The organism is Bradyrhizobium sp. STM 3562, assembly GCF_045571435.1.
Lineage (GTDB): Bacteria > Pseudomonadota > Alphaproteobacteria > Rhizobiales > Xanthobacteraceae > Bradyrhizobium.
On record NZ_CP120694.1, the window covers coordinates 6,974,898 to 7,032,309 of the forward strand.

Below are 57,412 nucleotides of genomic sequence, written 5' to 3' on the forward strand. Positions count from 1 at the left end.
CTGGCTCGGCGTCGGCGAAATGCCCGCTGCTATCAGGCGCCGCGCCACCATCTGATCCCCGGGATTGTTGATGCTGTCGACGCCGACCAGCCTGCCCTGCCGGTAATTGAACACTGAGAACCGGCCAGCTTCGATCGAGCCGCGGATCACAATGCGGTCCCTGCGCGCGCCATGACCGACGATCTGAAGCTTGAGATCGTGCTGATCCGACCAGAACCGCGGCACGCTGTTGTATGGTTCATGGCTTTCCACGATCGCAAGCCCGACGGTGCGTCCCTGGTCCTGCGCGTGCTGAACCGACTCCAGCCTGATCCAGTCCTCAGCAAACCGGTTGAAGTGCGTGGTGCAGTCGCCCGCGGCGTAGATGCTCTTGCGTGTGGTTTGCCCGTTCTGATCCACCACAATGCCATTGGCGCATCGGAGCCCGGCAGCGGCGGCGAGCTCGTGGTTCGGGATGCCGCCGATGCCGACGACGACCAGGTCCGTGCCGAGGCGGACGCCGCCGTCCAGTTCGACCGCCACCACTCGTCCCCCATCGCCGACCATTGCCGAAACAGACGTGCCGAGCTTCACCGCGACGCCTGCCCGGGTATGGATGTCGAGCAGGAAGCGCGACACCACCGGAGACACCGCCCGCTCAAGCAGCCGGGAGGCGACCTCGATCACCGCCACCCGCTTACCGAGCCTGGCCGCAGACGAAGCCACCTCGAGACCGATGAAGCCGCCGCCGACGATCACGATCTCGCTCGTCCGGCCGAACCGCGCCTTGAGATCGGCGGCATCTGCGGCCGATCGGAGATAGCAGACCCCGTCGAGTTCGGCCCCGCGGACGGCTACCCGCCGCGCGCGCGAGCCGGTGGCGATGACCAGCCTGTCGAAGCCCAGTACGGCGCCGTCGGCCAGCACTACTCTTTCTGCATGGCGGTCGACTGCGACGACACGGTGACCCAGCAGCAGTTCAATCCGATTTCTCGCGAAAACAGCCACATCGCGCAGAATGAGCCTCTCGGCGCTGACCTGATCAAGCAAGAACTCCTTCGAAAGCGGCGGCCGTTGATAGGGCAGCAACGTCTCGTCGGCGACCACGATCACCGGTTCGGCATAGCCGGCCTCGCGCGCGGTGAGCGCGGCCTCGATGCCGGCGTAGGATGCACCGATGACGACAAGGCCGCTCATGGCTTGACGTCGACGCCGCCGTCATCGGCGGCTTGCAGGGCAGCGTTGCCGTCGAACTCGACATAGACCTCGCCGTCACGGATCTCGACCTTGAACGCCTTGATGTCCTTGTAGGCGCCGGACTGGCATTTTCCGTCACGGACATCGAACATCGCCCCATGTAGCGGGCATTCGATCACATGGCCTTCGAGAAACCCCGTCGACAGCAGCGCAAATGCGTGCGAGCAGACGTCATCGGTGGCGAAGACGTCGTCGTCAACTTTGTAGAGCGCCACGCGCCGCTCGCCTACCCTGAAGCCCAACGGTTCCCCTTCCGACAGTTTCGCGGCGGCGCAGAGATGGTGCCAGTCATGTGATGTCGTCTCCGGAGCCGAGCTGAGAATGGGCGCGAACACGACGTCTGCGCCCCGTGGGTTCTGATCCATTCAGCGTGGAATTTGCCGCCAATCCTCGGAGGCGGAGGCGAGCCGGCCGCCGACGGCGCGGATGTCCTTGTAGGACATGGTCTCGCTCTGGCCGCTCTTCGGGGGCTTTCCCGCCATGAAGCCCCGCACCTCGTCGAGCAGCTGGCGACGCACCCTGACGATCGCCTGGTCCGCCGAGCACAGATATTCCTGCGAACGATCGACTATCGGGCCCATGCTGACCATGACAACGAAATCCTCGATGACGATCTCATGGAAGCCGGTGCTGTTGCCGGCATCCATGATCTGGCGGTTCTGGCCCCAATTGTTTGATTGATCGCCCGGCAGGCCGCCGGCCATCGGCCACTGGTTGGCACGCTGCACCTTGCGCCAGGAATCCACCGGCTTCTCCGGATTGTAGAAGATGTACCACTGGATCAGGTTCTCGTCGTCGATCGGCACCGCGATGATCGCTGTGCGATCCTGCTGAGGTCCGGAGAAGATCGGCGCGATCAAGCCGTAGTACGGCATAACGAACTCGGTGACGCGGGCGAGGCACGATCCGTCGGGCGCGGTGCGCAATGCCGCGGCACGGAAGCCATAGGGCTTCTTCTCGAACTCGTAGGCGACTTCGGTGTTGACCCGCGTTGCGCCGAAGTCGGTCGACGAGGTCGCGGTCCAGCTCTGGTGCAGCAGCGCGACATGCGAGGAATCGATGGTGGCCTCGACGCCCTGCAGCCAGTTTGCCTTCAGCTCGATTCCGGCGGCGTAGACCTGGTCCGGCGGCAGATCCATCCATTCAAAGTCCGGCGCGGGCGGCGCGTCGCCTTCGCCGAGCCAGACCCAGATCAACCCGGCGCCCTCGCGCGTCGGATAGGCCTTCGCTTTGACGGTCTTGGCAAACTCCTTCGGATTGTTCGGCTCGTTGGGAACGTCCAGCACCGCGCCATCGGCGCGGATCTTCCAGCCGTGAAACAGGCACGTGAGCGAGCAGTCATCGATGCGCGCGAGCGCGAGCGAGGCGCCACGATGCGGACAGGCCTCGTCGAGAAATCCGACGGTGCCGTCCTTGCCCCGGAACGCCACGAAGTTGCGGCCGAACAGCTTGACCCGCACCGGCGCCTCGCCCTTGCGCACGCGCACCGAGAGCACTGCCGGTAGCCAGTAATGCTGGCGCAACATCCGTCCCATCGGCGCGTCGCCCGTGACGCGGCACAGCAATTCGTTCTCTTCCCTCGTGACCATCGCGAACCTCCCTGGTTGACGCCTCCGGCGTTCCTACTATCTTCCTAGGAAGATTGTTGTCAAGTTATCTTCCAGGAAAGCCATATCGGGGAATCGCATGACCAAGGGATGGCTTGGAGACTGCATCGCGCTGGTGACAGGAGGAAGCCGCGGCGTCGGCAAGGGTGTGGCCATCGGCCTCGCCGAAGCCGGCGCGACCGTGATCGTCACGGCGCGCACCCGGAATAGCGGCGGATCGGAATGGCCGGGCTCGCTCGACGAGACCATCGCCGCGATCAACACGGCCGGCGGCCGCGGCATCGGCGTCCTGTGCGATCACTCGGACGATGCAGCGGTGCGCGAGGTGTTCGACCTCGTCCGGCGCGACCACGGCCGGCTCGACGTTCTCGTCAACAACGTGTTTGCGGCGCCGAACGCGATGCCGGTCAACGTCCCGTTCTGGCAGGTGCCGGCCTCGCTATGGGACACCATGCATCGCGTCGGCCTGCGCTCGCATTTCGTCGCCAGCCAGTTCGCCGTGCCGCTGATGCTGCCGCAGCAGCGCGGCCTGATCATCAATACGTCCTCGGGCGGCGGCGTGCGCTACACGTTCAACGTTCCGTTCGGCGTGCAGAAATCGGGCGTCGACCGGATGGCGCGCGACATGGCGCATGAGCTGAAGCCGTTCGGCATTGCCGCGGTCTCGATCTGGCCCGGCTACATCAAGAGCGAGAAGCTTGCGGCGCAGCCGGGCCGCGTGCCGCCGGCGCTCGGCAAACTGATTGCCGAGCGCGGCGAGACGCCGGTGTTCGCCGGGCGCGCGGTCGCCGCGCTCGCCGCCGATCCCGGCGTGATGGCCAAAAGCGGCCAGATCCTGCTCGCCTCGGAGTTGGCGGCCGAATACGGCTTCACCGATGTCGACGGCAAGGTCCCGCCGCCGCCGAGCCGCGATCCCGCGCCGCTGTCCGTGTTCACGCCAAACGTCGCGACCTGAGGGAGGAGAAACCCATGCGGATCGCAATCGCAGCCCTGGCGCCGTTCGCGGAGCGCGACTGGCACCGGCTGTCACTAGCCGTCGTCACCGGCTTCGCCTGCGCGGCCGGGATCATCAAGACCCTCACGCTGGCGATGAGCGCGACAACAGCATTCCGGGTGCCGCTGTGCGCCGAGATGTCATCGTCGGGCACGTCGCTCAACAAGGTCGAGGTGATTTCCTCGCACGCGCTGCCGAATGTACCGGGCAGGCGCGTCACGGTGGTGCGCGTCAGCTACGGGCCAGGCGGCTTCACGCCGCCGCACCGCCACGGCGGCTCGGTGACCGCCTGCATCACCAAAGGTCAGGTCCGCTCACAGCTGAGCGGTGGCCCGCTGGAGACGTTCGAGGTAGGGCAATCGTTCTTCGAACCGCGCGGCGCGACGCATCTCGTTTCCGCCAACGCGAGCAACACCGAACCGGCCGAACTGATAGCCATCTTTGTCGCTGATGAGGGAGCTGAATTGACTACCCTTCTCGAGCCATAGTTCAACGGACCGGCCGGCTTCTGCTGTCCAACGGGGCCGAAGAACACGGTCTCGCGGTCGCTCTGCGGATCGACGTCGAGACTGTGGACGACAATGCCGGCCCGAACTCCGCGCCGTGACGAGAGTTGCTGCGCCTTCCGACGGACAGCTGGGTCGGCACCGGGTCATCGGCCTTGACCGTCTACGGATAAACTGGCGCCATTTCCTTTGCTCCAAAGCGGAGGGGCCATCGTATCGAGCCACCTCGGAGCTCCGTTACCGATCAGACGGAGCCTTGAAATCGTATGAAATGCGTCCAGCCGGCAGGTAGAACAGAGCGATCACCGCCCCGCCCCTGACCTCGGGATAGTGCCTGCTGCCCGGATCCGGCGCCGTCCAGCCCGGTCCTTGCCAGCCCTGCAATCCCTTCAACTCCGCGCCCTTGTTCAAGGGCACCACGAGGTTGAGTTCGCCATAGGGGTGGCCGTGATACTGTCCGCGCAATACGTCGTGATCGTCTTCGTCCTTGAAGCGGTGCGGATCGGCGCTGTTCATGTACACGGCGGTGATGCTGAACTGGAACGTTTCGGGAGTGGGCTCCAGGATGCGGCTGCGCCGGTAATTCGGGCCGTCCACCTCCTGGTTTGCCGCCCATCCCTCCTCGACGCCGATTTTGATCAGGCGAGCCAGATCCTGGTAGAGCGCGCTGTTTTCGCCGTATGTCTCGTTAAGCCAACGTTCCATCTCGGCGCCAGGCGTCATGTCCTTGACTTCCCGGAGAAACGGAATGCTGCGCTGAATCAGTTCTTCTCGGCTTCCCATGGTGATCTCTCCTCGTCGGCTATTACGTTTCGAATCCTACGAACGTGGCGAACTCATCAATGTCCGCCCGCGGCATCAATCTATCCGGCCGCTCAACCTTGGCTTTCCCGACCGAGATACCGCACACCACCATCTGCTCTGCCGGAATTGACAGCAGCGGGCGCAAAATTCGATGGTATTTCGCGAACGTCTCCTGCGGACAGGACTGAAGCCCGCGTCCCGCCGCCGCGAGCATCACGTTCTGCACGAACATTCCGAGGTCGAGCCAGCTTCCGACTTCCAGGCGACGATCGATGGTCACGATCAATCCGACCGGTGCGCCGAAGAATGTGTAGTTCTTGGCGGTTTGTCTGCTCCTCGCCTCGAGATCGATTTGAGCAATTCCGAGCGATCCGTAGAACAACCGACCAAATTCTTGCCGCCGTTTGAGGTACGGGTCGGGTAAGTCGCCGGCGTAGTATTTGTATTCCGAGACGTGCTCGTCTCGCGAGTTTTCGTGCGCGTTCAACAGCGCCGTCGAGACTCTGTCCTTGGCCGCGCCAGCCAGCACGTAGACGTGCCAAGGCTGGATGTTCGCACCGCTGGGGGCGAACCGCGCGATACGGAGAATCTGCTCAATTGTGCGTCGCGGGACTGGAGCGTTGCAAAACTCGCGGCACGCAAACCGCCCGGCCAAGATCTGATCGATCGGGCTCTGCGCCACGACATCTCCCTCACCCGTGCCGGTGGCGGCTCGTTCAGGACCGGACATGCTCGTACGGCTGGTATCCATCTCGGCCTCCTCGGCTCGGAGCAACGAGCGCTCAGTGCGGCCAGGCTGAGCCAAGGATGATCGAGCAGAAGTTCTGACGGACATAGTTCATGTCCTTCAGCGCCAGGACGTCGGCCTTCACATTTCCGAATGTCGTCAGCGGCTTCTTGATGATGCCGTTGGCGAAGTGATCGATGATGTTCTCCTTGAAATTTGTCTCGCGCGGATGATGGACGCAGACATGGTCGCGCTGTTCATGCGTGAAGTCGTGATAGGCGATGCCGAGCACGTCCATCTCCACACCGGCGGTCACCAGCGCGATGGTCGGGCGCATATGCTCGGGGATCCCCGGCGTGGTGTGGAGCGCGATGGCAGTCCAGACGTCCTCGATGTCACGCTCGGGCACGCCGTAGCTTTTCATGAATTTGCGGGCGGCATTGGCGCCGTCGACCTCGAAACGCAAATCGGGGCTCGAATATTTCTCGGTGAGGCCCATGTCGTGGAACATGGCGCCGAGGTAAAGCAGTTCCGGGTCGTATTTCAGCCCGCGGCGCTCGCCCGTGAGCGCGCCCCACAGGAAGACACGGCGACTATGGTTGTAGAGCAGGTCGTCTTCGCTATCGCGCACGAGCTGCGTGGCGGCGCGCGCGATGGCGCTGTCAGGCACGCGGATGCCGGCGATGATCTCGGACATGGAGCAATCTCCTCGGTTGGATAACGGACTGGTTGCTTGTCGGGATTAGGCAACAGAGCCCTGCTCCGGACAACAGGCGGGATGCTACGGATCAGGACAGCCGTACGTCGTTTCGTGACAAAGGGCCGCTCGGAGCCTTCAGGACATAGGAGCCCGCAGTCTCGTGCTCGGATAGCTCGCGAACTATTCCGGTTCTGCTCGCCGGAAGCTGGCGCGATATTGGACAGGGGTCACGCCGAGACGAGTGCTGAAGACGATCCTCATCCGGTCCGCCGATCCGAAGCCGCAATCGAAGGCAATGGCCTTCAGCGGTCGGTCGCTCGCTTCCAGCATCATGCGCGCGGCATCAACGCGGGCGCGCTCGATGAATTCGTGCGGTGTGGTCCCGGTCACCTGCCCGAAATGCCGGGCCAGATTCCGGGGGCTCATTCCAACGACGGCGGCAAGCGACTCCAGCGTATGGCGATCCCCAATGTTCGCCATGACGTGGTCCTGGATGCGTGCGATGGGCGATTCCGGATCGGCAGGTGCCGTGAGATAGGGACTGAACTGCGATTGTCCGCCCTGGCGCTGGGCAACCACGACCAAACGCTTGGCGACCTTGAGCGCCGTTTCCGCGCCGTGCCGCTGCCCGACGAGCGCCAAGCCCAGATCTATCCCCGCCGTCACACCCGCCGCGGTGATCAGCCGTCCATCGCGCACATAGATCAAGTCCGGTTCGACTTTTGCCTTCGGGAATCTCGCCGCCAGCGCCTGTGCATCCTGCCAATGGGTCGTCACACGCCGATCGTCGAGAAGGCCGGCATAGCCGAGCACAAAAGCCCCTGTGCAGATCGAGCCATAAACGCTCGAGCGCCACGGCAGCTCCTTGACCCACTGAAGCAGGCACGGTTCGGGCTCCGCTTCCGGTGGCGTCGGAGTGCCGGCCACCAGAACGATGTCGAAGCCGCCCGCCGCCTCCTCGAAGGTCAGGTCGGCGACCATGCGTATACCGTTCGACGCGCGCAGCGGATCGCGGTGAGCAGCAACCAATACGGTTTCGTAGCGATCCGCGCTGCCGAGAAACGTGTTCGCCTCGCTGAACACGTCCATCGGACCCGCCACGTCCAGGGCCTGAACCCCTTCACAGACGACGATCGCGACAGCTTGTACCGGCACCTGCTACTGCCTCTCCACCCTGGAGCCTTATTATGCAGGTAGTCCGGACCCTGTAAAAGGCCTGGCGCGATCCGGGAGGCAACAGAACGAACATCCGCGCATCCGGGATCAACCAGGGGCTATGGACTTCTACCGGTCGATTTTGCTCTCCCGGCGACCAACCAAGCGGCCTATGCAGGTCCAAAAAAGATCGTCACGGCCACAGGCGAATTTGTCGCGCCATTATTGTGATCCCGGCGCCTTGTCTGGCGTGGTCAAGGGCTCGTCCTTGGAATCCACAACGAAGACCGCCAGTAAGCTGGCGGACTCGTTGTCACTCGCGTTCTCACTGACCCTGTGATGTGAACCGGGCATTTCGTAAAAGCTTTCGCCTGCGTGATAGATCTTCGGGGGTTCCTCGCCGACTTGACTGCGGATCGCGCCGGACAGCACATAGGCGTAGATGAAGGCTGACGCTGCGTGGTGATGAGCGAGCGATTTGGCTCCGGGAGGATAAGTCACCGTCACAGCAACCAGCCGCTTTCCTTCGACATTCGGCAATGCGTGCGCGAAGGCGACTTTCACCTGCTCCCGGTCCTGCGCGATCGCCGGGGAGGCTCCCAGGGCGATCGCTGCTGCTATCAGCGGGACGGCGGCCGTCCGCAATGCTCCTCTCGCTGCTTTTGCAAACATACCTCGACGGTTTGATACGGCACCAATCCGATAGGCAAATCCACTGATCGACATCATCGCACCTCCTCTTCTAACGAGTTCACGCAACTGCTTGAAACCAGAACGCAGAGACGAACCGATGGTCATGGTGAAGCTTCCGATGAGAAGCCATCGCCGCCGCCATCACTTCGGCCTGATGTGCCGCTGCCGCTGAGCAGCACCGACAACAGAGCTGCCACAGCGAATCCCGCAGCTACCCAGCCGAGCCGCTCCACCGCGCCATTGGCAATGACCACAGCGCCCGCCGCGGCACCCATCGCGCTGCCGAGGTAGATGGCCGAGGAATTCATCGAGAGACTGATCGGCGCCAGTGCCGGAGCCAACGTCACCAGCCGCGCTTGTTGCGCCGTTATCAGCCCCCAACTGGCGAACCCCCAAATCAGGATGGCCGGCAGCAGGACAGGCATTGCCCGCGCCGGCTCGAGTGCCGCGCTAAGCGAGAAGGCAAGATAGGCCAGCAGGGCAAGCCCCCCACCAACGATCACGACACTGCGCGCGCCCCAACGGTCCGCCGCGCTGCCGCTGAGCTGGGTGCCGACTGCACTGGCCAGGCCAAAGCCTAACAGGACCGGCGCCAGTGCCTGCGGACCAAGGCCGCCGACGCCGGCTATGAACACACTGAGATAAGTGTAGACGGTAAAGGTGCCGGCCACGGTCAGCACGCTCGTCATCAGCACCCCGAGGATATCGCGGCGCTTGGCCAGCGCCAGACGCTCACCAAGGCCAGCCGTGACGCCAGGCAGTTGGCGCGGCAGCCGGATGAGAATCCCTAACAGCGAGAACACCGCCAGCCCCGCCACGCCGAAGAAGGTGGCGCGCCAACCGAAACCCTGCCCCACCAGTACGCCCAGCGGCACGCCAGCGATGATGGCCAAGGTCAACCCGGTGGTGATCGTGGACAGGGCACGGCCACGCCGCTCCGGACCGCCCAGCGCGGCGGCATATCCGCTGGCCGCCGGCATGAAGCTTGCTGCGGACAGGGCCAACAGCAGCCGCGCGGCCAACAGCCCGGCATAGCCCGGCGCCAGCGCAGCGAGCAGGTTGCCCAGGGCGAAGCCGCCCATGGCGACGACCAGCAGCCGACGCCGCTCCAGCCCGGCCGTCAAAACGGCCATGACCGGCGCGCCGATGGCATAAGCGAGGGAGAAGGCGGTGACCAGATGACCGGCGGCTGGCAATCCGACGTTCAGGTCTCGCGCCAGGGCCGGGAGCAGCCCGGCGATCATGAACCCCTCGGTGCCGATGGCAAAAGCGCCGAGGGTTAGCCAGATGAGAGAGGCCAGCGAGTCGGCGCCGGTAGCTTGTGCGCGACCGGGATCGAGCTCCTGGAGCACAGGATAGGTCCTAGTCATGATGGTGAGCCTTGTGCTGGGAATCCGGGAAGGGCGACGCAGCGATCAGGTCGCAGGCGTTGGGGCTCTTGAATCCCGGGATGAAACGTTCGCAGACAGCGGCGTTGACGGTGCCATACGTCGTCGCTGGCTTGTGCGCAAAACCGGCGAAATACTCCTGAATGAACCCTTCTTTGAAATTTGTGCGCGGGTACTTGGCGACGATTTCCTCGCGCAGCTCCGCCGGGAACTGATCGAACCCCACCCCGATGACATCGAGAAGAACACCGGAATTGAGGAGCGCGACTTCGGGACCCATGTACTTCGGGATGCCGGGAGTGGTGTGCAGCGCGATTGCTTCCCAGACGGTCTGCACCTGGTCTTCAGCGATGTTGTGGGTGCTGAGAAACTGCCGTGCGGCATTTGCGCCATCGACTTCGAAGCGCTCGTCTGGGCTCGAGAACTTCTTGATGAGACCGAGATCGTGAAAAGCGGCAGCTACGTAGAGGAGTTCGGAATCGAACCGCAGCTTTCTCTGCCGACCCTGCTCAGCTGCGAACAGGTAGACCCGGATAGAGTGATTGAAGAGCAGATCAGTGGAATGTTCGCGCAGGATCTCGGTAGCCTCTTTCGCGAGCAGAGAGTCGGGAATGATGAGAGCGTTGGAGAAATTCGGCGTGGTCATGATTGCATCCTTTCGAGAGTTGCTGTGGTGTTTGGCTGCGGATTTGGGGCAAGCTCCGGGAGGATTAGCCGATCAACTCGCTCCGACGTCGAGCACGATCTTTCCTTTCGGCTGAGGCCGCACGTGCTCCAGCATGAGATGAGCCTCGCGCGCATCCGCGAGAGGTAAGACTGCTCCGACGTTTGTTCGCAGCTTTCCACTATCGATTAGGCGAGCGATCATCGTCAGATATTGGCTCGTGACGTCGACCAAAAAGAAGCTGGCTTCAACACCGTAGCGCTTTGCAAGATCCTGATCCGGGCGGGACACTGCCGAGATCAACTTGCCGCCGCGACGAAGGACCTGGAACGAGCGGGTTTGGGTTTCGCCGCCGACCAGATCGATGACAGCGTCCGCGTCGCGTACTTCTTCCTCAAAGCGCTGCGTCCGGTAATCGACGACACGGTTTGCGCCGAGATCGCGCACCACCGAAATATCGCCCGTCGATGCGGTCACGACGGTTTGCAGACCCGCGTGATGGGCCAGTTGAACCGCATAGGATCCAACGTTGCCGGCCGCACCGTGAATAACCACCGTTTGACCTGCCTTGAGTTGGGCATGATCAAACAACGCCTGCCATGCCGTCACGGCAACAACAGGAACGGACGCGGCTTCAACGTGGGTTAGCGAGGTTGGCTTGTTCGAGACCATGCCGGCGGAGGCTAAAGCGTACTCGGCGTAGGCCCCGACAAACTGCGGATTCGTAACACCATAAACCTGATCTCCCACACGTAGTTCGGTGACTCCGGACCCCATCGCGACGATTTCGCCGGACAGATCCGAGCCTAGAGTGAGGGGGAGCGGTTGCGGCAAAGCGCTCTTGCCGGACCTGATCCACCCATCCCATGGGCCAACTCCAGCGGCCGCAACCTTGACCAGGACCTCGCCAGGACCTGGCTCGGGTCGCGGCACGCGCTCGAACTTCATGGTCTCCGGTGACCCAAACTCGTGCACGCGCCAGGCCATCATTGTTGAATGAGTTCGCTCTTCACCAACTTGAGGAACGATGCTGCTGGGGGTCATCTCATGCTCCTTGCGCTCAGTTCGTCATGCTTGCCGTCGACTGTTCGGGGCGATTGATGGGACGGGCTCATCCGTATGTCGCAAGGAGTCGCGCCCGGGACAACGAGCACGATCCTACGGATCAGGACAGCCGTACGTCGTTTTCTGACAACCGCCCGTCAGAGCCTTAGCGCCGGCAGACACAGTGCCGCCGTTGATGCTGCGACGGATCATAGCGTCTCCTGCCGACTCGGCCTTCTCTCCGCGTAGACGCCGAACTAAATCAGCAACGTGCAGGAAAGCTCGCAGGAACCTCAGGCACGCGGTCCGCGAACGAGCAGGATCGGCACGCCATTTGCCGGGCAGCAGGGTCAGGAGTCCGAGGAGGCTAGTTATCAGCAAAGGTAGCCCGACGCACCAGCGCTCGCGCTCGCGAGCACGGCCGGACGGCGACTTGACCACAAAATCATCGCCACGCGCCATTTCGTTGAAGGTCTGCTGGAAGGAGCCGATGCGGCGCACCTCCGTCTCGGAAAGGCCGTCCCCGCGCCATCGGGACTGCCGTTCCAATGTGGTCAGCTGACTTTCCTGCGAGCGCCGGTAGCCCGCATCTTTTAGCGCTTCAACGTAGACCGCTCGCTCCTGCACCGCCAGGAATGTCGCCGGACCGATGCCGGTAGCGGACTGTAACAGATCAAACATCGGCTGATCAGCACGCGGCATGATCATGAGCCAAATAGCGGAGAGCAACACAGTCATGAGAGTCATTGCAGAAGCCGCGCGAAGGAAAATGCGAATGCAGATCCGTCGGCCGCCTGCGGGGGCGAATATCAGTCCACGCAACACGGCCCCGATCACGAGCATCAGCGTGAAAGCAAGGGCCATTGAAGCGCCCGTCGGCAGCTCGAATTCAAATGACGCGGCCAGACCGACGGCACTGGCCGCAACGCCTCCAAGCCAACCGATTCCAAGCGCATAGGCGGTGCGGCGCGTGAACAACGAACCAGTGATTGCCGGGATAATCAAGAAGCAGAAGACTAGAAGCACTCCTGCAGTCGCTACCGAGCTCGTGACGACCACGCTGAAGGACGAATAGAACACGAAATCCCAGATCAGCGAGCGACCCGTCTTGCTATGTACCGCCTCGCTAGCGGCCAAGAGCGGTCGACGGGCCAGCCAATGAATGGCCCCGATGAACGCATAGAGGACCGCGAATTTAGGCAGGTCGCTTGCAGAGACGGCAAGGATGCTACCGACGAGTATTTGTTTCACATGCTCCGCACCCTGCGGCGAGCGGTCGACGACAACGATGGTCGTCGCGATAGCCACAACGTAGATGATGCCGATGTAAGCTTCGGGTTGAACCTCTTTGGGTATGACCCGGGAGGCCGTGAGCAGTGCGGCGCCGATGGCGGCGAACAGAAAGGTGTAGGCGATTCCCGCGGCGCTCGTCGGAGCGTGCCCGGCCGCAAATGCGACGGTAGCTCCAAGCGCTGACATCTGCGCCAGGGCAAGATCGTCGAACACAATGCCGCGCCTTAAAACATGCAGACCGAAGTTGGCATGTATCGCTACGAACAATGCGCTAGCTGCGAAAGGCGCTGCAAGTAGCATGATAAGATCATGAGACATCGCCGCGGCCGGATCACTGGCTGGCCGTCGCAAGCGTGCGCGCGAGGGCACCAACGTTAAAGTCCATGAGAGTTAGGTAGTCTCTTGCCTCCGGAACGCTGCCTACTGTTGGCGCGAGCACCACAAGAGGTACGCCGGTGCGTGCCGACAACATTTCGGAGAGGTTCTTCGGCTCATAAGCCTCTTGCAGGATGGCACGCGCGCCGCTTTGCCGCATTACTGCAATTAACGAGGAGAGATGCGCGACGCTCGGCGCGACCCCTTCCTTTGTTTCAATGAAGCCGATGAGGTTTAAGTGAGAGCGGCGCGCGAAATACGGCCAGCTGTTATGATAGGCGACCAAGGCCGTGCCGCGGTAGGGCGCCAGTTGCTGCATCCAGGCCACAATGCGCTCGTGCAGGGTCGCGAGAAATCGATTCCGGTTGGCCACGATGGTGTCACGAGCGGCGGGTATGAGCCCAATGATTCCCTCCGCTATGATTGCCGTCACGGCGTCCGCATTAGCAGGATCAAGCCAGTAGTGCGGATTCCCTAAACCGTGCGCATGACCATCCTCAGTGACGGGGTTTCGGCCTCTCACTTCCAGCACCGGGACTCCAGTCGACGCATCCACCGAACGCCTGCCCCCCGCCTGGAATTCCGGGCGATGCAGTTGAATTATCAACTTGTCAATCCAGAGATCATAGCCCAAGCCGACACGAACAATGAGATCGGCATCGCTTAGCGTCAAGAGATCGCTCACCCGAGGTTCGAATGCCTCCGGATCGGTCCCCGGCGGCACAATGGTCTTGACCTCAACGACGTCACCACCGACTGCGGAAGCGAGGCTTGCAACATCGCTTGTTGTAGCCACCACGACTATCCGCGCGGAGGCAAAAGCTGCATGCATCGATGCGGACATAACGCAGAGCGCGACAATTGCGATTAGTCGTGCTCGGCTCGCCATAACCATGAGCGCGCTCGCTAGTGCTTCCCCCACAAGCTTTTTGGCGTCAGACAGTGCACTTCACGGTCGGAACGTTCAGGAGAACCAAGCCGACAGTCCATGGCTATGCTCGCGAGCGAATAGGCGTCAAGTGGTGTTAGATGCTTCTCGGTTGCCAGCTTGTCGACCATGGCCATCGAAGCCGTATCCATCGCTTTGTTCAAATCAGCATCTTTGGCATACGTGACAAGGTAATCCGGGTTGTCCTCGCGGGGCAGCTGTGGCACCGGTGCGTTCGTCGCCTTGGGAATCATGCAGTATGTCCCTTTGAGAACATTGATGACTTCGGAAATGCGACAGTCCCAATTTGCTATCATCAGCTTTCGCGCAACCTCGGACGACACTTTGCTCTGTTCAGCGATAAGTTCGGTCGTTTGCTCCTGCAGCAAATTAAACGCGACGTTGAGATCCCGGTCGTATCCGATAGCGATCCAATGCGTGGGTGTCTCAATGCGAGGCCAAGTCAGCTTGATGTCTTTGAGCACCGAAATCGTGAGATCGAGCTCCCTGAACGCTGTCTCGATGGCTGTCAGATTGATCTCGCCGTTACCCTGCCCCGCGTGAGAATCCCCCGACCAAAGCAACGCTCCATCGACGAATACCGGGAGGTAGAGCGTCGTACCTGAGACCATCTCGTTGATATCGAGATTCCCACCAAAGGGGCCCGGAGGCACAGTGCTGTAGGGGCCAGGTGCCGCACGAGCAACGGCGATGATGCCAGGAAATGGTCGCAACGGAACGAAGATGCCGGGCGCGAATTCCAGCTGCTGCTTGGCAATATCCAAATAGAAATATTTTACCTGACCTTGAGAAAACCGGCTAGGAAACGCGCCTCCAAAGCCAGGATAATTAAAATTCAAGGCGTATGACGTCGGCACTATTCGACCGATATGGATCTTCAGGGTATCGCCGGGTTTGGCGCCTTCGACATAAATCGGCCCGGTAATTGAGTGAGGGCCTCGACCCGGCGATTCCGCCTGTTCCGATTTCGCGCGCTGCGTCATTTGCTCGATCGAAAGGTCCAGCATGACTTGTTGATGCCCGTGGATCAACGTCTCCATTGCCACCGTATCGCCCGATCGGATGCGGAGCACTGGACGCTGAGAGTTGTCATACCATCCGAACTGAGTCGTATCAGCTGTCCCGGGAAGCCTTATCGCTGCACCACCGGTTGAGCGCGCCACGGACGCTATAGCGTCGCCAGGCGGCTTGATCGGCTCGGCGCTCTGCGCGGCAGCACCAGACGACGCGAGTCCTACAACGATTAGCATTGGTGCCGCGCGCGCCACCAGCCTGGCCGCAAGAGTGCCATAAGTCATCCCTCTCCCCCTATGTAGCTCTGCTTAAGTTTCTGAATTCTCGGCCGTTGGCGATACATCGCACCGCCGAGATTGACGAACGCGCTCCTTCCCAAAAGCTGCTGGACCTCTGGCGTCCTGTGGCTGAAAGCAATTCGAAAGACCTGATTCGCGCTTGTTATTTGTCGAACGTTGTAAGCTCGGCGCCATCATTCGCCACGAAAACAACCAACATGCTCGCTGGTTCGGTCTTGCTTGCATTCTCGCTAATCACGTGGTGCTCGCCTGGAGGCTCGAACACGCTTTCGCCGGCCTGGTAGATCTTCACGTCTTCCCCTTCGACTTGCGACCGGATTTCTCCGGAGAGTACGTAGGCGAAGACGTCCGCGTCATGGTGATGCGCTTTGGAAGCGCCGCCGGGCGGGTAATTTACAATGACCGCGGTCAGAACCTTGTTTTTGATGTCTGGCAGCTTTTCGGTGCGCACCTGCGTGACCGAGCGCCCCCGAGCTGGCGTGTTCGCGTTTTGCGACAACGCGGCGGTCGCCGCGAGAACGATTGCAGTCGTAAGACCAGCAAGGTGAGTCTTCCTACGGAAAGAAAAGGATAACATCGTGATCGGCTTTCTCTCAAACAGGATGTAAGGCCGCTCGCCAGGCGCAGATCGTTGCGGCTTGACCAGCTCGATTCTCAGCACGATGCGAGGAGCGCGCTGAACGCATTTGCGAGAACGTCATGGACGTCTGAGGTTTAGTACTGCCTGCAACGCAGGCCATGGCCAAGAATAGCCAAAAGAACCAGACCAAGTGCTGGCTCGGTTGGTACACGGCGGCGCAGACCGACAATGGTTCAGTCCACGCAAACAACATTTCGACGGGCGCCGCGGCAGCAGGTTGAATCTATTCGCAACACCAGCGCACTGTGATCGCGTCGGCGGGCGAGCCTGGCTAAGTTATGCTGAATAAGGAGACGCAATAGGCGCTGCTATGCGACCCGAGAGGGTCGGGCGGCCTTTAGGCGGCCTCCGCACGCCGACTTGAAAAGGGCGCGTTTCAATCGTTGCGTTGCATCTTGGGCTGTGTCGGCGGGAACATTTGTGAACCCCAACAGCAAGCCCGGGCCAGTTCTGGTGCGTAAACCCATTGGGGATAGCGCGTTTATCGCCAATCCCAGCGCTCGGGCCCGATTGGCTAAAGCAACGTCATCAGCATCTGCAGGCAGATGCAACACCAGGTGAGTGCTTCCCGTTTCCGCTACGTGAATCGAATCGCCCAGGCCGCTTTTCAACGCTTCGACGAGGGCAAGCTTCCGCTCGCTATACAATCTTCGCATCCGCGCCAGGTGGCGGCCCAGGTGGCCCTGAGTGATGAAATCGGAGACGACCATCTGATCGAGTAGCGACTGCTGTGTAGGCAACAGTGCTGATGCGCTCTCGAACTCGTCAGTCAGCGAAATCGGCGCAACCAGGTAGCCCAACCGCAGTCCGGGAAATAGAAGGTTGCTGAACGAACCGACATGCAGCACCCGCTCGGCTCCATCGTGGTGCTTGAGCGCGGGCAGCGAACGATCCGAATGATTGAAGTCGCCGTCATAGTCGTCGTTGACAATCCAGGCCTTCGCTGCGGTGGCCCAGGAGACCAACTGTGACCATCGATCGGCCGATAGTGCAATTCCTAGCGGAAACTGGGCTGCGGGCGTGACAAGAGCGAGGCGAGCTGCCGGAGCGAGTGCGATCCCGGCCGAAACGTCAATCCCATCGGCGTCAACAGGAACAGGGACGAGATCGACGCCGGCTAGTTCTAACGCATGACGCGCCGGCGGAAATCCCGGGTCTTCGACCCACATCTTATCGCCGGCCGCGAGCAAAGTCCGCCCGATCAATGTCAAGGCGCCCAGGAATCCCGCGGTAATAAACACCTGGGTTTCGCTGCATGAGATACCGCGAGAGATGGTCAAGCGATTCGCTATTGCCTGCCGCAAGGGCGCATAGCCACTTGCACCCTGGTAGACCATTTTGGAAAACGAGAGAGATCGCGCATGACCCGCCGCCAGCCGTGACCACAGCTTGCGTGGAAATGCATCGAGTGCCGGCAGGCCCATCTGGAAAAGCCGCGGAGCTCGAGCAGCTTCCGAAGCTAGCCCGGGCAGCAACGGGCGCGGCGGCCGAGCCGGCCGCCGCGGAGTTTCGCCGACAGGACAGGATCCGATACGCGTGCCTGCGGCTCCTCGGCGGATCACAAACCCCTCGCCGGCGAGGATGCTGTATGCAAGCTCGACCGTCGTGCGAGAAACCGAGAGCTGGGACGCCAAGCTGCGTGAGGATGGCAGTTGTGTTCCTGGTGGCAGAGACCCCGTCGCGATCGCTCGTTTGATGCGGACGCAGAGTTGCTTGTGAAGGGGCATATTTTTTTGAGGATCTACCCTTAGACTGACGACCTTCGGCTCCGGCATGCGTCTGTCCATGAACTGCTCGCTTTGAATGCTCTTGGTCCGCGTACCCTGAAAGTGGCTGCGCCACATGCATCATAATGCGCGACCGTCAAACAACATGCAATATTATGCAGGGACGGGCTACCCCTGCTCGATCTCTCGACGAAGGTCCGAACGGGAAAGCCGCAAATGGTTTTGCCGAGGCCATTGCGACCTTGCGCTTGGTCGCGCCGACGCTCAACTCTCACTGGCAAGGCACGTCTCAACAGCCCTGAGGATAGGCTCCTACAGGCATAGCTGCCTAGGCAACGCCTCCGAAGCCGATAGCTTGCCCTAACGAGTCTGCTCGACCAATCGCTCGTGATCTCCTTCGGACGCGCGCGACACGGTGCTCGAAGGCAGGATCGTATCGGTCGGCGGCTAGCACGGGTTCGGCAAAACGCCCCGAGTGTCGATCAAGCTCGTCGCCGGCCATGGCATCGAAGGCGACGCGCATTTCGGCCAATTCGTGCAACACCGTTATCTCGCACGCCACAAATCCAGAGCGCCCAATCTCCGTCAGTCCACCTGATTGGTCGCGAACTGTTCGACTTGCTGCGGGCCGATGGTTACGAGGCCGTGCCCGGCGAATTCGGCGAGAGCATCACCACGGCTGGTGAAACTCGAGAGCCTTCCGCTCGACACGGAGCTCCGGAAACGGAGCTACGGTTAGCATCCGCCTTACCGGCTCGATCGCTCCCCGTCCGGACCAAAGGGGTGCCTATTGACCGACAGGTCCTGCCCTTCATGGCCGGCGTCATGGGGTTTGCATCCCGCGCACTGACCTGCATCACTATCCGAGCTCGCGGCCGGGCTGGACGGCTTTCCCAGAAGAGCGGTGGGAAGTGCAACTGTCTGTGCGGTAGACAGCGGGACCGGCAGCTCGTCACCGTAGTTATTCGTTGCGAGCATTGGGTCGCCTCCCGAAAATTGCAGGTTACCCAATCTCCTTGGTCATCCAGTTAGAGGAGCGGTGATCCGTTAGTCGATCGGGCCCCGTACTTGCCTACTGCGCACAGCGTCAAACCGCATTACTGATAAGTTTTTGTTAGAAACCTTATCAGTGCAATAACAGGTCCGTTGCGACCACTGATCGGTCACTCACAATCTGACGTCACGTAGGTTCTGCCTGATCTGGCCTAGAAATCACTCCGCTGCTTCAGCGGCGTGGCTTTTGAGCTCCGCAAATTTCGCTGCCATCGTCGGATTGGACCGAGTCAGCTTCTTGATCGTCACGTCTTGCGCCTTGTCGTTCGCAAGGCGCAAATTTCGATCGGCGCCTATTAACGCGTCCTTCGTCTTTTGGAGATGATCGATGGACTTGTCGATTTCATTAATCGCCGTCTGGTAGTGCCTGGAGGCCAGATCGTAGTTCTTCGAGAACGCGGTCTTGAACGTCTCGAGCTGGTTTTCAAACTGGGTGATGTCAATATTTTGCGCCTTCACAAGCGCCAGCTCGGTCTTGTACTTGAGCGAGTTGGTCGCCGCATTCCGCAGAAGCGTAATCATTGGCAGGAAGAACTGCGGCCGGATGACATACATTTTCGGATAGCGGTGGAAGACGTCCACGATGCCGGCGTTGTAGAGTTCGTTGTCCGGCTCAAGCAATGAGACCAGGATGGCATACTCGCAGCCCTTCTCGTTCCGGTCCCGATCGAGCTCCTTGAGGAAGTCCTCATTCTTGCTCTTCGTTGCGGTTCTGTCGCATTCGTTCTTCATCTCGAACATGATCGAGATGATCTCGGTGCCGGCATCGTCCGAGTCCCGGAAGATGTAATCGCCCTTGCTGCCGGTCCGAGCGTCGTTGTCCTTCTCAAAATACGCCCGCGGAAAGGCCATCGACCGCACCCGGTTGAACTCGGTTTCGCAGTGCTGTTCGAGGGTCTCGCCGACCATCTTGGTCGACAGGCGGGCCTTCATGTCCTTCAGGCGCTCGATTGCCTCGTCGCGATCCTTGATCTGCGTTTCGTACTTGTCCTTCAGCGACTGTTCGGAGAGCTGCTTTTCAAGCTGCACCTGCTTGACGCCGTTCTTCAGCTCGTCGCGCTCTTTCTCGATGATGCCGACCGCCTCAGTCACGGCGAGCTTCTTCTGAAGCTCAGCAGCCTCAAGCTTGGCCTTCAGCTCCTGAATTTCCTTTTCCTTGGCGGCGGTGATCTTGTGCTGCTCGGTGGCAAGGAGCGCTTCAGCAAGCTCCGAGGCTGCTTTCTTCTCGCGCTCAGCCTCGGCCAGCGCGTTTGCAAGCCTGTCACGCTCCTTCTCTACGGCGTTGAGCGCTTCGGTGACGGCAAGCTTCTGAGCGACCTCACTCCCCTCAAGCTTGGACTTCAACTCCAGGATCTCGGCGTCCTTGGCGGCCGCCGTCTTTTGCAGATCGTTGCTCACCTGGGCCTTGGCCAATTCCACAGCGCTCTGCTTATCATGCTCGGCTAATTCCAGCCGTTCGTGGAGCTGCTCTGCAAAATCGGCGTCACGAACCTGCTTCAAAATATCCGCGTAACCGGACTCGTCGATCTTAAAGGCCTTGTCACAGTGGGGACAGATGATCTCGTGCATGGTTCCTGTCCGGATCGGGGCGGCTGCTGTTGTCATTCAAAACATGGGCTGACGGCTGACAGAATCGCCCTGCCGCCATGAGAACAAAATTAGAACAAGGAACTTTGGAGGGTCAAGGCGGAAGCAGCGGATTTGCGCATTGTGACCTGAGAATCCCCCGGTTTTCCGATGAAAGCCCGTGGCTTCGGTCAAACTGTGTGCCGCGGCCCCCAATTTTGACCCCTCGCCCAGCGTGTTGCTGCAATCAAAATGGATTGAGGCACGTATTGCGTATGACGAGGGGTCGACCTTCGGTGCTGGTCGAGGTCAAAACCCACGCCGATTCACAACCCTGCCACGATCCTGGCAACGTATGCTCAGGCTGCTGCACTGAGCAACGACATAACCTGACCGCTCAGCTTGTCGGACGGGCGGGTGTCCACGGGATTTATGCTCTGGCACCCGCCTTCCTATGCTAGCGCCGGTGACCCTTTTGTTTTGGGTAATGGAAGCCCGTCCTCGCTTAGCTTGGCGACCACAACACCATTGCCTGGGGATTCGCCGCCGATAAAGCGTCCGCGGATCTTGTTCTGGTCTCGCCAAAATTCGACCGTGGGCGATCTTGCGTTGTTTGGCAGCAAAGCGCCCGGTACCGCCAGCATTTGCACTATGAGCAGGCAAAGGGGCCTTGCAGGCGAATAGGAACCACGTCGTATCGCGCGAACAGCGTCCGAAACCGACCCTCGGCGCACCATCATCCTGTTCTTCCCAGACCAGCACGGGCATGGGAAGGTTGGCGGATCGAGCGCGACAAAAGGGCTCATGATCTATCTTCCCGTTAAAATGAGATCCGAGCCTATCTCCTTGGCCAGCAAGCGCGTAAGGGGCCGCACCTTTTATGTCCCGCTTGGCAGAGGAGCGAATACGATCCCCTTCTCGGCATAGAGGCGGAATGGATCGATGCGTGGTCCGCGTGGGAGTAATTTGTCCTCCTCCTTCAGTATCCAGGCGAGGAATGTCTTCTTCAGACTGGCTTCGATCTTTGCCAGGTCCGGGTCAGGTTCGCTAAGGACCTCCTTCTGGATGTCCGAGACCTGCACGACATGCTCCCAATGGAAAATCTCGCGATCCTTGTCTCTCATCTTTTTCGGCTGATCTCTCCAAACCAGCGTATGCAGGTCCGGGATGCCCATCTTTGCCGCCATTTCTGCGGCTGCGATCGACACGCGGTGCTGGACGCAGCGCTCGAGATTGCGGATCATCAGGAGCATTGCTTGGTGGATATTCCACTGGATCTCTGGCGGCGCAGCGCGATGGACTTGCACCATAGCGAGCAGTGCACGCGCCATTACTGGCGCAGCATCGGCAATATCGAGACGTGCCATGGAGCGGGCCATTTTAGGAGATGCCTGCCGCGAGCTCGAACCGCTGCCGCGTCGGCATCGCAAGTCGCGCCAGGCCAAAATGATCTTTCATCGCGCGAACGACCTCCTCGGTATCGTCGAAACCCTGGGTGCGCAACACGTCCGCGAGCCCGGCGAGTTCTAGCAGCGGGATATCGGCGTGATCACGGCCCATGGTGCCCCGATATTTGATCTTCTCGATGATCGCCTCTTTCGGCCAGATCACCTCGCGATCGACGTCCTTTGAGCAAGGATAGCGGTGTTTGCCGAGCGCGGAATCGATGATCCTCTGTACTGTCTCGCCGGAGCGTTGGAAGCCATGGGCGCGAGCAACCCGCTCCACCAGCACGTCGAAATAGAGCGGTCCCTCGGTTTGTACGATGTGTTCGACCATTTTCCGGAGATGGGCGCGGTAGTCGAGTTCATAGAACCGCTCCCGGTTAGGCTTGAAGATGGCCGTGAAGTCGATCTTGTAATCGATGCCGTCTATCTCGGCGTCTACGGGTTCATTGTCATCGTCGTCGTATTCGTCCTCGTCCGCCCCGCTGTCGAGCGACCCGTTGGCGATGTCTCCGGGTGTGGTTTCCGGCCGGCGAGCATACTGCCGGACCGGCTCCGGACTGGCGGGACTGAAGGTTTCCGGCTGCGGCGCCACTGAAGCCTCCGGCTTTTCGGCCTCACGCCCCGAGCTATCGAGCTCTGACTCGTTCTTGTCGACGCCGGGCTCAGCCCCGGCTTCGCTTTCCTCGTCCAGCTCGTCCCGATCGGCCGCGAGGTCTGCCATCAGCTTCTCATGGAGCTTCTGTGCCGCCGCATATCGGTCCATCCACCAATCGGTGCTCCAGACCCGCCGGATACGCCAGCCGAGATCTGTCAGAACCATTTCACGCAGGCGGTCACGATCGCGCGCGGTCGCGGAGCGGTGATATGCGGCGCCGTCGCATTCGACGCCCGCAAGGTACCGCCCCGGAAAATCCGGATGCACGATGCCAAGGTCCACCCGGAAAAACGACACGCCGATCTGCGGATGGACTTCCCATCCCTCATTTTCCAGCGCGGACTTGACCGCGTCTTCAAACGGCGATTCCGTCCCTCGTCCTGTCGGCGCGAAGGCTTCGGCGATGGCCTGGGCGCCGTTCTGGGCAAATTCCAGGAAGTGCTTGAAATCCACCACGCCCTTCGCATTGGTGCGGCCGAGGTCGATCTGCTCGGGCCGGAGCGTGGCGAACACCAGGAGTTCCCGTCGCGCCCGGGTGATGGCGACATTGAGCCTCCGGTGCCCGCCCTCGCCGTTCAGAGAGGATATTTGCGCGGTCACCCGCCCGGCGCTGTCAGGGCCGACGGCGACGGAGAAGATGATCACGTCGCGTTCGTCGCCTTGCACATTTTCGATGTTTTTTATGAGTATGGGCTCTCGGGTCTGGTTGCGGTCGAAGTGGGCTTCCAGCGAAGGATCGGCTCTCCTCGCCTGGTCCAGCAGGTTTTCGATCAATCTCTGCTGCTCGCCGTTGAATGTGACGACGCCGATTGACTGGTCCGACGACCGTAGCCGCTTTACGACCTCGGCAACGACCGTTTCGGCTTCCTTGCGGTTTACCTTGGCGCCGCCCCGCTCGTAAATGCCGCCCTCGACGTTGACATATCTGACCGCTGTGTCGCGGGTGACAGGAGATGGGAAAGTCGTCAGCTCACCGCGATAGTATTTGGCGTTCGAGAATGCGATGAGGCTCTCGTGGCGACTGCGATAGTGCCATGTCAGGCGCATGCTAGGAATATTCGATGCGAGGCACTCGTCGAGGATGCTTTGCTGGCTCTGGACCGTGGCCCCGTCGTCGTCATCGTCGACACCGCGCTGGCCAACGCTGGTTGGTGGCAGCTGTTCTGGATCGCCTACGATCACGACTTGCGTGCCGCGGGCAATGGCGCCGATCGCGTCCCACACCGGGATCTGCGAGGCCTCGTCGAAGATCACAACGTCGAAGGGTTTGGCCTCCGCTGGAAGGTACTGCGCGATGGACAGCGGGCTCATCATTACGCACGGTGCGAGCTGAGTGAGCACGTTCGGAATGCGCCCGAACAGCTGGCGCAGCGGCATGTGTCGTGCCTTCTTGCTAATCTCGCGCGCGAGGCACCCGTACTCGGGGTCCTTGCCGAAATTGGTCTGGGTAGGCACTGCCGCGCCTATACGGGCCTTGACGATCTGCCGTGAGAGTTCGCAGACCTTCTTGTCGGCAGCAATGAACGCCTCAATGGCGGCTTCGTGCTTCACGGCGAGGAAGCCACTGAGCACCTCGTCCTCGTTGACGACCGTTTCTGCGACCCACCTGGCATAGGCATATTCAAAGACGCGCAAGAGGGTGTCAGGTTCGATATTGCCTTGCTCAGCTGCTTCGATCAGCGGTCCGAGGCCGGCTGATGTCGCAGAACGTGCGGTTGCACGCCATGCCGCCCATTGCGGTGCCTTGATGATGTTTGCCTTCCATCGCGCCGTACGCTTGATGAGGTCAGCGATCCAGCCACTTTCGATCGTGATGATATCGTCCGGGTCCTCCAGCCCGACGCAAGTGCCGAGCTCCCGCGCGGTGGCGTGCATCCTGGGGAAGGCTTGCTGCATGCCGTCGAAGGTCCGCCTCGCATGCCCCCCGGGCCGGAAGCGTTGCGGTTCACGGCCCAAAAGTGCCGAAACATGGGCAAGCATCTGGTCGGCCGATACGCCGTGTTGCGGAAATGCCTCCACGGCGTCCCGCATCTTGATCGCCCATGCGATGACCCCCTGAATGTGTTTGATATCGGTCTGCGGACCGCGCCAAAGTCTTTCGATGCCGGCAAAGCGCGGCTTCAAGTCCTGCAACGCGCTGAGGATATCCGCGAGATCCTGCAGCACCACGAGATCGCGGCCAATGTCGTCCGGCACCTCGCTCTGGCAATAATCCTTGAGGGCTAGTCGAACCTTCTTTTTCCGGCCGCTCCGCACCAGAACGTTCGATGCACAGGCCTCGGTCCAATCCTTCTTGAGAGTGCGAAGATCTAGAGCGGCGGCCTTTAGATCGTATCGGACCGAGAGTTGCGAAAGCTTGCCATTCAGCTGATTTACGGTCTCGGCGAGATCCTGAAGAGCGCGCACTCGCTCAGCCGCTTCGGTGGTCAGCAAGAGTGCGCCATCACTCGCGTCAGCGTGAAGCATCAAAGAGGCGATCTTGACCATTTGCGGCATCAGGCCGTCGTCGCATTGCTCCAGACCAATCGAGGCAGCGAGCTCCTGGCCGGCGGTCCTGACCGCGGCAAGCTCGAGATGAAGCCGATCGACCAGCTGGAGCAAGGATTGGACCCAGGCGGGGCTCCATTTCGTCTGCTCGATGCCTTGTAGCGGATGCTCCGAGGGGTCTCCGACGGCCGCTAGCGCCGTGCGGATGTCGGCGCAGATCTCTCGCATCCGGGCGAGGTCCTCGGCCGAATGCGTGCTTCCGGCCGGCCAGCTCAGATCAATTTCCAGCACTTCCTCACGATCGACGATAACGCGTCCAAATGCCTCATAGGCGCTCATCCCGTTGGACCCGCGGCGGTGCAAAGCCGAGACAAGCTTGTTGAGCTGGTCACGACGGCGCTTCAGCTCGCCGGCGGCCGCATCCCAGCGCTCTTCGGTCACCAGGCTGCGTTCTCGCCAGGCGGTCGCGAGCTGCTCCAGCACACTGGATTTCTGAGCCTTCGTGGAGTGAACCTCGAGGCAGTAGCTGCCGAGGCCGATCGCCTGCATGCGCTGCCGGACAACTTCCAGAGCGGCGGTCTTCTGGGAGACGAACAGAACCGTCCGGCGGTGTGCCAGGCAGTTCGTGATCATGTTGGCGATGGTCTGGCTCTTGCCGGTGCCGGGCGGGCCGAACAGGACGAAATCGCCACCGCGCTGGGCTGCCAGGACCGCTGATATCTGGGAGGAGTCCGCCGATAGCGGCGTGAAGAGCTCCGCGGGATCGACGACCTGGTCAATCGTATTGGCCGGCACGAATGCCGCTCCGCTCGCGTCATAAGTATGGGTCGGCGTGTCGATGAGATGACGGACGACGGAATTGCGCTTCAGCAGGTCAGTCCTATCGACCAGGTCCTTCCACATCAGGTATTTGGTGAACGAAAGGGTCGCGAGCACGACTTGCTCGGTCACCTCCCAGCCCTTGATTCCCTTCACGTGCCGCCGGATCGTCCGCCAAATGCCAGCCACGTCGGTGCCGTTGGCGTCCTGTGGCAACTCGCCCTCCAGCTCCGGGAGCGAGAGGTCGAAATCCTGCTTGAGCATCTGCAGGAGCGTTGGATTGAAGCGGGTCTCGTCTTCGTGCAGTGCCAAACGGAAGCCTGAGCGCACGCTCTTCCGTTCGAGCTGGACCGGCACCAGGATCAACGGGGCACGGTAGGGACCGGCGCCATCTTGCGGCGTCCATTTCAGGAAACCCAGCACCAGAAACAGAATGTTCGCACCACCTTCCTCGAAGGCGAGGCGAGAGGCACGATATAGGTCCGTGAGCCGTGCCTCGATATCGGTGTCGGCGACGACTGCATGCAGATCGCCTCGGCCCATGGCGTCTTTCAGGAAATCCTTGCGAGCATCGTCGTCCTGCCTTTGGGCCAGCAAGGCGGCATCCCGGCCGTCGCTGCCATCGAGCACTGTGGCCCTGCCCAGCAATTTGAACCGGCCGCCGTCAGCCAACTTGTCTTCCAGCATCGCGGCATCGGGGCACTCGATCCCGATCGTCGCTTTGGTGTCCTTGAAATTCAACAGCCGGTTCTTCAGGCTCAAGTCGAGGAGATTTCGCTTCCATGTCTCAAGCCGGTCGAGGCTCCGCTCGCTTGCTGGTTCACGGCGCTTGTCGAGTTCTTCCTCGAACAGCGGCACCTCCCCCACCTCTTGGGCGGTCTGCGGCTGTGCAGCTGGCGTGATCGCAGGAGCTGCGGACACGCTGAGGTCAAGCGGCTTGATCTTGGCCGCCCTGGCTCGCCGAACGTCTATGGCAAGCTCGAACGGCAAGGCTGCATCTTCGGCGATCAGCTTTTTGCCGGCTTCCACAGCCTGCCGGAAGCGCGCGGGATTGGCGCCGGTGAGCATGGTCGTCTCGACCATCACCATTTCTTCGAGCTGCACGCGCTTGCGCAGCATCTGAGGATCATCGACGATGAGGCTCGAGAAGTCCTCCTCCACCAGCCATACGCCTACAAAGGCGTGGTCTTCGGTGAGCGCGAGAACCGGATTGAGCCCTGCCTGCTCGAGGCAAGAGGCATAAAGCAGCGTCAGATCGAGGCAGGTTCCTACCTTGCGCGTCAGGATGTCGCCGGGACCGCGTACCAGTTGGCCGGAGCACTCAAAGCTCTTTGGCGGCAGTACATAGGCAATGGAATGTGAGACCAGGGCCGTCCAGATGGCGTCCGCGATCTCCCAGGCGCGCGCTTTGGTCTTCTTGCGGTAGCCGTCCATCGCGTCGTCCCGGCCGGCCACGGCGAGCTTGCCCGAGGCTTCCCGGAGAATGACATCGACAGTCGGGTCGGTCGGCCTTACGAACGCGGCCAGCAACTCCGGGGCAGACGTCGCACCTCCCCAGTGGGATGGCGGAAGCAAGTTGACTTCGATGACCTGCTCGGCAGCAGTTTGCCCTTTGATCTCGGCGCGGATCCTCAACTCCGCACGGCGGGAGGCATTGATAGCAGCAAGAAATCCCGGATCGAGCTTCAGGTCGAGACTGCGAATGTGGTGGGTGGCACCTTTGGCAATGCTTTGGATGCGCCATACACCCGGCGTGACGAATGCCGGCTCGGAGGCAAGATGCACGGAAATATCGCTGATTTCGCCGTCGCCATCGTTCTCGATGGCGAGCTCGCGTACGATAGGAACAGCGTTCTGGTAGTAGGCGACGTTGACATTGTCCGTCGCCGCGCAGGTGATTTTCACCGTTTTCGCCCCCGGCATTCTCCTGCCTGTTTTTTTGAACAATGGCAGCACATCTTAGTTTTCTGCCTACGGTTTAACAATTTCAAGATCATTGGCCTACCCCGCGAGGGACAGCTACTTGACCGGAAAGACGCCTGTGGAAAGATTTCCGGGGACTTCTCGGAGGTGGCCCTGCGCGAGTTCCTCGCGTCAACCACTTCTTAACGGCTCCTTCACTTGGTCCCCGCCTGAAAAGGATAGGGATGGCAAATTCCTCCGGTCTCCGGGGATCAGCGCGAGCGTTCCGCTAGCCGCCCCATACTAACGTAGTGCTTAGGCAAAGTGCGCCGTGAGGTTGAACCACCGATGCTAGAGGGAAAAGCGGCGTAGCGTCGCGCCCTGGCCGATGAGGCAGACTAACCACTACTTGAGCAGACCGCCCGAGCCATGTCGCAGTCGCGGTTCAGGGCCTGTCTCGCGCTCCCCATGGTACAACCGCGACCAAAGTCTACGCACCGATTTCGTGGATAACGGAACATGGAGGTTACAACTCGATGCGAGCTTTGTAAAATTACCTCCATTTTTGGTTGAGTCGTCAAGACTTGTCTTTTTAGAGGCATTCGCTTTCCGATGATCCTCGCCGATAACGAAACTCGCGTCGACCTCTTAAACAACGAAGCGATCGCTTTGACGATCGTCGCTACGTTGCGCGACCACCCAGAGCAGCCGCTCACGATCGGCGTGCATGGCGATTGGGGTGCGGGCAAGTCGAGCGTCCTCGAGATGATCGAAGACCAGTTCGGGAGCAATGCCGGCGTTCTGTGCCTCAAGTTCAATGGATGGCGCTTCCAAGGTTTCGAGGACGCCAAGATCGCGCTGATCGAGGGTATCGTGACAGGGCTCATCGAGAAGCGCCCTGCTCTTACCAAGGCAACGGCAGCGGTCAAAGATGCGCTAAAGAGGATCAATTGGCTGAAGGTCGCGAAGCATGCGGGCGGACTCGCGCTAACAGCCTTCACCGGCATTCCGACACCGGATCAGCTGCATACGATTGTGGGTGGCATCGAGAGCTTGCTCGCGGATCCCACGAAGCTTGCGACTAAGGAAAATATCAGTGCCGCTATCGACGGCCTGAAATCGGTGATTAAACCCGATGCCGAGGCAAAACATGTCCCAGAAGAGATCGCGGAGTTTCGGAAGGCGTTCGATCAGCTGCTCAAGGATGCAGGAGTGAAGCAGCTCGTGGTTCTGGTCGACGATCTCGATCGCTGCCTGCCAGACACCGCGATCGAGACGCTTGAAGCGATCCGGCTGTTCGTGTTCACGTCCGGCACCGCCTTCGTGGTCGCGGCCGACGAGGCAATGATCGAATATGCCGTCCGCAAGCATTTTCCTGATCTTCCGGACACAACAGGTCCGCGTGACTACGCTCGCAATTATCTAGAAAAGCTCATCCAGGTCCCATTTCGTATCCCGGCACTTGGTGAGACTGAGACCCGCATCTACGTCACACTGCTGCTAGTCGGCGCCGAGATCGGCGTGACCGATGTGGGCTACGACAAATTGATCGCTGTGGCGCGCGAGCGCTTGAGGAGGCCATGGGAAAGCGGAGCGCTCGATTTCCCGACCATCAAAGAGGCTTTGGGCGATAAGGCACCGTCGGCCCAAAACGCCTTGTTGCTCAGCGACCAAATCGGACCGATCCTCGCCAGCGGTGCGAAGGGCAATCCGCGCCAGATCAAGCGTTTCCTCAATTCGTTACTGCTACGGCAACGCACGGCGGAAGCGCGGGGGTTCGGGGCTGATGTCCATCTACCGGTACTCGCAAAGCTGATGCTAGCCGAGCGTTTCATCCCACGTTTGTTCGATCAGATCGCCTATGCGGCGGCGGCCGACGCGAAGGGGCACTGCGCCGGTCTTACGGCACTGGAGAAGGAGACGGCGGACCCGCAGATGCAAGCAGCCGCCCTGTCCAAGCCCGCAGCGAAAGCAGCCGCCAAGCCTAGGACGGAGGATGAAGCGGCCTCCGCCGATCCGCCCGAGAGCGCGCTCCTGGCAGAATGGCTGGCCTCGCCGCAAATCCGTGCCTGGGCCCGGGTTCAACCTTCCTTGGCGGATATGGACCTCAGGCCATACCTCTTCGTCACGAAGGACCGGAAGGATTATTTCGGGGCATCGTCGGCGTTGGGACATCTGGCGGGGGTGGTCGAGAAGCTGCTTGGCGCCAAGCTCGCAGTTCAAGGGCTCGATCCCGAACTGCGAGGCCTCAAGCCCGTGGAAGCCGCACAAGTGTTCGAGGCGGTGCGCGCGCGCGTCATGGGGAGCGATACGTTCCAGGCCATACCGCCCGGCATTGACGGCCTCAGCGTTTTGGTGAAGGCCCATCCGTTACTGCAGACCAACCTACTCGATCTGCTTGATGCGTTACCAGCCGATCGGTGCGGCGCCTGGCCGGTGAGCGGATGGAATGGCGTGATCACCGAGCCCGTCAACCTCACAAGATTGAACGGGATCATCGAACGGTGGGAGGAGAGCGGCAGCAAGTCTTTGAAAGCGGCGGCCGCGGCATCCCGCAAGGTCAAGTCCCGGGGAAGCTGATGGGGACGTCCGGATCTTACGGCGGTGCTGGTAACCGCTCGCCACTGATACCGAGCTTTCTCAACGACCCAGCTCCAGCATCGGCACCGGTGCTGACGGGCCCGTCAGCACCGGCAACCCCTGGTCCAACGGTGCCGGGTCCTGCGGGATCGGGCAACCCAACTCCCGCGCCGTCGTCGCCGAGACCGGCGACCTCCCCCTCGTCACCAGGATCAGGCTCGCCACCCGTGCAAGCCCCTCTTCCCAATAGGTTCACGTCGCCACGGACCAATTTCTCACGGTTCGCGCGCTCAGGCGGCAGCGACCGTGTCTCGCTAGGCCGCGCGCTTGCGGGCTATGTTTCGACGGCCGCCGGCGGCTCGCGCCAGGCGACCCGTCGGATGGGAGCTTCGCGCGGCGCGGGCGCGCGTCTCTATTCCTTTTTGGCCGATGCACAGGCGCGAGGGCCGACCGAGGCCCTGCGCGCTCTCAACCTCCAAGCGCTGTCAGGCCGCCCTTTGCAGGAGGTGTTCCTCGGCATCGCCGAATATGTATGCCCAATCGGCGGAACGGTGGATGAGGGCATCGCCCGGGACGCGTTCGTCGAGACGATCGCAGACCTCGCCGATCAGGGCATCGTCGACTTTGATGCGATGACGCCGGCGCAGATGCAGACTACGTTCGAGATGTTCGTCACCAACACAATCGAAGCGCGCATCTACAACGACATCGGCAACAACGGCATCGCCCTGCCTTCGGACGTTGCCGCGGTCGAGCGCGTCCAGGATCAGCTGCATGACTTCATCAGCCGAGCGGTCAGCGACGCCTTGGCAGATACGGCCACTGCGGGAAGCCCCCTCACTCAACAAGATGCGCTTCGGCATGTCGACACGGTTTATGAGGCCGCGTTCGATATGCTGCAGACGCTTGCCGAGGCAGAGAGCGAGACATGACACGTCACCTGATCCAGGCTTATTTCGGCAAGATCGACCGCGCCAGTCTCGCGCCCGCTGATGTGGGAGAAAGAGCGACAGCCTTCGATATCGTAGCTTACGACACGGTCCTCGATTTCGGTATCGGTGCAGCCCTAACAGATCTCAAAGCCAAGAAGGTGTTTCCGAGTGAGATTGCGCTCGATCTCGCGGTGACGGCCGCGCATGTTCATGCAGCCGATACACGCATCTCAAGGGCAACGGAATCCGAGGATGCCTGGACGCGGCAGCTTCGCATCGTGGTCCCAGTCAGCAATGTCGGACGCTGGACGACGACCATTCCGGTACTCGAACGCATGTTGAACTTTCTCACCGGCGATCGGTGGACAGTCCAGTTTCGACCGCGGCCCGCAGCCTATTCCCAGATCGTGCCGCAAGCTGATCTGATCGTGCCGCCGTATACAGATGTCAGCCTGTTTTCCGGGGGGCTCGACAGCTTCATCGGCGCCATCGACCAACTCGAGGGCGGCGACATTCCTCTTTTGGTGAGCCACGCCGGCGAGCCGGCCGTCAGCAAGGCCCAGGATGCCTGTTTCGATGCCCTCAAGGCACAATTTGCCAAAGTGCCGTTTGATCGCTTGCGCACCTGGCTGGCATTTCCGAAGAAGTTCGTCCGCAACGTTGGATCCGAAGACAGCACGCGCGGCCGCTCGTTCCTCTTCTTCGCGCTCGGCGTTTTTGCGGGTTCTGGGCTCAGACAGAAGTTCGTCTTACGCGCACCGGAAAATGGTCTGATCGCGCTCAATGTGCCGCTGGACGCGCTGCGCCTCGGCGCCTTGAGCACACGAACCACGCACCCCTTCTACATCGCGCGCTGGAACGAACTGCTCGAAGTCCTTGGCATTCCCGGCCGCGTCGAGAACCCCTATTGGAACCAGACCAAGGGCGAGATGGTCGCAAATTGCGCTAACCGCACGTTCCTTAAACGGCTGGTCCCGACCACTCTCTCCTGCTCATCTCCGACCAAAGGTCGCTGGCAGGGTCTCGGAACGCAGCACTGCGGTTTTTGTCTACCTTGCTTGATCCGCAGGGCATCGCTGACTTCGATCAGGGACGCTACGACTTACACGGTCCCGAACCTGCGTGCCCAGGCCTGGGATCCACGCACAGCAACCGGCGAGCACATCCGCTCCTTTCAGTATGCCTTGCAGCGGCTGCAGGAGCGTCCAGGGATCGAGAAGATGCTTATTCACAAACCCGGGCCCTTGACCGATAATCCAGCTGTGCTCGACGAGCTGGCCGCGGTCTACAAACGAGGTTTGAACGAGGTCGGAGCCTTGCTTAAGGGCGTGCGAACCCGTCCATCATGAGGCTTTCGTGACTTCCAAGCGCTTGGTCGACTTTCATTGCCACCTCGATCTTTATCCCGACCACGAGGAGCTGGTGAGAGAATGCGACCACCTCGAGGTCTTCACGCTCGCGGTCACAACGACACCACGCGCTTGGCGGCGCAATCACGAGCTAGCATCGAAGACGCGCTACGTACGGGCCGCACTAGGGCTACATCCACAACTTGTTGCGATGTGCAGCGCGGAAATCGCTCTTTGGGAGGAGCTTCTGCCCAACTCTCGGTATGTGGGTGAGGTAGGGCTCGATGCGGGTCCGCGTTTCTATCGTTCCCTAGACCAGCAAAAGCAGGTATTCGAGCATATCTTGCGCAAATGTGCTGCTGCCGGTGGTAAGATTCTAACTATCCACAGCGTGCGGGCGGCGACTCCCGTACTCGATATGCTGGAGGAGCACCTTCCACAAGGCCGCGGCGTCTCGGTGCTACATTGGTTCACGGGCACCAAGGCGGAAGCTAAGCGTGCGGTCGAGCTTGGATGTTATTTTTCTATCAACATCGAGATGCTTAGGAATGAGCGACACACTGCGCTGATCATGGGACTCCCTCAAGATCGTCTTTTGACAGAGACCGACGGCCCGTTCGTGAAGGGCGCGGAAGGAACGATGCGGCCGCGCGACGTCACGCTTACATTGGGATCTCTTGCGAGGCTGCTTGGCTTCGAAGCAGACGATCTCGCGACCAAGATCCAGGGCAACCTCAAACAGCTCGTGTCAGCGTGAGGAGCGCTTCAGCCATGATGCGCTGCCGCCGCAGCACACCTCCATGCGACCGATAAGCTTTCTCTCATTTCCTTATCAGTTGATCAGCTTCGAACCGCAGGCTTGGGCGCCATCATCCGTAAGCCTCCACCGAAGCATGCCGACGTCATCAACACCGTCAATTTTTGTCAGACCAAGATTGTACGTCTCGAACGCGAGGACACATTTTTTTACGATAGGCTTTAGGCGTTGTCGAAACTGGCCAACGATGATCTTTTTGAACTCGCGACCCGCTTCGGGCGAAATCGGGTTAATCAACTCATAGCGCCAGCACGCTACGATTCTTGATCCTCCACAATCCCTTTCAATTCGGTCAACTGGAATCCAGATGGGCGGCGATTGAAAATCGACCCACGCCACATCAGCTAGAAGCAGCTGCTTGCAAATCTCGGCTATGCGAGTGGCATGGTCGAGTACTGCAAACTCTGGTCGCCTGTTCAGGATTTCCGAGTCGTTCCAAAGAGCAATCTCCGAGATAAGCGGGTTCAGTGAGAAAGCGAACTTGAGATTTTGATTTCCGCTGCCGTTATTGTCTTTCATTTCTAATTCCAAATTTTCTAAGAGTCCGAGGCTTGATGCAGCTTGTCTGCACTCCAACCATTTACAAGATCGGGAATGCCAGCGAGCAACCGGCCACCAACGGTAGGGTGGCAAGAGATTGCCTGGCAGGCCGAGCCGATCTACTGGCTCAGCCTGTCGACTCAATCAGGCGGCGCTTCAAGCCGGTCGGGAAATGCCGTGGTAGGCAACAAACTCTCGCCCGCATTCCAGAGCCGAAATCGCAGACGTGATCGGGAACCGATGGTACCCGTTAATGACCTCGGGCTCTGCGAGGTCCACGACTCGTAGGCCCTTCTTTGCGTCTTGGCCCAGCGAGTACCAGGCAAATTGTTTCGTCGCGGCCGTAGACCGCGCGAGGTCCTCCACGATCAACCCGCTTTCGAACTCGGGACCCATTAACCTGACGTCGCCGATCAATATGAGGTCGATTATCGCGCCCACCACGCTCCAACTTTCCTTTAGTGCCGCTTGATCGAGAGTAGCGCTATATTTCTTTGCCAACTTGAGTGCGCGCAGCATCTCTTGCCTCGTCAGGCGAAAGCAGATCTTGTGCTTCGCAAGCTCCCACAGCCGCTCGTCTGAAACATCGCCGCGGAGCTCCTTGGCTGCCTCGCTGAAGCAAAAGAATATAGCGTCGTAATCCTCCTCTGCTGTGACGAGACCTAAGGCTCGTAGGGCAAGGATTATCGCCACGAGCCGTCGCTGCTCTAGTTTGCCATCAAGGTCGCCGCGGACCTGCCCTGAGGCTTTGCCGTCCATGGCACGGGCGACCTCGAATGTGAATGCATCGACAAGTATCTTATTCATGAGTTCTCTCCTGTAATTGGCTAGTGAACGCGGTTTTGCGGTCACCGGCCCCTTTACAAGATCGATTTTTGCGGCTCGGCCGCCTCGACCTGAATTCGCGTCAACTGATTAGGAAATTCTGAAAACCTTATCAGTGGTGACATGCGAGATTTTCCCTTGCGCGCACACGTAGATTCTCTAGAATCTTGCTGTAACTGGTTTAAGTACGATGGCCGGCAAGCAAGCCAAGACACTTTCAACTGATCATATCAACGATCTCTTGTTTTTCGCCGCGCGCTCTCGCCACCCGCTTCGCAACCGTCTCATCGTCTTGCTCTCGGTCAAGGCCGGCCTTCGCGCCGCCGAGATTGCCAAGTTGACATGGGCCATGCTGCTCGACCCAAGCGGCGAGGTCGGCAGCACGCTTGAAGTTCGCGACGAGATCGCCAAGAAGCGCAGTGGCCGCTCGATTCCAATTCATCCTGAGCTTCGACAGGCACTCGTCGAGGCGCGGCGGCTATCTAAGGGGCATGGCCCGCTTATTCGATCGGAGCGGGGCGGCGCAATGACACCAATGAGCATCGTTGTCTGGTTCAGCCGCGCTTACGACGCGCTCGGGTTCGATGGATGCTCGTCACACTCCGGGCGTCGAACTTTCATCACGCGAGCGGCACGCTCGGTTCATAAGGCAGGCGGCTCGCTGCGCGACGTTCAACTGCTGGCCGGCCACCGATCGATCCAGACCACGCAGCGCTACATCGATGGCGATAGCGATGCCCAACGGAGGCTGGTATCCCTCATCTAGCAACCAACGTTTCGAGCCAGCGCTCGGCAAAGCGTCCCTCCGGCACAAGGACGGCCGTTGCCAAGAGAACTTTCGATCCGCTGCGCCGGGCGGAAAGCTTGATCCGGACTGTCTGCGCAGTCGCGGGATCAATGCCGTTCCTTGATGAAATCGACGACGAGATTCGGCACGCAGGTCTAGATCGAGCGGTCGCCCTCGCCGATACGCCTACAATTTTTGATTGGCTCGTTACGGCTTTTAGCTTCCAGGGCATCTCGGACCGCGTCGCGCGCGACTACATCAACAAGCATGGAACGGCGTCCTGGTCAGCGATTGAAGCGAGCGAAAAAAATGCGCCGGCCTGTCCCAAGCTGCGTAGCTATTGGCATTTCGAGGGTTGCCGATACGACAAGACCAGCTCGACCTGCGCGGAGCCCGATCACATCGATACCTGCCCCCTGCCCCGTCCGCAGCTCCGCAACGGCCGACTCAACCAAACCGCATACTCACTCTTCTTGTTCGTCCGCGACCTCGCTGACGGGGACTTGGTACGCTGGATCGACGGCCAACTGGACAGCGCGAAAGGTGAGACCACGTCCGAACTGGAAGCCGCACGGCAGGAAGCCTTGGTTGGTCCCCTTCGAAACATCTACGGTGTGTCGGACAAGATATTAATGATGACGCTTTCAACGCTGCTGATCGGCGCGCGCGAGCACCGGCCGCTCTGGCTTGATACCGGTACCGCAATGATCGCGGTAGACACGCTGGTTCATAACTTTCTGCATCGCACGGGCATTTTACAGGACTGCGATAGTTCTCACGCTTATGGCGCGGCCTGCTACAGCCCGGGTGGTTGCGCTGAAATCATCAGGACCGTGGCCGGCCGCATCGATGCGCGCACATTAAACCCTGCCTTCCCGAAGAGGTTCGCGCGATTTGTGCAGAACGCCATCTGGCGGTTTTGCGCAGGCGACTGCCTGAACCTGTGCAACGGCAACCGAATTGACGACCGACAAGCCTGCCAAATCGGCTACTGCCACCTGCACCAAAGGTGCGGCCGAATACCGTTAAAAAAGGCAAAAATAGGCGTTAAAACAGCCACTTAAGCACTTGCATAGCGCAGGATTCGCTTGAGGCGGCAGCACGATTCGCCTATACTCGCTCTACAAGGTCTAACAACGACTTTGCAATTTATAGTGGAGAAACTTCCGTGATTGAGTTGCCTCGGCGAGCACCTGGCTCGCCACCGTGGCCAAGCCACGACATCGCTAAAACCGCAGACCACGGGGCCCTATTGGGCCCCGTCTGCTTTTGAGGAGGAGAAACATGGGAAAGCAGCCAGAGAAAAAGACGGCCAGCGGTCCAGATAAGCTCTTTGTTTTTGGCCTTGATGAGGACGGCAAGCCGCGGGGTGCCCGATTTGCCGAGTTCAACGAGAAAGTCGTTAGCGCCGCGGCACAAATGAAGTTGGCGTCCGTGCACCCGGCCTCGGCAGCGGTCACCGAGATCGGAATGAGGCTCCCCGTGGGGAGGCTGTACGCAAGCGGCAAGGCATTCGTACCACCGATCCGGCGCGATCTCCTCAGCAAGCTCAAGGCAGCGCTCGAGGCGCCCGGAGACGATAGCCACGTTCATCAACCCGCACCGGCGCCCGAAAAGGCAAGAGCTGGCGGCGTTGTTGCTGCTGGCCTGCCGCGCACGTGGGAGAGCATCGATGTCGGCCAACTGGTCCTCGTTGAGGACGATGACCCCGGATACGGCTGGTGGCCCTGCTTGGTGACCAAGCGCGAGGGCCAGGTCTTGACCCTTCGGCTACGCGACTACCCCGACAAGGGCACCTACGTGCGGCACATCGCCCAGGTGGGCCTCGTCAACCCCGGCCCAGAGTAGCCTCCGCAACTTGCCGCCAAGCCCGGACCACGGCCCGGGCTTTTATACGCTGACCATGCCGGACGCTGATCAACACCGACCCAGGCAGAACCACCAATACAGAGATGGAGAAACAGCCATGTCCATGCAGACGGACACGGATCGCATTCGCGCGCTCAACGACGAACTTCGGCAGCACCTTCTCGGCGGCGGAGCCGTGATCACCACGGGGATCGCAGAACTAGGCGCTGAGGCGGTCAAACGTCTGGTCAAAACCATTGCGGTATTCGACGATTTTTGCCAGGCCAATGACCCTCACGAGGAGCACGATTTTGGCGTCTTCGATTTCGAAGGGACGCACGTCGCGTTCAAGATCGACTACTACGACAAATCTCTTACCTTCCATTCGCCCAACCCAGCAGATCCCTCCGTCACCGAACGGATAATCACGATCATGAGGGCGGACGAATACTAGCGTTCTCGGTATCCCCCCAAATTATCTTCACTGCTCGCTCAAGAGCTTGACGAGCGGCACCGACAAAGCCTCAGCAATTCGAGCCATCGCCAAGAGGCTGGGGTTACGCCGCCCTCGCTCGATCCCGCCGATGTAGGTCAAGTCCAGGTCAGCTTCCTGTCACCTGGATCATCAGTTTTATTGCCGGCCTCCTGATATACGCGTCTGTTGAGGGTTAGGCGGCCTAAACGCCAGTGCCGGGCTCCTTCGCGAGCCCGGACGCTCTCCCCCGCCCATCATACTGCCTCACCCGAACGATCAGCGAGCGCCTTCGCTACTCGTTCATCAGAGAAAAAGAGCCAAATAAGATGAAACGTATATTCCTTTTGATCTTTGTTCTGTTGTCCACCGCAGCTTCGGCCGAACAGGTGAGAATCCCGTGGAAGGGTGACTACCCGCACAATTCGATCAAGCACTGGTCCAAGGACAACCCCTACGACTCCGGGTTCTCCAAGAATTTCAAGAATGGGGCGCCGGAGGAGTTCGGCGAAGTTCAGAAGGACGGCGAGTTGAACGTTTTCATCTACTCACCGAAGGACGCAAAGGGTCCGGTACCGTTCGTTGTCGTGCTGCACGGCTGCGATGGCTTATCGACGCTGACCAAAGAGTGGACGCAGCATGTCGCCGATGTGCTCAACGGCCAAGGCATCGGTGCGTTGGTGCTCGACAGCTTCACTACACGGTACGTGGACAATAGCTGCGGGCTTGCCGATCTGCACTGGGGTCGGCGTCGTTCTGATGACGCGTACTCCGCTCTCGACTACCTGATCGAAAAGAAGCTCACCAAGGCGGACGAGGTCTATGTCATGGGCTACAGCAACGGAGGCACGACGGCGCTGGTGTCGATGACCAGCCAGGAGAACGACCACAGGCACCGCTTTGCGGCGGCATTCGCGATTGCTCCAGGGTGCAGTCCGTCGCTGCAGCATTCCGCAAGATATACAGGGCCGATTATCGTCTTTATGGGGGACCATGACGACGCCAACAATCCCAACTGGTGCGAAGAACTGGCGAAGACGAAGCGGTCTGCTCCGGTGCAGATGATCGAGTATCAAGGTGCCAATCATGGTTTCCCAGTGAACGCGCCAGCGCACGACTTTATGGGCTGGCACCTGAGCTACAGTCCGGCTGCGGAGAAAGACATGATGCAGACGATCATCTCCGCGATCAGAACAAAGCACTTCGCCAAAGGCATCGAGATCCGATGACCGCTCACACGAGGACCTTCTTATGGGCCAGAAATCGGAACCGCCAGGGTTCGACCTAGTCTATGTCCTTAGACTCGACCACCGAGGACATCCACGGGGCGCTCGATTCAACGTCCTAAAGGACAGCATCGTCTCCGCGGCTATGGACGTGGGCTGCCGTATCCTCATCCGACAGCCCCCCGAGGTGAGTGCGCTGGCCAGAAAACTGCCGCTGGGCTACGTGCTCGGCACTGGGAAGGTAGTCAAGTTATTGATCCCGAGAATTGGATATGATCTCTACAGACAGATTTTGGAAGCTGCGCGCGCTGCTGGAATTGATGAAGAAACCAGAATCGCCGCTATCATTTCGACGACCGTGCATTGAGTTTTTCGACCAGCAGTTTGCCAGAAAACATGACTTAGGAGCGCCCCAAGGGCTACGACCGATTGCTAATGTTGAGACAGGTATTAGCAGAGGGGTTTTGCCATTGCTCTGAGCCATGACGGCCCCCATGCCTGACGTGAACTTCACATTGGCACCCACAAGGGCACGAGGCCGGTCGGCGTGTCGGCTGAGGCCGCACTCCCCGGCTCCGACCACGAACAAGGAGGCCGGTCGGGGTGCCTCTCTTGGGGGTATACTGGCTCCGAGGATACCTGCCGCTCCAAAAACGCGTAACACCATGGGGCCGGCTGGCCGGGTGCGCACGTTTGGCCGTTGGCATCAACCGGAAACGTAGACCCACTGGTGGCGATTGGGATTAAGCCGCCATCAATTAGTCCGGCCGCAATCATCTCGAAGGCAGAAAAGACGGGCCGTATACCACGGCCCGTCTCCTACGACTTACACACGATCATGCAGTTGGGTGTGTCGTTGCAGCGCTTGAAATCTTTGTGGCAATTTCCCTCATGCGCTTTCCTATGGTGTAGTGAGTAGTGACATAGGCGGGGGCTTCTAGTTCTGCCTCCCATGCAACGAGTAGCTTCATTGCGACCAATTGATCCAACAGTGTCAGTACCTGATCATCAACGGTAACCAGATTTCCGCGCAGGTCAGATGCCCCGGCATGGACCGAAGCATTCTTGGCGTTCGTTTTTCTCATCATCTTCTCCTCAGAGAGTGTCCCGTTCGCGACATGCGTTCGGCGACCTCTAGGAGAGATTTACAAGTTTCAAAATCGCTCGATTGCGGATCGCATTTTTTCGCAGATGATCGCCTCGAGCGACTGTACGTTTCCTGGATTGTCGCCTCGAGAATTGGCAGGCTTCATCAAAAGAGCGAGCAGGCTGCACCCCCTCGCGCATCAACATGAACTACCGCGCCCTCTTCAAATCCACGGATCGCAGCGGCATTTGTCCGGCGATGAACGCACGATGGAAGGAAAGGGCGGTCTTTTGAGCCCGCCCACAGTGATGTGCGTTTGCATCGACTCCACGGCGCTGCGGGCGAGTATCGTGATCGCCTGACGTTCGCAGTCAAATTCGGGCTCCTGCTACAGGACGAGAACGGAGCCCTCGTCTATGCGGCCATGCTTGAACGTCTTCAAGGTGTAGTCGGCCATAGTGCCTTCTGTGATTGGGGTAACATCGATCCGCGCCAACCGACGGTTCAGATACTTTCGGCCATTCTCCTGAAAGTGCTGATCCAATGGCACCGTCAAGCGCGACAGCGGTCCCCGAAGCCAATACTGAAATTCAACCGGAAGGACCGGATCGGTCCGCGGCGGCACAAGAGCAACCACATTGAAGTGAAGCCCGTCGTTGGCCGTCGCCGACTGGCCAACCTTGCCCCGATTCCATTTAAAGACCGGAAGGTCGGGGCAACCGAAAAACAGCGGCCGCAGATGCGCAAAGCGCTCCGCGTTTGGCCTTCGGACAATGTGGTGCATGAGGATCCAGTGAACTCGCTCCACCTCTTGCGCCATGATATGCATCTGTGTCTGACGTGACCCTGGCAATTGGTTGAACATGAAATTCAGGTAGTAAGCCCGTCTTCCTTCATCCATCAGCTCACCGATGCGGTGCGAATAGGCTTCAACGAGTATCTCCCGGCGTTCAGTTTCCGAGGGTTGGCGATAAGTTGTCATGTGCGATGTTGACCTAGCTGGTTTTTGAGTGAATTCAGAACCAAGCAAATCCATATGGAGAGGCTGAATTCTCCACTTTGCAGTACCGCGCATCGGGGCAACCACTGAGCGCGTCGGCTATGTGTTCTGAATTAGCATTTTACAGGTTTGATCTTTGAGGCGCGTCGTGTCGGAGGCTGACCCACGCTGTGAAGCCACGCACTGCATTCTAAGGGGTGCAAAAACGTGGGGTGCCGCTTCGACAAGCACGCGACACCCCACCGGTGGTCGTCAGATTATTCTTCGAAATCGTCGCCAACCACTTCGGATGTTGCGACACCCTCAGTTAGCCTTTCAACCTTTGTGACTGTCAGATCACACGACTTTTGGCGAACGCAGATTGCCGAGAGGGTATATCGTGTGCCCACTGGATGTTGATCGATTTCGTCAAAATCCGAACTCTTCATATGGATGATGACTTTTCTCTCTCTGTCGTTAGGGAGGTCGCGTTCGAAGACGCCGCCTTCGCCGTCCTTGCAATCGGCGAGGTTGTCGTCGCCTTGGGTTAGTTGTGGCGGCTTCGGGTTGTTAATTCCGTCCGGGTGGACGGCGCCATCGAGAGCTTCGCTTTTTGGTGTACCGGCGCCTGACGTTTGCAGCTTTTGCAGTCGAGCCTTGGAGCCAGCGGCCGTCGTAGCCTGATGTTGGTTAAGCACCTCCATCTGCTTCGCAGCGTCGCCCGCCTTGGCGATTCTAAGAAGCAAGCGTTGGTTGTCGTCCAAGCGCAGATCGCGAAGTCTCTGCTGGACCTCGACGGCAATTCCGGCAATTTTTCGCGACCTCGCAAGCCGGTCTTTTGGAAGGTTTAGCTTCTTTGCGACCTTCCGGATGTACTGCTCGCCAGGCTGCGGCCCACCACGAGGTGTCGCATCTTGCGCCACCTTCTCTTTCATCAGCTCGAACAAGTCATTGTCGATCAGCGCGCGGTCAAGCGCCGTTCGAACTCTGCCTCGCTGACCGGCGTTCCTTCTAAATTTGGCGTCCCAGTCGCCCAGGTTTGACCAAACAATCGCTGATATCGTCGTCGAGCCGATCTCCTTGAGCGCGGCAAGACGAATATAGCCGTCTAGAAGCTGATAGGTCCCATTTCGTCCCTTGCGCACTACGATGGGTGGCGCAACATCGCCACCCAGAGAAATCGAAGCCTTCAGTTCAGCGATGGCCGCGAGATCTGGTGCGAGCAACTGATGCCCTACTTCGATCTCAGATATCGGCAGGACCATGAGCACCTCGGTTGCCGCGCTCGGGCCATGGCTGGCCTTCGGCGGTTTCGGTGACGGAGACTTATTCTTCTCTTTCTTCTTCTTTTTCGGCCCGAAATGAAGGTTCTTGAAGTTCACGTTCTTTAGCCATCGGCTAATTTCGAGCGAATCCTCTTTCGACAGTTTTCCAAGCGGCATTTTGACGTCTCAATTCTTAACGGGTTTTCATGGCACTCAGAGACGAGCTGCCCATGCTCAGAGTGCGGCTCAGATCGCCAGCACTGCACACCAAGGTGTGACCCGTTTGATTGAGTTGGAATCTACGGAGCACATGCCAAATCGGCCGCAGCTAGCGGGGCGAAGTCCACGTCCACGTCCACGTGATGACTGGCACTTTGGCTCAGTAGAGAAAGGATGAGACTATCGGCGTCTGTCCACTATACGCACGCTCTCCTAGCTGCGGGTATAGTACCGACCAATCTGCAGATCAAGTCCCCGGGCGACGCTACGATAAGGCGGAAGCCAAAAATGGTCTGCGTCGGTCGGTTCAGAGGTTGACGTGTGCACGCGAACCTTGAACTTCGCTCGATCGTTGTATATATCGGCAGGTCTGTGGTGAGTCGTTTAGAGACTCGCCGCGTCGTTCTACACCACACCCAAAACTCAACGACGGTCCGTTAGTTAGCGACTGTACACCGTCCGGTCCGCAACTGAAGTCCTTTCGGACTTCGGAAGACGTGTGTGGGTATGGACGACAGTCTTGTTGCTAGCCGGATCGCCGCTGACGCGCCACTCCGCCTTTCCATCGCTGCAAAGCTGGCTTTTCCCGACGGTTCGATGACAGCATCGGGCCTGCGGCGCGAAGCTCTGCGCGGTCGCCTGCAAGTAGAGCGTATTGCCGGCAAAGACTACACCACCCTGGAAGCCATCAATGAAATGAGGAAATTATGCCGCGTCCAAGCAAGGGAGCTCGGCTCTACAAACGTAAGCCCAGATATAGAGACGGCAAGGTCATCCACCAAGCCGTCTGGATCATCAAAGACGGCGATCGCCATATCGCCACAGGATGCCTTGCGAGCACGTCTGAAAAAAAGCCGCCAGCAAAAGCAGAACAAGCCCTAGCGGACTACATCGCTCGTAAGTATCAACCCGAACGGCGCCGCCAAGACATTGAGGACATCGATTGTGCTGATGTCCTCTCGATTTATCTGACCGACATTGGCGAGCCCGGCGACCAGTTCGAGATCGAGGCCCGCATTGAGCGGCTCAACGAGTATTGGGGTGGCAAGAAGCTGGCGCAGGTTAATGCCCAGACTTGTGCAGGCTACACCAAACATCGCGGCAGTCCGGGTGGCGCTCGCCGCGACCTTGAGACACTGCGCGCCGCGATCAATCACCACGCAAAGGAAGGCTTTCACCGCGGCATAGTGCGAGTGTCGCTCCCTCCCAAAGGTGAGGCCCGCGACCGATGGCTGACCCGCAAGGAGGCCGCAGCGCTGCTTTGGCATTGTTGGAGGTACCGCGAGAAGCAGACGATCCACTCGGGAACCTCGAAGGGCGGTCCGGTCGCCACGAACCGAAGGCCTCTGCGTCATATCGCGCGGTTTATCTTGATCGGCCTGTATACTGGCACTCGGGCAGGCGCGATCGCATCGGCGTCGCCATATGCGCTAACTGGGCGCTCGTACGTGGATCTGGAGCGCGGCATTTTTTATCGTAAGGCCATTGGCAAGCGAGCGACCAAGAAGCGACAGACGCCAGCACCCATCCCGCCTCGGCTGCTCACCCACCTTCGGCGTTGGTGGAACCGTAAGCTGATCGCAGAGTGCTTTGTTGAATTCAACGGCAAGCCGGTAGCTTCGGTGAAAAAGGGCTTCAAGACCGCCGTGGGGCTTGCCCGCCTGCCCGGGAGGGTCACACCCCACACCCTGCGCCATACAGCTGCGACGTGGCTGATGCAGCGTGGCGTGCCAATCTGGGAGGCGGCAGGCTTCCTGGGCATGTCACCCGAGGTCTTGCAGGACACGTATGGCCATCACCACCCAGACTTCTTGCATGGGGCGGCCGCGGCCATTGGCCAAAAGAGCCGGTACGTTTCGGTGGCCGAAACGGTGGTCAACTTGACCGAGGATCGAAATCAGAAGAAAAAGCCTAATGATTTCTGGTCGGAGTGGCAGGATTCGAACCTGCGACCCCTGCGTCCCGAACGCAGTGCTCTACCGGGCTGAGCCACACTCCGACTGAGACCGCGGCTTATAGCGTCGGGTTTCGCCCACCGCAAGAAGCCGGATGTAAGGAATTTGCTCTCACGTGAAAACGGTCCTGACCACCAAGATCCTGCCGGCCGACGAGGCGGGCGTGAAGGAGGCGGCGCGGTGCCTCGCCGCGGGCGGCCTGGTCGCGTTCCCGACCGAGACCGTCTATGGCCTGGGCGCGGACGCCACCAACTCGGCCGCGATCGCGCGCCTCTATGAGGCCAAGGGCCGGCCGCTGTTCAATCCGCTGATTTCCCATGTCGCGGGCTTCGAGGCGGCGCGGCGGCTTGGCCGGTTCGACGCGGTCGCCTGCGCACTCGCCCAGGCCTTCTGGCCGGGTCCCCTGACCCTGGTGCTGCCGAAACGCCCGGATTGCGAGGTGGCGGAACTTGCCACTGCGGGGCTCGACACCATCGCCGTCCGTGTTCCTGCCCATCCCACGGCGCACGCCATCCTCGCCGCGCTCGGCAAGCCGGTGGTGGCCCCGTCGGCCAATCTCTCCGGCCATGTTTCCCCGACCTCGGCCGCCCATGTCAAAAGCGATCTTAAGGGGCGCATCGACCTGATCATCGATGGCGGGCCCGTCGCGGTCGGTGTCGAATCCACCATCATCGGCTGTTTCGGAACCCCGATGCTGCTCCGCCCGGGCGGCGTGCCGCGCGAGGAGATCGAGCGCGTGCTCGATCGCCCTCTGAAGCAGGCGCCGGCTGATACGGACAGCGACGGCGCGCAGCCCCTGGCCCCGGGCATGCTGACGTCCCATTACGCGCCCCGAGCGAAGGTCCGGCTCAATGTACGGAGCCTCAAGCCCGGCGAGGCCCTGCTCGCCTTCGGCAGGCCCGATGTCGCAGGACGGGAGCATGCAGCCGCGACGATGAATTTGTCGGAAAGCGGCGACCTGGCTGAAGCAGCCAGCCATCTTTTTGGTTATCTTCGCATGCTCGACGCGACAAATGCACATACGATCGCGGTGATGCCCGTTCCGCCACACGGTTTGGGCGAAGCCATCAACGACCGGCTGCGCCGCGCAGCCGCAGGGCGGGAATGATCTCAAGAAAGTCAAACAATGAATATCGTCCAATCCTCATCGGTGCCGCCGCTCCCGCCTGAGCTGATCGCAAAGTTCAAGAAGATCGTGGGCGACAAATACGCGGTCACCGATCAGACCGACATCGAGCCTTACGTCACCGAGGAACGCGATCTGTTCCATGGCCGTTCGCCTTTGGTGCTGCGGCCGGGGTCCACAGCCGAAGTCGCTGCGATCTGCAGGCTCGCAACCGAATACAAGATTGCGCTCGTGCCACAGGGCGGCAATACCGGGCTCGTCGGCGGCCAGACGCCGCACAATGGCGAGGTCGTCATTTCGCTGCGGCGGCTGGACAAGATCCGCGAGGTCGACGTCGCCTCCAACACCATGACGTGCGAGGCCGGCGTGGTGCTGCAGGTCGCGCAGCAGCGCGCCACTGATGTCGACCGGCTGTTCCCGCTCTCACTGGGCGCGGAAGGCAGTTGCACCATCGGCGGCAATCTCTCCACCAATGCCGGCGGCACCACGGCACTCGCTTACGGCGTGGCGCGCGAGATGGCGCTCGGCCTGGAGGTGGTCCTGGCCGACGGCCGCGTGCTCAACCTCCTGTCCAAGCTGAAGAAGGACAATACCGGCTACGACCTGCGCAACCTCTTCATCGGCGCGGAAGGCACGCTCGGCATCATCACGGCGGCGACACTGAAACTGTTTCCAAAGCCGCGCGCGATCGAAACCGCCTTTGTCGGCCTGAAATCGCCGGCGCAGGCGCTCAAGCTGTTATCGATCTCGCAGAACGAGGCGGCCGGCACGCTGACGAGTTTCGAACTGCTCGCCGAGATCGCGGTCGATTTTTCGATCCGGCATGGCATCGACGTGCGCGATCCCTTGTCTGGTAAACATCCATGGTATGTGCTGATGGAGCTGTCCTCGCCGCGCGACGATGCGCGCGCGACGCTGGAAGCGATCCTCGCAAAGGCTCTGGAAGACGAGATCATCGACGACGCTGTGATCGCTGCAAACTTGAGCCAGCGCCTCGCGTTCTGGAAACTGCGTGACGAAATGTCGGCGGCGCAGAAGCCGGAAGGCGGCTCGATCAAGCACGACATCTCCGTGCCGGTTGCGGCGGTGCCGGAGTTCATTGCCGAGGCCAATGCGGCGGTCGTCAAATTGATCCCCGGGGCGCGGCCCGTGCCGTTCGGCCATCTCGGCGACGGCAACATTCACTACAATGTCAGCCAGCCGATCGGTGCCGATACCGGCGGCTTCCTGGCGCGCTGGCATGAGGTCAACGCCGTCGTCTTCGATATCGTGCTGAAGCTCGGCGGCTCGATTTCCGCCGAACACGGCATCGGCGTGCTCAAGCGTGACGAGCTGCCGCAAGTGAAGGACAAGGTCGCGATCGAGCTGATGCGGCAAGTCAAGGCGATGCTCGATCCGCTCGGCATCATGAATCCCGGAAAGGTGTTGTGAGCATGTCTGCGAGGGAGGCTGGCGCGACGCTGTCGGTCGCGCCGATCGAGGATGCCGATGTCGCCGACATCGTCACCTTGTGGGAGCGCTGCGGCCTGACGCGCCCATGGAACGAGCCGGCGGCCGACATCGCGCTGGCGCGGCGGGACACGAACGCGACCATTCTGGTCGGCCGCGAGGGCGAAGCGATTGTCGCAACCGCGCTGGTCGGCCATGACGGCCATCGCGGCTGGGTCTATTACGTCGCGGTCGATCCCGGGCATCAAAAGAAGGGCTTTGGCCGTACCATCATGGAGGCAGCCGAGGATTGGCTGCGAAAGACTGGCGTCGAAAAAATAATGTTGTTGGTGCGTCCTGAAAACACGGCAGTGCGCGCGTTCTATGAATCGATCGGCTATGGCGAGCAGCCCCGGATCATTTTCGCCAAATGGCTCGATGGCCGCCCGCTGACGCCGTGATCGCCGTCACACCACCAGGGGTGCCATGAGCGTTTCCGATCGCATCCGCATCACAGGCGAGCGCGTGCTCTCCAAGAATCACGGCACGCTCAAAAGCTTCAGCTTTGCGTGGCGGCGCGCCGATGGAGCGTGGCAGACGCTCACGCGCGACGTTTTCGACCGCGGCAATGCCGCGGCGATCCTGCCCTATAATCTGGCGCGGCGCACGGTGGTGCTGGTCCGCCAGTTCCGCCTTCCTCCATACGTCAACGGCCACGACGATCTTCTGATCGAGGCGGCCGCGGGCCTGCTGGACGAGGCCTCACCCGAGGAGCGCATCCGCGCCGAGGCCGAGGAAGAGACCGGCTACCGACTGCACGACGTCCATAAGGTATTCGAGGCGTTCATGAGCCCGGGCGCACTGACGGAAAAGATCCACTTCTTCGTCGCCGAATATGAGCCGCACATGCGCATCGGCAACGGCGGCGGCCTCGTCGACGAGGGCGAGGACATCGAGGTGCTGGAGCTCGGGATCGACCAGGCGCTGGCGATGATCGCCGACGGCCGCATCGCCGATGCGAAGACGATCATGCTGCTGCAGCACGCGGCGCTGAATATTTTCAGGTAGTCATTGTAGGGTGGGCAAAGCGCTAGCGTGCCCACCCTCTCGAAGCACACCACCCTGTCGAAGCACGCATGCTTGTCATAGGCGCGCCGCCACGCGCCGTTTATTCCGGTGTTCCGTCATTCCGGGGCGATGCGAAGCATCGAACCCGGAATCTCGAGATTTCCGGGTTCGACGGCAACCGCCCGCGCTTTGCGCGGCCGGTTGTCATCGCCCCGGAATGACGGAGCCGCTACGGCTCGCTGCGTCGGCCTGCGATAGCCGGCTTCGATTTGATCTGGCTCACCCCCCTGCAAGCGCCGCGTCCTGTAGTTTCGGGCGCGCCAAGGATGTTCGTCATGCGGCAAGCGTCGCGGCCGGACGGAGAGGAGCCTTGATGCAGCCCGAAGGCACAAGCTGACGGCGGCACCAGCTTCCGCTTCACGCTGGTCGGAGCAAAAAACGAAGAGCCGGTCGGCTAAGGCGCATCGGCCTTGATTGAACCGACGCGCTGTCAGTCCGTCATCCCCGCGCAAACGGCATCGCCGTTTGTCGCTGGAGGCGCTCGCGCAAGCGAGCCTCGAAGGATGAACGGCCCGTGTACAGACAGCCGGGCCGTTGCCCATCGAGGCCTCCGGTGCGCGGAGGCACCTCAGGAGTGACGGCGATAGATGAAACTTCGTTTCAAGCTGATGCTGACGATGGTCTCCTCCAACCTCAGAACAGACTTCCCTGCCCGTCGTCCGTCACGACGGGCGGTGCTTTGCGCACCGGCCGTTTCGAAGGCTTCGGTGCTTCTTCCGCAGCACGTTGCTCGTCCGTGATCGGCAGCAGCAGTTGCGGATCGTCATTGTCGGCATGATTGACCCGCGTCGAGACCTCATGCCAGGCAAAGCTGCCTTCTTGCGGGCCGACCAGCAGCGCCATGACCGGCTCGGCGCGATCCTCGCTGCAATCGAGCCAGCGCGCGACATCGTCGAGCCCGATCGTGACCGGCACACGAGGATGCAGCACGGCAAGATCGCGGCTGGCAGGCGCGGTGACGATGGCAACCGTGTCGACTTCCTCGCCGTTGGGTCCCATCCAGGTTTCAGCCAGTCCTGCAAGCCCGAACGGCTGCTTGTCGCGGCGATAGACGAAGAAGGGCCGCCTGCGTCCGCCCGCTGCCTGCCATTCGTAGTAGCCGTCGGCGGGAACGAGGCAGCGTCGTCGTCGGATCGCATTCTTGAACGCGGGCTTCTCCAGCACCGTCTCCGATCGCGCATTGATCAGAAGCGAGAATTGGCGCGGGTCCTTGACCCAGGACGGAATGAGCCCCCAGCGCATCAGCCGAAAATGCCTTCCGCCATTTTCGATAATGACGACAGGTATAGGTTGCGTCGGCGCAATGTTATGCCTTGGCGGGAAATTTGGCTGCTCCGCATAGCCGAAAATCCGCCGCAAGGCCTCTGGAGGCGAAGTAATGACAAATCGTCCGCACATTATGATCGCCTAAATAGGCATCCGTTCAGCCGCTTTTAACCCGGCCTGCGAAACACTGCGCATGATGACCCCATCGGCCGCACCATCCGAAACATCCGCCTTACCGCCGCAAATGACGGGTGCCGACGAGGCAGCCCGCGCGGCGGCGCTGAAGGCCGCCAACATCAATCCCCGCACCGGGCTCGCCACCGACTATCTCAACCACTTCAACGAAGCCATCATGCTGCTCGAGATGATTCCGGACATTCCGGAATGCGCCGATGACTTCCTGCAATGGCGGCCGCTTTCCTACGCCGAGCACTTCATTGCCTCCAATTTCAAGGCGCGCGATCTTGCGATCTGGGCCTACGAATCGGCCGACCCGGAGCTTCGCGCCGAGTTCGACCACATCACAGGAACCATGACCAATATCCTGACCGCGGTCAGCGAGGCCATGGGGCAGGTGCAGCAGGACAAGACCCGCGCCAAGCTCGCCATCCAGGCGACGAGCTGGCTGAAGGAGTTGGTCGCGGCCGCCGGTGGTATTATCAATGGCGGCACCGAGGCCAATGTCGACTACATCATGACCCATTGATGGCTGATGCACCTCCTCCCCCGCCCGCGCGTCCCCAGCATCCGCAGCTTGCGGTGAGCGCGGCCATCTTCCGCGACGACAAGGTGCTGCTGGTGCGGCGCGCCCGCTCGCCGGGCAAGGGCTTCTATTCGCTGCCGGGCGGCCGGGTGGAATTCGGCGAATCCCTGCACACGGCGCTGAGGCGCGAGGTCGGTGAGGAAACCGGCCTTGCGATCGACATTGTCGGGCTTGCCGGGTGGCGCGAGGTGCTGCCCGCAGCCGGCGGCGGCGGGCATTATCTGATCATGTCGTTCGCCGCACGTTGGCGCGCGGGCGAGCCGCGGCTCAACGCGGAACTCGACGATTTCAAGTGGCTCGCGCCCGATGCGCTCGACGACCTCAAGCTCACCGATGGCCTGACCGAGATGCTCGCGGCGGCGGCGCGGCTGATCCGGACCTGAATTGCCGGGCCAAGGCGGCTTGCTTCCGGCGCATCTAAGGGGCTATCAGGCGGACTTCGCCGGACCTTTTCATGCCCAAACGCCGCCTCGCCGCCCTCCTCCTGATCTGCCTCAGCCTTGCCGCGCCTTTACGGGCCGAGGAAGCGGCTGCGCCCTTTGACGGCGACCTGCAGCGGCTCGCCGAGATCCTCGGCGCGTTGCATTATCTCCGGGGCATCTGCGGCAGCAATGAAGGCGCCAAATGGCGCAGCGAAATGCAGGCGCTGATCGACGCCGAAACGCCCTCGGGCGAGCGCCGCACCCGCATGATCGCCGCGTTCAACCGTGGCTATAACGGCTTCCAGCAGACCTATCGCACCTGCACGCCGGCCGCGCTGGTTGCGATCCGCCGCTATATCGACGAGGGCTCCAAGATCTCCCGCGACCTCACTGCGCGCTATGCGAATTAAGGCGGCATCCGGAACCATTCCCCGAAATTATTGACCGCCGTTAACCTTTCCTAAAGAACTGGTCTAGGCGGCCCCGCTGCGCGTGCTACACCTGTCCCGCGTTGGACGCGCCTTGCCGTTCTAAAACGCGTCAGTCTTGTTCCTCATTTGGTTTGCGCCGTCCCATGCCGTTTCATCTTGCCCGCGATCCGTTGCCCGACCACGAGCAGAAGCAGGCGGCGCTCAGCTATCTGAACGAGGCCTGGGCCGAGGCGCGCCACGACGGTGTTGATGGCGACTGCCTTGCGCAGGCCAGCCTGTTCGCCGCGCTCGCCGAGCTGGTCGGCACCTACGGCGAGGATGCGGTGTCGAAATTCGTGGAAGGCCTGCCCGCGCGCGTCCGCAACGGCGAATTTTCGCTGGCGCTCGCCAAGCAATAGCAGCCGCTCACGCCACGCGCACCAGCAGAAGCGCCGCCGCCATCGCGATCAGCGCGGGAACGGCGGCAATTGCGAACAGCGACTGCGCGCCGATCTGGTGCGCGAGCATCATCCCGCCGATGAGCGGCCCCACGATCGAACCGACCCGGCCGATCCCGAGTGCCCACCCCACCCCGGTCGAGCGAATGGCGGTCGGGTAATATGTCGCCGTCAGCGCATTCGATGCGATCTGGCCGCCGACGATGCAGAACCCGGCGACGAAGATCGCGACCGTGACCGAGGCGATCGAATGGCTGGTGAGACCGATCGCGGCGATCGCGACCGCGGCGCCAAGGTAAGTCACCGCCAGCGCGCGGAAGGAGAAGCGGTCGATGAAGCGGCCCAGCGTGAAGGTGCCGGCCACACCACCGACCTGCAGCATGGCACCGATCGCGGCCGCCGCGGCGACCGAGACCCCAAGATCGTTCAGCACCGTCGGCAGCCAGTTCGCCAGCAGATAGAGGTCGAGCAGGCTCATGAAGAACACGACCCAGAGCAACAAGGTCGTGACCGCCCGACGCTCCGCGAACAGATGCGCGACAGGCAGACCGGTCAGCTTCGGCTCCTGCACGACAAAGCGGACATCCTCGCTGACGGTCATGGCCGGCGTGATATGGCGCAACAGCGCCGCGACCTCGCGATCACGCCCGCCGAGCAAGGCGAGATAGCGGATCGATTCCGGCAGCGCATAGAGCAGCACCGGCAGCAGCAAGAGTGGCCCAAGACCGCCGACAAGGAATACCGAACGCCAGCCGTAAGCCGGGATCAAAGCCGCCGCGAGCAGCCCGCCGAGCGCCGCACCGATCGAAAATCCCGCAAACATCGCCATCACCATGGTTGCGCGGCGCCGGTGCGGACTGAACTCGGAGGTCAGCGCGACCGCGTTCGGCATCGCGCCGCCGAGCCCGAGGCCGGTCAGGAAGCGCAGCGCCATCAGCCACGTGGCATCCTGGACAAGAACGGTGAGCAACGTCCCGATGCCAAAGGCGGCGGTACTGAAAACAATGATGCGCTTGCGGCCGATGCGGTCGGCGATGGTGCCGAAGACCAAGGCGCCGATCATCAGCCCGAACAATCCCGCGCTGAAGACCGGTCCGAGCGCGCCGCGCGTCAGCTTCCATTCGTGCGCCACGGCGGGCGCGACATAGCCGATCGCCTGCGTGTCGAAGCCGTCGATGAAGAGGACCGCCGCGCAGATCAGCAGCAGGCTGATCTGGAAAGCGCCGACCGGCTGCCGGTCGATATGGTCGGGAACGTCAATGACGTTGGACGCGGGCCTCTCCTTGACGGCAATGGTCACGTGCGATTTTCCTCCGCAAGGCCCGTCGGGCTGAACTATAGTTCTTGATAAAATCTCCTATAGTGAGATTTTAGATAAATCAATCCCGCTCGCCGGCGCTCCGTTTGTTGGCGCGCCGCGGCGGGCTATCGGGATCTCTGACGCCAGTTGGATGAAGCGGACGGTGGGGAAAACAAACAGCCAGGATCGGGTGCTCGCGGTGTTGGACCTCTTCAGCGAGAGCCGGCCGCTCTGGACGTCAGACGAACTCATGCGCGAACTCGGCTACACCAGGCCGACGCTCTATCGCTATCTCAAGAGCCTGAAAGAAAGCGGGCTCTTGATGCCGACGCGCGGCGGCCGCTTCACCCTCGGCCCGCGCGTGGTGGAAATGGATTATCTGAGCCGCCGCGCCGATCCGCTGGTCGCCGCCGCGGCGCCGCATTTGGCAAGGCTCACGGCCGCGCATCCCTGCACCGCGCTGATCGTGCGCTGGTACGGCGACAAGATGCTTTGCGTCGCCTCGGAATCGTCGGTCCCCAATCCCGTCAGCAGCTATCCGCGCGGTCGTCCCATGCCGATGGGACGCGGCGCGATCGCCCGCTCCATCATGGCGTTCCTGCCCAAGCAGCGGCTCATCCCGCTGATCGTGCGCTACGCCGACGACCTTCGCAGCGTCGGGCTCGGCCAGCGGCCGGAGGACGTCATGAGGGTCCTGAAGGAAATCAAACGGGCCGGCGTTGCGATAGCCTTTGGCGAAGTCACCCCCGGGGCCATCGGCATCGCCGCCCCGATCCTCGATGCCGGCTATCCCGTGGCCAGCCTCTGCCTCACCATCGGCGGCCAGCAGGCGAAGGGCGAGTTGATCGACCGCATCACGGAGGAGGTCCGTGTCGCCGCAAGCACTGTTTCAGCGGAGATTTTTGATCCAGTAAATCTCAAATTGTGAGATTTTATGGTTGACGAGGGACCTCGCTGCCGGCATGGAGCGACCGGAGAAGCCGCCGACGCAAAGGGCGGTTCGTAATCGCGAGGGCACGCCAAGATGTCGAATACAGCTCAAGTCCATGCCCCCATCGTCATCGTCGGTGGAGGGCCGGTCGGCATCGGGCTTGCCATCGATCTTGGCCTGCGCGGCGTCCGCTCCATCGTGGTCGAGCGCTACACCGATCTGCAGCCGATCCCGAAGGGGCAAAATCTGACCCAGCGCACCCTCGAGCATTTCTATTTCTGGGGTGCGGAGGACGAGTTGCGCGCCGCGCGCACCATCCCGCGGAATTACGGCATCGGCGGCATGACCTGCTACGGCACCCTGCTCGGCGGCTACAGCTACGACTGGCTGCAGCGCGAGCTGGTGCGGCCGTTCTATTTCACTGACAATGAGCGGCTGCCGCAATACGCGACCGAAGCCGTGCTGCGGCGAAGGGCGGCGCAAATCCCGGCCATAGAGACCTTGTATGGTTGGACCTGCGAAGCCATCCGCCCCGACGATGACGGCGTCGGCGTCGAGATCGTCAATCGCAACGGCGAAAGGCGCAGCTTACGCGGATACTATGTCGTCGGCTGCGACGGCAGCCGCTCCACCGTGCGCGAGCAGGCGGGCATCACCCAGACCCGATCCGATCACGACCGCCTGATGGTGCTCCTGGTGTTCCGCTCCACCCGCCTGCATCGCCTGCTGGAGCGTTATCCCGGCAAATCCTTCTACAACGTGCTGCATCCGGAGCTGGGCGGCTACTGGAAGTTCTTCGGACGCGTCGATCTCGGCTCCACCTGGTTCTTCCACGCCCCCGTTCCAGCGACCACGACGCGCGACAACTTCGACTTTCGCCGCCTGCTGCATGAAGCGGCGGGCGCCGAGTTCGACGTCGAGTTCGACCATATCGGCTTCTGGGACCTGCGCTTCGCGCTTGCCGACACTTATCGCGCCGGCCGCGTCTTCATCGCCGGCGACGCCGCGCACAGCCACCCGCCCTATGGCGGCTATGGCGTCAACAGCGGCCTGGAAGATGCCGTCAATCTCGCCTGGAAGCTCGCCGCCACGCTGCAAGGCTGGGGCGGCGCGGGCCTGCTCGACAGTTACGACGCGGAACGGCGCCCCGTCTTCGCCTCCACCGCGCGCGACTTCATCGAGAAGTCGATCTTTGAGGACCGCGACTTTCTGCGAAAGCATGATCCGGCGCGCGATCGCGCCGACTTCGAAACAGCCTGGCGCGAGCGACAGACCGGTGCGCGCGCCGAGGTGAACGCTTTTGAACCGAATTATGAGGGCTCACCGATCGTATGGGGCCCGGCCGGCGCCACAAGCAGCGCGATCGGCTCCCATGCCCATGCGGCGCGGCCCGGTCATCATCTGACGCCGCAGCCTCTATCCTCGGGCCGGAACGTGTTCGAGGAACTGGGCAGCGGCTTCACGCTGATCGATCTCGGAGCGAACGCGGCCGCGGCATTCGAACAGGCGGCTGCCGAGCGCCGCATTCCGCTGAAGGTCATCAGGGATTCCGCAAGCGATGGACGGGAGAAATACCGATCCCGCCTGATCCTGGTGCGACCCGACCAGTTCGTTGCCTGGGCCGGCGACGATGCCGAGCCTGCCAAACTGCTGCAACGCGCGATCGGTGGGCCTGCTTAGTCTTCCGGCGTCAGTAAACCCTCGCGGTGAGAAGGCGCGAATGCGCCGTTTCCGGACGATGCTGCGCACCACCGGGAGAACCATGAGGCCCGGATGCCGGCCTCATCCTTCGAGACGCTTGGCTAGTGCAGGCTCCCCAAGGATGAGGGGATACAGCCGCTTATGACGCAGTCGGATTAGGGGGCGCGAGGCCCCGATGCTCGTTACGGGAACCGAAACTGTTCCTGCCGGTTAGCTCTGGCAAATTTCTTTTACGAGAGAGTATGCCATGGATAAGGATCGCGTTGCCGGCACGGCGCAGGATTATGCTGGCAGGGTCGAAAGCACGGTCGGCGATATCGCCGGTGATACAACAACCCAGGCGTCGGGCCGAGTCCGCGAGGCTGCGGGCACGGCGCAGAACCTCTACGGCCAGGCCAAGGATGCCGCGCGCGATGCGGCCGATACCGCGGCCGGCTACGCGAGGCAGGCCTACGAGAACAGCGGCGATAGCTTCCGCGAGGGCTCGCAGGCGCTTGCGAAACGGGTGCAGGAGAATCCGCTGGGCTCGATGTTGATCGCGGGTGCAATCGGTTTTGCGCTCGCGCTGCTGATGACGCGCCCCGCGCGCCGCCCGCGGCGCTATTACGGCTAGCTTGCGCTGTCGAACGAGGCCACCTTCGGCCGCGCATCGCCCTGGAGATGAACCGTGAGTGAAGAGATCCCGCTCGCGCCCTTCCTTTATGACGGCCTCGACCCGGCGCCGGAGCCGAAATCCACAACTGCCGAGGTCGCCGACGTAGTAAGGGGGAGCGTGCGTTGGGTAAGCGACACCATCGAAGCTGGCCGCAAGCCCGGCATGCCGCTCAGCATTCTCACCAACGTGGCCCGCGAAGCGCCTCTCGGTTCGCTGTTGATCGCGTTCCTCTTGGGCGTGGCGATCGGCCGCCGACGAGCGCGCTAGCGCAGTCGCCAGGCTGAGCGCACCGAGCGAAGAAGCGCCGGTCTGCGAGGTCAGCGCGCGCGCCAGCGAATCTTCCAGGCTTTCTCCACGGATGAAGTCTGGACTTGCGTCGTTGCTTTCGTTCCTCGCAACGTCGGGCTTGGGCGCTCCAACGCGATCGACGGATGCCGGCGACGGCGACATCGCGAGGATGCGGGGCGAAGCTCGTGGAGGGCTTTGCTTTCGCGCCGCCGGCGACGCTACGGCGAAGCGCCATCACTGTTTGCGATAATCCGCTAGGCCGCGTCGGCTTCTGCTATGATTGCATCATGACGATCGGGATTACCGGACCGCCGCCGAAGGTCCCGGGGCGAAGCGTCCTGGCAGGGTGGATCATTGCCGCGATCGTCATCGGAATTGGCTGGCTGCTGTTCAAGATCGCAGGCGACGTCCTGGTCGACTGGCTCTGGTTTTCCTCCGTTGGCTATTTGCAGGTCTTCTGGACCAGTCTCCGCGCCCAAGCCGCGCTGTTTGGCGGCGTCTTCATCGCAACGTGGATCATTCTTTGGCTGAACGGGTGGGTCGCGCTCCGCCTCGCCCGAGCGACATCCGTTCCCCCTCTCACCACCTCCGGACGGCAACCGCCGCCCGACCCGCTTGCGCTCGCGCGCGACCGCTTGCCGTGGCCTCACATCATCGTCGCCGGTGCGGGCCTCATCGCCATCCTGGTCGCCGCGGGAGAAGCCGACGACTGGGCCACAGTGCTGCGCTATCTCTATCAGGTCCCGTATGGTTCAAACGATCCGCTCTACGGCAAGGACATCGGTTTTTATCTTTTCTCGCTGCCCATCTATATCAGGCTCAAGAACTGGATGGTGCTGACGCTGCTGCTGAGCGCACTGTTCGCGGGAGCGATCTACTGGACCTACAGCGACATATCGCCTGCGACCCA

The 57,412-nt window shown here is 61.0% G+C and carries 54 protein-coding genes, 1 tRNA gene and 2 pseudogenes (2 of these 57 only partly in view); 27 read left to right on the forward strand and 30 right to left on the reverse strand.

What is annotated here, in order from left to right:
• The 3 genes in view from P6U23_RS32165 to P6U23_RS32175 are tightly spaced (at most 30 nt apart) and all read right to left on the reverse strand, a layout consistent with a single transcriptional unit that may run on beyond the window.
• Positions 1–1,176: the 5' portion of an NAD(P)/FAD-dependent oxidoreductase gene (locus tag P6U23_RS32165; RefSeq protein ID WP_407176366.1), read on the reverse strand. It extends 63 nt beyond the left edge of the window; only the first 1,176 of its 1,239 coding nucleotides appear in the window; its start codon is at positions 1,174–1,176; its stop codon lies off the left edge, out of view.
• Complete coding sequence (locus P6U23_RS32170; protein ID WP_407176367.1) at positions 1,173–1,571, reverse strand: non-heme iron oxygenase ferredoxin subunit; 399 nt, start codon at positions 1,569–1,571, stop codon at positions 1,173–1,175. The genes P6U23_RS32165 and P6U23_RS32170 overlap by 4 nt, the downstream gene beginning before the upstream one ends.
• Before the next feature lie 30 nt (positions 1,572–1,601).
• Positions 1,602–2,825: a Rieske 2Fe-2S domain-containing protein gene (locus tag P6U23_RS32175; RefSeq protein WP_122404531.1), complete on the reverse strand. Its 1,224-nt coding sequence runs from the start codon at positions 2,823–2,825 to the stop codon at positions 1,602–1,604.
• Positions 2,826–2,922: 97 nt separating this feature from the next.
• On the opposite strand from P6U23_RS32175, the gene P6U23_RS32180 reads away from it, so the two are divergent.
• Positions 2,923–3,798: an SDR family NAD(P)-dependent oxidoreductase gene (locus tag P6U23_RS32180; protein ID WP_407176368.1), complete on the forward strand. Its 876-nt coding sequence runs from the start codon at positions 2,923–2,925 to the stop codon at positions 3,796–3,798.
• 14 nt (positions 3,799–3,812) lie between these two features.
• Positions 3,813–4,325 (forward strand): cupin domain-containing protein, encoded by a 513-nt coding sequence (locus tag P6U23_RS32185; RefSeq protein WP_407176369.1) that lies wholly within the window; start codon positions 3,813–3,815, stop codon positions 4,323–4,325.
• Positions 4,326–4,580: 255 nt separating this feature from the next.
• On the opposite strand, the gene P6U23_RS32190 is transcribed toward P6U23_RS32185, so the two are convergent.
• The 17 genes and pseudogenes from P6U23_RS32190 to P6U23_RS32270 form a co-directional block, all read right to left on the reverse strand.
• Complete coding sequence (locus tag P6U23_RS32190; RefSeq protein WP_407176370.1) at positions 4,581–5,126, reverse strand: DUF4863 family protein; 546 nt, start codon at positions 5,124–5,126, stop codon at positions 4,581–4,583.
• A gap of 22 nt (positions 5,127–5,148) precedes the next feature.
• Positions 5,149–5,829 (reverse strand): nitroreductase, encoded by a 681-nt coding sequence (locus P6U23_RS32195; protein WP_407176371.1) that lies wholly within the window; start codon positions 5,827–5,829, stop codon positions 5,149–5,151.
• A gap of 100 nt (positions 5,830–5,929) precedes the next feature.
• Entirely contained in the window at positions 5,930–6,571 is a 642-nt protein-coding gene (locus tag P6U23_RS32200) for an HD domain-containing protein (RefSeq protein WP_407176372.1), read from the reverse strand.
• Positions 6,572–6,754: 183 nt separating this feature from the next.
• Positions 6,755–7,729: a GlxA family transcriptional regulator gene (locus P6U23_RS32205; RefSeq protein WP_407176373.1), complete on the reverse strand. Its 975-nt coding sequence runs from the start codon at positions 7,727–7,729 to the stop codon at positions 6,755–6,757.
• A gap of 222 nt (positions 7,730–7,951) precedes the next feature.
• The gene (locus tag P6U23_RS32210) at positions 7,952–8,374 is read right to left on the reverse strand and encodes a cupin domain-containing protein (RefSeq protein ID WP_407181657.1); all 423 of its coding nucleotides are present in this window, start codon (positions 8,372–8,374) and stop codon (positions 7,952–7,954) included.
• A 149-nt stretch (positions 8,375–8,523) separates the two neighbouring features.
• Positions 8,524–9,792, reverse strand: coding sequence for an MFS transporter (locus P6U23_RS32215; RefSeq protein WP_407176374.1), 1,269 nt, complete (start codon positions 9,790–9,792; stop codon positions 8,524–8,526).
• A complete protein-coding gene (locus P6U23_RS32220; protein ID WP_407176375.1) occupies positions 9,785–10,456 on the reverse strand; it encodes an HD domain-containing protein in 672 nt (223 codons plus the stop codon). Before P6U23_RS32220 ends, P6U23_RS32215 begins: the two co-directional genes overlap by 8 nt.
• Before the next feature lie 72 nt (positions 10,457–10,528).
• On the reverse strand, positions 10,529–11,518 hold the full coding sequence (locus P6U23_RS32225) for an NADP-dependent oxidoreductase (protein ID WP_407176376.1): 990 nt from the start codon (positions 11,516–11,518) through the stop codon (positions 10,529–10,531).
• Between the two features lie 114 nt (positions 11,519–11,632).
• A complete protein-coding gene (locus P6U23_RS32230; RefSeq protein WP_407176377.1) occupies positions 11,633–13,111 on the reverse strand; it encodes a metal ABC transporter permease in 1,479 nt (492 codons plus the stop codon).
• A 31-nt stretch (positions 13,112–13,142) separates the two neighbouring features.
• The gene (locus tag P6U23_RS32235) at positions 13,143–13,982 is read right to left on the reverse strand and encodes a metal ABC transporter substrate-binding protein (RefSeq protein ID WP_407176378.1); all 840 of its coding nucleotides are present in this window, start codon (positions 13,980–13,982) and stop codon (positions 13,143–13,145) included.
• Positions 13,983–14,092: 110 nt separating this feature from the next.
• On the reverse strand, positions 14,093–15,433 hold the full coding sequence (locus tag P6U23_RS32240) for an acetamidase/formamidase family protein (protein ID WP_407176379.1): 1,341 nt from the start codon (positions 15,431–15,433) through the stop codon (positions 14,093–14,095).
• Between the two features lie 157 nt (positions 15,434–15,590).
• The gene (locus P6U23_RS32245) at positions 15,591–16,109 is read right to left on the reverse strand and encodes a cupin domain-containing protein (protein WP_407176380.1); all 519 of its coding nucleotides are present in this window, start codon (positions 16,107–16,109) and stop codon (positions 15,591–15,593) included.
• 287 nt (positions 16,110–16,396) lie between these two features.
• Positions 16,397–17,512 (reverse strand): PLP-dependent aminotransferase family protein, encoded by a 1,116-nt coding sequence (locus P6U23_RS32250; RefSeq protein ID WP_407181658.1) that lies wholly within the window; start codon positions 17,510–17,512, stop codon positions 16,397–16,399.
• 165 nt (positions 17,513–17,677) lie between these two features.
• A pseudogene (locus P6U23_RS32255) lies at positions 17,678–17,932 on the reverse strand (GntR family transcriptional regulator); the annotation flags it as partial.
• A 1,095-nt stretch (positions 17,933–19,027) separates the two neighbouring features.
• Positions 19,028–20,437 carry a DUF2130 domain-containing protein gene (locus P6U23_RS32260; protein ID WP_407176381.1) on the reverse strand — a complete coding sequence of 470 codons (1,410 nt, stop codon included), beginning with the start codon at positions 20,435–20,437 and terminating at the stop codon, positions 19,028–19,030.
• Positions 20,438–21,312: 875 nt separating this feature from the next.
• The gene (locus tag P6U23_RS32265; RefSeq protein WP_407176382.1) at positions 21,313–21,801 is read right to left on the reverse strand and encodes a hypothetical protein; all 489 of its coding nucleotides are present in this window, start codon (positions 21,799–21,801) and stop codon (positions 21,313–21,315) included.
• A gap of 13 nt (positions 21,802–21,814) precedes the next feature.
• Entirely contained in the window at positions 21,815–27,748 is a 5,934-nt protein-coding gene (locus tag P6U23_RS32270; protein WP_407176383.1) for a DUF3320 domain-containing protein, read from the reverse strand.
• Positions 27,749–28,414: 666 nt separating this feature from the next.
• Here P6U23_RS32270 and qatA point away from each other — a divergent pair.
• The 4 genes from qatA (at position 28,415) to qatD (ending at position 33,363) form a co-directional block, all read left to right on the forward strand.
• Positions 28,415–30,325 (forward strand): Qat anti-phage system ATPase QatA, encoded by a 1,911-nt coding sequence (gene qatA / locus P6U23_RS32275; protein WP_407176384.1) that lies wholly within the window; start codon positions 28,415–28,417, stop codon positions 30,323–30,325.
• 380 nt (positions 30,326–30,705) lie between these two features.
• Entirely contained in the window at positions 30,706–31,257 is a 552-nt protein-coding gene (qatB, locus tag P6U23_RS32280; protein WP_407176385.1) for a Qat anti-phage system associated protein QatB, read from the forward strand.
• Positions 31,254–32,606, forward strand: coding sequence for a Qat anti-phage system QueC-like protein QatC (gene qatC, locus P6U23_RS32285; RefSeq protein WP_407176386.1), 1,353 nt, complete (start codon positions 31,254–31,256; stop codon positions 32,604–32,606). The genes qatB and qatC overlap by 4 nt, the downstream gene beginning before the upstream one ends.
• Before the next feature lie 7 nt (positions 32,607–32,613).
• Positions 32,614–33,363 (forward strand): Qat anti-phage system TatD family nuclease QatD, encoded by a 750-nt coding sequence (gene qatD / locus P6U23_RS32290; RefSeq protein WP_407176387.1) that lies wholly within the window; start codon positions 32,614–32,616, stop codon positions 33,361–33,363.
• Positions 33,364–33,438: 75 nt separating this feature from the next.
• Here qatD and P6U23_RS32295 read toward each other — a convergent pair whose 3' ends face one another.
• Both P6U23_RS32295 and P6U23_RS32300 read right to left on the reverse strand, forming a co-directional pair.
• A complete protein-coding gene (locus P6U23_RS32295; protein WP_407176388.1) occupies positions 33,439–33,942 on the reverse strand; it encodes a hypothetical protein in 504 nt (167 codons plus the stop codon).
• 177 nt (positions 33,943–34,119) lie between these two features.
• Positions 34,120–34,770, reverse strand: a complete 651-nt coding sequence (locus P6U23_RS32300; protein WP_407176389.1) for a hypothetical protein — start codon at positions 34,768–34,770, stop codon at positions 34,120–34,122.
• A gap of 208 nt (positions 34,771–34,978) precedes the next feature.
• Here P6U23_RS32300 and P6U23_RS32305 point away from each other — a divergent pair, with 208 nt between their 5' ends.
• The 4 genes from P6U23_RS32305 (at position 34,979) to P6U23_RS32320 (ending at position 37,877) form a co-directional block, all read left to right on the forward strand.
• The gene (locus tag P6U23_RS32305) at positions 34,979–35,554 is read left to right on the forward strand and encodes a tyrosine-type recombinase/integrase (protein ID WP_407176390.1); all 576 of its coding nucleotides are present in this window, start codon (positions 34,979–34,981) and stop codon (positions 35,552–35,554) included.
• Between the two features lie 131 nt (positions 35,555–35,685).
• On the forward strand, positions 35,686–36,639 hold the full coding sequence (locus P6U23_RS32310; protein ID WP_407176391.1) for a hypothetical protein: 954 nt from the start codon (positions 35,686–35,688) through the stop codon (positions 36,637–36,639).
• Positions 36,640–36,859: 220 nt separating this feature from the next.
• Positions 36,860–37,423, forward strand: coding sequence for a hypothetical protein (locus tag P6U23_RS32315; protein WP_407176392.1), 564 nt, complete (start codon positions 36,860–36,862; stop codon positions 37,421–37,423).
• 118 nt (positions 37,424–37,541) lie between these two features.
• On the forward strand, positions 37,542–37,877 hold the full coding sequence (locus P6U23_RS32320; protein ID WP_407176393.1) for a DUF3768 domain-containing protein: 336 nt from the start codon (positions 37,542–37,544) through the stop codon (positions 37,875–37,877).
• Between the two features lie 27 nt (positions 37,878–37,904).
• Here P6U23_RS32320 and P6U23_RS32325 read toward each other — a convergent pair whose 3' ends face one another.
• Positions 37,905–38,018: a helix-turn-helix domain-containing protein gene (locus P6U23_RS32325; protein ID WP_407176394.1), complete on the reverse strand. Its 114-nt coding sequence runs from the start codon at positions 38,016–38,018 to the stop codon at positions 37,905–37,907.
• 239 nt (positions 38,019–38,257) lie between these two features.
• Here P6U23_RS32325 and P6U23_RS32330 point away from each other — a divergent pair, with 239 nt between their 5' ends.
• Positions 38,258–39,124, forward strand: a complete 867-nt coding sequence (locus P6U23_RS32330) for a dienelactone hydrolase family protein (RefSeq protein WP_407176395.1) — start codon at positions 38,258–38,260, stop codon at positions 39,122–39,124.
• A 22-nt stretch (positions 39,125–39,146) separates the two neighbouring features.
• Positions 39,147–39,488 (forward strand): hypothetical protein, encoded by a 342-nt coding sequence (locus P6U23_RS32335; RefSeq protein WP_407176396.1) that lies wholly within the window; start codon positions 39,147–39,149, stop codon positions 39,486–39,488.
• A 469-nt stretch (positions 39,489–39,957) separates the two neighbouring features.
• Here the strand turns inward: P6U23_RS32335 and P6U23_RS32340 are convergent, their stop codons facing one another.
• From P6U23_RS32340 to P6U23_RS32350, 3 genes are all read right to left on the reverse strand, one after another.
• Positions 39,958–40,209, reverse strand: coding sequence for a hypothetical protein (locus P6U23_RS32340; RefSeq protein ID WP_407176397.1), 252 nt, complete (start codon positions 40,207–40,209; stop codon positions 39,958–39,960).
• Between the two features lie 387 nt (positions 40,210–40,596).
• A complete protein-coding gene (locus P6U23_RS32345; protein ID WP_407176398.1) occupies positions 40,597–41,190 on the reverse strand; it encodes a hypothetical protein in 594 nt (197 codons plus the stop codon).
• Between the two features lie 275 nt (positions 41,191–41,465).
• Positions 41,466–42,629 (reverse strand): ParB/RepB/Spo0J family partition protein, encoded by a 1,164-nt coding sequence (locus P6U23_RS32350; RefSeq protein WP_407176399.1) that lies wholly within the window; start codon positions 42,627–42,629, stop codon positions 41,466–41,468.
• A 549-nt stretch (positions 42,630–43,178) separates the two neighbouring features.
• On the opposite strand from P6U23_RS32350, the gene P6U23_RS32355 reads away from it, so the two are divergent.
• Entirely contained in the window at positions 43,179–43,553 is a 375-nt protein-coding gene (locus P6U23_RS32355; RefSeq protein ID WP_407176400.1) for an excisionase, read from the forward strand.
• Here the strand turns inward: P6U23_RS32355 and P6U23_RS32360 are convergent.
• Positions 43,550–43,939, reverse strand: a complete 390-nt coding sequence (locus P6U23_RS32360) for a hypothetical protein (protein WP_407176401.1) — start codon at positions 43,937–43,939, stop codon at positions 43,550–43,552. The two genes, P6U23_RS32355 and P6U23_RS32360, sit on opposite strands and share 4 nt — an antisense overlap.
• Between P6U23_RS32360 and P6U23_RS32365 the strand changes: the two are divergent.
• A pseudogene (locus tag P6U23_RS32365) lies at positions 43,865–44,422 on the forward strand (tyrosine-type recombinase/integrase); the annotation flags it as partial. The gene P6U23_RS32360 and the pseudogene P6U23_RS32365 sit on opposite strands and share 75 nt — an antisense overlap.
• Positions 44,423–44,593: 171 nt before the next feature.
• Here P6U23_RS32365 and P6U23_RS32370 read toward each other — a convergent pair.
• Positions 44,594–44,670, reverse strand: a tRNA-Pro gene (locus P6U23_RS32370).
• Positions 44,671–44,741: 71 nt separating this feature from the next.
• Here P6U23_RS32370 and P6U23_RS32375 point away from each other — a divergent pair.
• Genes P6U23_RS32375 through P6U23_RS32390 form a run of 4 tightly spaced genes read left to right on the forward strand, consistent with a single transcriptional unit; the run spans position 44,742 to position 48,248 of the window.
• A complete protein-coding gene (locus P6U23_RS32375) occupies positions 44,742–45,734 on the forward strand; it encodes an L-threonylcarbamoyladenylate synthase (protein WP_407176402.1) in 993 nt (330 codons plus the stop codon).
• An 18-nt stretch (positions 45,735–45,752) separates the two neighbouring features.
• Positions 45,753–47,183, forward strand: a complete 1,431-nt coding sequence (locus P6U23_RS32380; RefSeq protein ID WP_407176403.1) for an FAD-binding oxidoreductase — start codon at positions 45,753–45,755, stop codon at positions 47,181–47,183.
• Between the two features lie 2 nt (positions 47,184–47,185).
• The gene (locus P6U23_RS32385; RefSeq protein WP_407176404.1) at positions 47,186–47,641 is read left to right on the forward strand and encodes a GNAT family acetyltransferase; all 456 of its coding nucleotides are present in this window, start codon (positions 47,186–47,188) and stop codon (positions 47,639–47,641) included.
• Positions 47,642–47,666: 25 nt separating this feature from the next.
• Positions 47,667–48,248 carry an NUDIX domain-containing protein gene (locus P6U23_RS32390; RefSeq protein ID WP_407176405.1) on the forward strand — a complete coding sequence of 194 codons (582 nt, stop codon included), beginning with the start codon at positions 47,667–47,669 and terminating at the stop codon, positions 48,246–48,248.
• A gap of 693 nt (positions 48,249–48,941) precedes the next feature.
• Here P6U23_RS32390 and P6U23_RS32395 read toward each other — a convergent pair.
• On the reverse strand, positions 48,942–49,706 hold the full coding sequence (locus tag P6U23_RS32395; protein WP_407176406.1) for an SOS response-associated peptidase: 765 nt from the start codon (positions 49,704–49,706) through the stop codon (positions 48,942–48,944).
• A 64-nt stretch (positions 49,707–49,770) separates the two neighbouring features.
• Here P6U23_RS32395 and P6U23_RS32400 point away from each other — a divergent pair, with 64 nt between their 5' ends.
• From P6U23_RS32400 to P6U23_RS32415, 4 genes are all read left to right on the forward strand, one after another.
• Complete coding sequence (locus P6U23_RS32400; RefSeq protein WP_157449990.1) at positions 49,771–50,280, forward strand: hypothetical protein; 510 nt, start codon at positions 49,771–49,773, stop codon at positions 50,278–50,280.
• Positions 50,280–50,720 carry an NUDIX hydrolase gene (locus P6U23_RS32405; RefSeq protein ID WP_407176407.1) on the forward strand — a complete coding sequence of 147 codons (441 nt, stop codon included), beginning with the start codon at positions 50,280–50,282 and terminating at the stop codon, positions 50,718–50,720. The genes P6U23_RS32400 and P6U23_RS32405 overlap by 1 nt, the downstream gene beginning before the upstream one ends.
• A gap of 71 nt (positions 50,721–50,791) precedes the next feature.
• On the forward strand, positions 50,792–51,169 hold the full coding sequence (locus P6U23_RS32410) for a TIGR02301 family protein (RefSeq protein ID WP_407176408.1): 378 nt from the start codon (positions 50,792–50,794) through the stop codon (positions 51,167–51,169).
• Positions 51,170–51,333: 164 nt separating this feature from the next.
• Complete coding sequence (locus tag P6U23_RS32415) at positions 51,334–51,588, forward strand: hypothetical protein (protein ID WP_407176409.1); 255 nt, start codon at positions 51,334–51,336, stop codon at positions 51,586–51,588.
• A gap of 7 nt (positions 51,589–51,595) precedes the next feature.
• Here P6U23_RS32415 and P6U23_RS32420 read toward each other — a convergent pair whose 3' ends face one another.
• Positions 51,596–52,927 carry an MFS transporter gene (locus P6U23_RS32420; RefSeq protein WP_407176410.1) on the reverse strand — a complete coding sequence of 444 codons (1,332 nt, stop codon included), beginning with the start codon at positions 52,925–52,927 and terminating at the stop codon, positions 51,596–51,598.
• A 163-nt stretch (positions 52,928–53,090) separates the two neighbouring features.
• Here P6U23_RS32420 and P6U23_RS32425 point away from each other — a divergent pair, with 163 nt between their 5' ends.
• The 5 genes from P6U23_RS32425 to P6U23_RS32445 form a co-directional block, all read left to right on the forward strand.
• On the forward strand, positions 53,091–53,855 hold the full coding sequence (locus P6U23_RS32425; protein WP_407176411.1) for an IclR family transcriptional regulator: 765 nt from the start codon (positions 53,091–53,093) through the stop codon (positions 53,853–53,855).
• A gap of 96 nt (positions 53,856–53,951) precedes the next feature.
• Entirely contained in the window at positions 53,952–55,538 is a 1,587-nt protein-coding gene (locus P6U23_RS32430) for an FAD-dependent monooxygenase (protein ID WP_407176412.1), read from the forward strand.
• A 268-nt stretch (positions 55,539–55,806) separates the two neighbouring features.
• The gene (locus tag P6U23_RS32435; protein ID WP_407176413.1) at positions 55,807–56,172 is read left to right on the forward strand and encodes a CsbD family protein; all 366 of its coding nucleotides are present in this window, start codon (positions 55,807–55,809) and stop codon (positions 56,170–56,172) included.
• A gap of 54 nt (positions 56,173–56,226) precedes the next feature.
• Positions 56,227–56,481: a hypothetical protein gene (locus P6U23_RS32440; protein ID WP_407176414.1), complete on the forward strand. Its 255-nt coding sequence runs from the start codon at positions 56,227–56,229 to the stop codon at positions 56,479–56,481.
• A gap of 308 nt (positions 56,482–56,789) precedes the next feature.
• A protein-coding gene (locus P6U23_RS32445) for a UPF0182 family protein (protein WP_407176415.1) crosses the window boundary here: on the forward strand, positions 56,790–57,412 show its beginning. It continues 2,158 nt past the right edge of the window; the window shows 623 of its 2,781 coding nt (coding positions 1–623); its start codon is at positions 56,790–56,792; its stop codon lies off the right edge, out of view.

Coding starts and splice junctions, on each gene's coding strand:
- P6U23_RS32175 (WP_122404531.1), bottom strand. CDS start 2,825: ATGGTCACGAGGGAAGAGAACGAATTGCTGTGCCGCGTCACGGGCGAC.
- P6U23_RS32180 (WP_407176368.1), top strand. CDS start 2,923: ATGACCAAGGGATGGCTTGGAGACTGCATCGCGCTGGTGACAGGAGGA.
- P6U23_RS32185 (WP_407176369.1), top strand. CDS start 3,813: ATGCGGATCGCAATCGCAGCCCTGGCGCCGTTCGCGGAGCGCGACTGG.
- P6U23_RS32190 (WP_407176370.1), bottom strand. CDS start 5,126: ATGGGAAGCCGAGAAGAACTGATTCAGCGCAGCATTCCGTTTCTCCGG.
- P6U23_RS32200 (WP_407176372.1), bottom strand. CDS start 6,571: ATGTCCGAGATCATCGCCGGCATCCGCGTGCCTGACAGCGCCATCGCG.
- P6U23_RS32215 (WP_407176374.1), bottom strand. CDS start 9,792: ATGACTAGGACCTATCCTGTGCTCCAGGAGCTCGATCCCGGTCGCGCA.
- P6U23_RS32220 (WP_407176375.1), bottom strand. CDS start 10,456: ATGACCACGCCGAATTTCTCCAACGCTCTCATCATTCCCGACTCTCTG.
- P6U23_RS32225 (WP_407176376.1), bottom strand. CDS start 11,518: ATGACCCCCAGCAGCATCGTTCCTCAAGTTGGTGAAGAGCGAACTCAT.
- P6U23_RS32230 (WP_407176377.1), bottom strand. CDS start 13,111: ATGCTACTTGCAGCGCCTTTCGCAGCTAGCGCATTGTTCGTAGCGATA.
- P6U23_RS32240 (WP_407176379.1), bottom strand. CDS start 15,433: ATGACTTATGGCACTCTTGCGGCCAGGCTGGTGGCGCGCGCGGCACCA.
- P6U23_RS32250 (WP_407181658.1), bottom strand. CDS start 17,512: ATGGGCCTGCCGGCACTCGATGCATTTCCACGCAAGCTGTGGTCACGG.
- P6U23_RS32260 (WP_407176381.1), bottom strand. CDS start 20,437: ATGCACGAGATCATCTGTCCCCACTGTGACAAGGCCTTTAAGATCGAC.
- P6U23_RS32265 (WP_407176382.1), bottom strand. CDS start 21,801: ATGGCACGTCTCGATATTGCCGATGCTGCGCCAGTAATGGCGCGTGCA.
- qatB (WP_407176385.1), top strand. CDS start 30,706: ATGGGAGCTTCGCGCGGCGCGGGCGCGCGTCTCTATTCCTTTTTGGCC.
- qatC (WP_407176386.1), top strand. CDS start 31,254: ATGACACGTCACCTGATCCAGGCTTATTTCGGCAAGATCGACCGCGCC.
- P6U23_RS32295 (WP_407176388.1), bottom strand. CDS start 33,942: ATGAAAGACAATAACGGCAGCGGAAATCAAAATCTCAAGTTCGCTTTC.
- P6U23_RS32300 (WP_407176389.1), bottom strand. CDS start 34,770: ATGAATAAGATACTTGTCGATGCATTCACATTCGAGGTCGCCCGTGCC.
- P6U23_RS32305 (WP_407176390.1), top strand. CDS start 34,979: ATGGCCGGCAAGCAAGCCAAGACACTTTCAACTGATCATATCAACGAT.
- P6U23_RS32310 (WP_407176391.1), top strand. CDS start 35,686: ATGCCGTTCCTTGATGAAATCGACGACGAGATTCGGCACGCAGGTCTA.
- P6U23_RS32315 (WP_407176392.1), top strand. CDS start 36,860: ATGGGAAAGCAGCCAGAGAAAAAGACGGCCAGCGGTCCAGATAAGCTC.
- P6U23_RS32320 (WP_407176393.1), top strand. CDS start 37,542: ATGTCCATGCAGACGGACACGGATCGCATTCGCGCGCTCAACGACGAA.
- P6U23_RS32335 (WP_407176396.1), top strand. CDS start 39,147: ATGGGCCAGAAATCGGAACCGCCAGGGTTCGACCTAGTCTATGTCCTT.
- P6U23_RS32340 (WP_407176397.1), bottom strand. CDS start 40,209: ATGATGAGAAAAACGAACGCCAAGAATGCTTCGGTCCATGCCGGGGCA.
- P6U23_RS32345 (WP_407176398.1), bottom strand. CDS start 41,190: ATGACAACTTATCGCCAACCCTCGGAAACTGAACGCCGGGAGATACTC.
- P6U23_RS32350 (WP_407176399.1), bottom strand. CDS start 42,629: ATGCCGCTTGGAAAACTGTCGAAAGAGGATTCGCTCGAAATTAGCCGA.
- P6U23_RS32355 (WP_407176400.1), top strand. CDS start 43,179: ATGGACGACAGTCTTGTTGCTAGCCGGATCGCCGCTGACGCGCCACTC.
- P6U23_RS32360 (WP_407176401.1), bottom strand. CDS start 43,939: ATGCCAAAGCAGCGCTGCGGCCTCCTTGCGGGTCAGCCATCGGTCGCG.
- P6U23_RS32380 (WP_407176403.1), top strand. CDS start 45,753: ATGAATATCGTCCAATCCTCATCGGTGCCGCCGCTCCCGCCTGAGCTG.
- P6U23_RS32385 (WP_407176404.1), top strand. CDS start 47,186: ATGTCTGCGAGGGAGGCTGGCGCGACGCTGTCGGTCGCGCCGATCGAG.
- P6U23_RS32390 (WP_407176405.1), top strand. CDS start 47,667: ATGAGCGTTTCCGATCGCATCCGCATCACAGGCGAGCGCGTGCTCTCC.
- P6U23_RS32395 (WP_407176406.1), bottom strand. CDS start 49,706: ATGTGCGGACGATTTGTCATTACTTCGCCTCCAGAGGCCTTGCGGCGG.
- P6U23_RS32400 (WP_157449990.1), top strand. CDS start 49,771: ATGACCCCATCGGCCGCACCATCCGAAACATCCGCCTTACCGCCGCAA.
- P6U23_RS32405 (WP_407176407.1), top strand. CDS start 50,280: ATGGCTGATGCACCTCCTCCCCCGCCCGCGCGTCCCCAGCATCCGCAG.
- P6U23_RS32410 (WP_407176408.1), top strand. CDS start 50,792: ATGCCCAAACGCCGCCTCGCCGCCCTCCTCCTGATCTGCCTCAGCCTT.
- P6U23_RS32415 (WP_407176409.1), top strand. CDS start 51,334: ATGCCGTTTCATCTTGCCCGCGATCCGTTGCCCGACCACGAGCAGAAG.
- P6U23_RS32430 (WP_407176412.1), top strand. CDS start 53,952: ATGTCGAATACAGCTCAAGTCCATGCCCCCATCGTCATCGTCGGTGGA.
- P6U23_RS32435 (WP_407176413.1), top strand. CDS start 55,807: ATGGATAAGGATCGCGTTGCCGGCACGGCGCAGGATTATGCTGGCAGG.